The sequence below is a fragment of the Erwinia sp. E602 genome (assembly GCF_018141005.1).
Lineage (GTDB): Bacteria > Pseudomonadota > Gammaproteobacteria > Enterobacterales > Enterobacteriaceae > Erwinia.
This window is the reverse complement of the sequence record NZ_CP046582.1, coordinates 346,029-398,299: the sequence shown is the minus strand read 5'-3', so window position 1 is coordinate 398,299 and position 52,271 is coordinate 346,029. Positions and strand designations below refer to the sequence as shown.

Annotated in this window: 70 protein-coding genes (2 of these 70 cut by a window edge); 12 read left to right on the top strand and 58 right to left on the bottom strand. The window is 56.3% G+C overall.

Annotated elements, in window-relative coordinates; all coding sequences use genetic code 11:
• Together trkA and mscL are read left to right on the top strand one after the other, a co-directional pair.
• Nucleotides 1-956: the 3' portion of a Trk system potassium transporter TrkA gene (trkA, locus tag GKQ23_RS03245; RefSeq protein WP_056232401.1), read on the top strand. It extends 421 nt beyond the left edge of the window; only the last 956 of its 1,377 coding nucleotides appear in the window; its start codon lies beyond the left edge, outside the window; the stop codon is at nt 954-956.
• A 122-nt stretch (nt 957-1,078) separates the two neighbouring features.
• A complete protein-coding gene (gene mscL / locus GKQ23_RS03240) occupies nt 1,079-1,492 on the top strand; it encodes a large-conductance mechanosensitive channel protein MscL (protein ID WP_056232404.1) in 414 nt (137 codons plus the stop codon).
• Nucleotides 1,493-1,499: 7 nt separating this feature from the next.
• On the opposite strand, the gene GKQ23_RS03235 is transcribed toward mscL, so the two are convergent.
• The 39 genes from GKQ23_RS03235 to fkpA all read right to left on the bottom strand — a co-directional run bounded on the left by GKQ23_RS03235 (nt 1,500) and on the right by fkpA (nt 23,716).
• Nucleotides 1,500-1,757: an alternative ribosome-rescue factor A gene (locus GKQ23_RS03235; protein WP_212409749.1), complete on the bottom strand. Its 258-nt coding sequence runs from the start codon at nt 1,755-1,757 to the stop codon at nt 1,500-1,502.
• A 56-nt stretch (nt 1,758-1,813) separates the two neighbouring features.
• The gene (gene zntR / locus GKQ23_RS03230) at nt 1,814-2,245 is read right to left on the bottom strand and encodes a Zn(2+)-responsive transcriptional regulator (protein ID WP_056232409.1); all 432 of its coding nucleotides are present in this window, start codon (nt 2,243-2,245) and stop codon (nt 1,814-1,816) included.
• Nucleotides 2,246-2,438: 193 nt separating this feature from the next.
• A complete protein-coding gene (gene rplQ, locus GKQ23_RS03225) occupies nt 2,439-2,825 on the bottom strand; it encodes a 50S ribosomal protein L17 (protein ID WP_003850180.1) in 387 nt (128 codons plus the stop codon).
• A 40-nt stretch (nt 2,826-2,865) separates the two neighbouring features.
• A complete protein-coding gene (gene rpoA / locus GKQ23_RS03220; protein ID WP_056232411.1) occupies nt 2,866-3,855 on the bottom strand; it encodes a DNA-directed RNA polymerase subunit alpha in 990 nt (329 codons plus the stop codon).
• Nucleotides 3,856-3,880: 25 nt separating this feature from the next.
• Nucleotides 3,881-4,501: a 30S ribosomal protein S4 gene (rpsD, locus tag GKQ23_RS03215; protein ID WP_056232414.1), complete on the bottom strand. Its 621-nt coding sequence runs from the start codon at nt 4,499-4,501 to the stop codon at nt 3,881-3,883.
• 33 nt (nt 4,502-4,534) lie between these two features.
• Nucleotides 4,535-4,924 (bottom strand): 30S ribosomal protein S11, encoded by a 390-nt coding sequence (gene rpsK / locus GKQ23_RS03210; protein WP_004160563.1) that lies wholly within the window; start codon nt 4,922-4,924, stop codon nt 4,535-4,537.
• Nucleotides 4,925-4,940: 16 nt separating this feature from the next.
• Entirely contained in the window at nt 4,941-5,297 is a 357-nt protein-coding gene (rpsM, locus tag GKQ23_RS03205; RefSeq protein ID WP_056232417.1) for a 30S ribosomal protein S13, read from the bottom strand.
• A 146-nt stretch (nt 5,298-5,443) separates the two neighbouring features.
• Nucleotides 5,444-5,560, bottom strand: a complete 117-nt coding sequence (gene rpmJ / locus GKQ23_RS03200; RefSeq protein WP_004160566.1) for a 50S ribosomal protein L36 — start codon at nt 5,558-5,560, stop codon at nt 5,444-5,446.
• Nucleotides 5,561-5,592: 32 nt separating this feature from the next.
• Complete coding sequence (secY, locus tag GKQ23_RS03195; RefSeq protein ID WP_056232419.1) at nt 5,593-6,924, bottom strand: preprotein translocase subunit SecY; 1,332 nt, start codon at nt 6,922-6,924, stop codon at nt 5,593-5,595.
• A 7-nt stretch (nt 6,925-6,931) separates the two neighbouring features.
• Entirely contained in the window at nt 6,932-7,366 is a 435-nt protein-coding gene (rplO, locus tag GKQ23_RS03190; protein ID WP_056232421.1) for a 50S ribosomal protein L15, read from the bottom strand.
• Nucleotides 7,367-7,369: 3 nt separating this feature from the next.
• Complete coding sequence (gene rpmD / locus GKQ23_RS03185) at nt 7,370-7,549, bottom strand: 50S ribosomal protein L30 (protein ID WP_004160569.1); 180 nt, start codon at nt 7,547-7,549, stop codon at nt 7,370-7,372.
• Nucleotides 7,550-7,554: 5 nt separating this feature from the next.
• Nucleotides 7,555-8,055, bottom strand: coding sequence for a 30S ribosomal protein S5 (rpsE, locus tag GKQ23_RS03180; protein ID WP_004160571.1), 501 nt, complete (start codon nt 8,053-8,055; stop codon nt 7,555-7,557).
• 14 nt (nt 8,056-8,069) lie between these two features.
• Complete coding sequence (rplR, locus tag GKQ23_RS03175) at nt 8,070-8,423, bottom strand: 50S ribosomal protein L18 (protein ID WP_056232424.1); 354 nt, start codon at nt 8,421-8,423, stop codon at nt 8,070-8,072.
• 9 nt (nt 8,424-8,432) lie between these two features.
• On the bottom strand, nt 8,433-8,966 hold the full coding sequence (gene rplF / locus GKQ23_RS03170) for a 50S ribosomal protein L6 (RefSeq protein WP_056232427.1): 534 nt from the start codon (nt 8,964-8,966) through the stop codon (nt 8,433-8,435).
• Between the two features lie 13 nt (nt 8,967-8,979).
• Nucleotides 8,980-9,372 (bottom strand): 30S ribosomal protein S8, encoded by a 393-nt coding sequence (gene rpsH / locus GKQ23_RS03165; protein WP_056232430.1) that lies wholly within the window; start codon nt 9,370-9,372, stop codon nt 8,980-8,982.
• A gap of 30 nt (nt 9,373-9,402) precedes the next feature.
• A complete protein-coding gene (rpsN, locus tag GKQ23_RS03160; RefSeq protein ID WP_052902737.1) occupies nt 9,403-9,708 on the bottom strand; it encodes a 30S ribosomal protein S14 in 306 nt (101 codons plus the stop codon).
• 14 nt (nt 9,709-9,722) lie between these two features.
• Complete coding sequence (gene rplE, locus GKQ23_RS03155) at nt 9,723-10,262, bottom strand: 50S ribosomal protein L5 (protein ID WP_056232433.1); 540 nt, start codon at nt 10,260-10,262, stop codon at nt 9,723-9,725.
• A gap of 14 nt (nt 10,263-10,276) precedes the next feature.
• Nucleotides 10,277-10,591, bottom strand: coding sequence for a 50S ribosomal protein L24 (rplX, locus tag GKQ23_RS03150; protein ID WP_056232435.1), 315 nt, complete (start codon nt 10,589-10,591; stop codon nt 10,277-10,279).
• Between the two features lie 10 nt (nt 10,592-10,601).
• The gene (rplN, locus tag GKQ23_RS03145) at nt 10,602-10,973 is read right to left on the bottom strand and encodes a 50S ribosomal protein L14 (RefSeq protein ID WP_015960712.1); all 372 of its coding nucleotides are present in this window, start codon (nt 10,971-10,973) and stop codon (nt 10,602-10,604) included.
• Between the two features lie 166 nt (nt 10,974-11,139).
• Nucleotides 11,140-11,394 (bottom strand): 30S ribosomal protein S17, encoded by a 255-nt coding sequence (rpsQ, locus tag GKQ23_RS03140; protein WP_056232438.1) that lies wholly within the window; start codon nt 11,392-11,394, stop codon nt 11,140-11,142.
• Nucleotides 11,394-11,585 (bottom strand): 50S ribosomal protein L29, encoded by a 192-nt coding sequence (gene rpmC, locus GKQ23_RS03135; RefSeq protein WP_048917635.1) that lies wholly within the window; start codon nt 11,583-11,585, stop codon nt 11,394-11,396. Before rpmC ends, rpsQ begins: the two co-directional genes overlap by 1 nt.
• Nucleotides 11,585-11,995 carry a 50S ribosomal protein L16 gene (rplP, locus tag GKQ23_RS03130; protein ID WP_002438716.1) on the bottom strand — a complete coding sequence of 137 codons (411 nt, stop codon included), beginning with the start codon at nt 11,993-11,995 and terminating at the stop codon, nt 11,585-11,587. The genes rpmC and rplP overlap by 1 nt, the downstream gene beginning before the upstream one ends.
• A 12-nt stretch (nt 11,996-12,007) precedes the next feature.
• Nucleotides 12,008-12,706, bottom strand: coding sequence for a 30S ribosomal protein S3 (gene rpsC / locus GKQ23_RS03125; protein ID WP_045854067.1), 699 nt, complete (start codon nt 12,704-12,706; stop codon nt 12,008-12,010).
• A gap of 17 nt (nt 12,707-12,723) precedes the next feature.
• Complete coding sequence (gene rplV, locus GKQ23_RS03120; protein WP_000447532.1) at nt 12,724-13,056, bottom strand: 50S ribosomal protein L22; 333 nt, start codon at nt 13,054-13,056, stop codon at nt 12,724-12,726.
• Nucleotides 13,057-13,068: 12 nt separating this feature from the next.
• Nucleotides 13,069-13,347, bottom strand: coding sequence for a 30S ribosomal protein S19 (gene rpsS, locus GKQ23_RS03115; RefSeq protein ID WP_004160590.1), 279 nt, complete (start codon nt 13,345-13,347; stop codon nt 13,069-13,071).
• A 16-nt stretch (nt 13,348-13,363) separates the two neighbouring features.
• Nucleotides 13,364-14,185: a 50S ribosomal protein L2 gene (gene rplB / locus GKQ23_RS03110; protein WP_056232443.1), complete on the bottom strand. Its 822-nt coding sequence runs from the start codon at nt 14,183-14,185 to the stop codon at nt 13,364-13,366.
• Between the two features lie 17 nt (nt 14,186-14,202).
• A complete protein-coding gene (gene rplW / locus GKQ23_RS03105) occupies nt 14,203-14,505 on the bottom strand; it encodes a 50S ribosomal protein L23 (RefSeq protein WP_056232446.1) in 303 nt (100 codons plus the stop codon).
• Complete coding sequence (gene rplD, locus GKQ23_RS03100) at nt 14,502-15,107, bottom strand: 50S ribosomal protein L4 (protein WP_056232449.1); 606 nt, start codon at nt 15,105-15,107, stop codon at nt 14,502-14,504. The genes rplW and rplD overlap by 4 nt, the downstream gene beginning before the upstream one ends.
• A gap of 10 nt (nt 15,108-15,117) precedes the next feature.
• The gene (rplC, locus tag GKQ23_RS03095; RefSeq protein WP_056232452.1) at nt 15,118-15,747 is read right to left on the bottom strand and encodes a 50S ribosomal protein L3; all 630 of its coding nucleotides are present in this window, start codon (nt 15,745-15,747) and stop codon (nt 15,118-15,120) included.
• A gap of 32 nt (nt 15,748-15,779) precedes the next feature.
• The gene (rpsJ, locus tag GKQ23_RS03090; protein WP_001181005.1) at nt 15,780-16,091 is read right to left on the bottom strand and encodes a 30S ribosomal protein S10; all 312 of its coding nucleotides are present in this window, start codon (nt 16,089-16,091) and stop codon (nt 15,780-15,782) included.
• 303 nt (nt 16,092-16,394) lie between these two features.
• Nucleotides 16,395-17,579, bottom strand: coding sequence for an elongation factor Tu (gene tuf / locus GKQ23_RS03085; RefSeq protein ID WP_212409748.1), 1,185 nt, complete (start codon nt 17,577-17,579; stop codon nt 16,395-16,397).
• A gap of 70 nt (nt 17,580-17,649) precedes the next feature.
• On the bottom strand, nt 17,650-19,764 hold the full coding sequence (gene fusA / locus GKQ23_RS03080) for an elongation factor G (RefSeq protein WP_212409747.1): 2,115 nt from the start codon (nt 19,762-19,764) through the stop codon (nt 17,650-17,652).
• A 93-nt stretch (nt 19,765-19,857) separates the two neighbouring features.
• Complete coding sequence (gene rpsG / locus GKQ23_RS03075; RefSeq protein ID WP_056232460.1) at nt 19,858-20,328, bottom strand: 30S ribosomal protein S7; 471 nt, start codon at nt 20,326-20,328, stop codon at nt 19,858-19,860.
• Between the two features lie 96 nt (nt 20,329-20,424).
• Nucleotides 20,425-20,799, bottom strand: a complete 375-nt coding sequence (gene rpsL / locus GKQ23_RS03070; RefSeq protein WP_056232463.1) for a 30S ribosomal protein S12 — start codon at nt 20,797-20,799, stop codon at nt 20,425-20,427.
• A gap of 126 nt (nt 20,800-20,925) precedes the next feature.
• Nucleotides 20,926-21,213 (bottom strand): sulfurtransferase complex subunit TusB, encoded by a 288-nt coding sequence (tusB, locus tag GKQ23_RS03065; RefSeq protein ID WP_056232465.1) that lies wholly within the window; start codon nt 21,211-21,213, stop codon nt 20,926-20,928.
• 7 nt (nt 21,214-21,220) lie between these two features.
• A complete protein-coding gene (tusC, locus tag GKQ23_RS03060; protein ID WP_056232467.1) occupies nt 21,221-21,580 on the bottom strand; it encodes a sulfurtransferase complex subunit TusC in 360 nt (119 codons plus the stop codon).
• Nucleotides 21,580-21,966: a sulfurtransferase complex subunit TusD gene (tusD, locus tag GKQ23_RS03055; RefSeq protein WP_056232469.1), complete on the bottom strand. Its 387-nt coding sequence runs from the start codon at nt 21,964-21,966 to the stop codon at nt 21,580-21,582. Before tusD ends, tusC begins: the two co-directional genes overlap by 1 nt.
• Complete coding sequence (locus GKQ23_RS03050; RefSeq protein ID WP_056232471.1) at nt 21,966-22,688, bottom strand: transcriptional regulator; 723 nt, start codon at nt 22,686-22,688, stop codon at nt 21,966-21,968. The genes tusD and GKQ23_RS03050 overlap by 1 nt, the downstream gene beginning before the upstream one ends.
• 203 nt (nt 22,689-22,891) lie before the next feature.
• Nucleotides 22,892-23,716 (bottom strand): FKBP-type peptidyl-prolyl cis-trans isomerase, encoded by an 825-nt coding sequence (fkpA, locus tag GKQ23_RS03045; RefSeq protein ID WP_056232473.1) that lies wholly within the window; start codon nt 23,714-23,716, stop codon nt 22,892-22,894.
• A 283-nt stretch (nt 23,717-23,999) separates the two neighbouring features.
• On the opposite strand from fkpA, the gene GKQ23_RS03040 reads away from it, so the two are divergent.
• A complete protein-coding gene (locus GKQ23_RS03040; protein WP_056232475.1) occupies nt 24,000-24,218 on the top strand; it encodes a protein SlyX in 219 nt (72 codons plus the stop codon).
• 330 nt (nt 24,219-24,548) lie between these two features.
• Here the strand turns inward: GKQ23_RS03040 and slyD are convergent, their stop codons facing one another.
• The 4 genes from slyD to kefG all read right to left on the bottom strand — a co-directional run bounded on the left by slyD (nt 24,549) and on the right by kefG (nt 27,805).
• Complete coding sequence (slyD, locus tag GKQ23_RS03035; protein ID WP_056232477.1) at nt 24,549-25,088, bottom strand: peptidylprolyl isomerase; 540 nt, start codon at nt 25,086-25,088, stop codon at nt 24,549-24,551.
• Between the two features lie 142 nt (nt 25,089-25,230).
• Entirely contained in the window at nt 25,231-25,431 is a 201-nt protein-coding gene (locus GKQ23_RS03030; protein ID WP_056232790.1) for a YheV family putative zinc ribbon protein, read from the bottom strand.
• A 16-nt stretch (nt 25,432-25,447) separates the two neighbouring features.
• Entirely contained in the window at nt 25,448-27,253 is a 1,806-nt protein-coding gene (gene kefB, locus GKQ23_RS03025) for a glutathione-regulated potassium-efflux system protein KefB (protein ID WP_056232478.1), read from the bottom strand.
• Nucleotides 27,254-27,805: a glutathione-regulated potassium-efflux system ancillary protein KefG gene (kefG, locus tag GKQ23_RS03020; protein ID WP_056232480.1), complete on the bottom strand. Its 552-nt coding sequence runs from the start codon at nt 27,803-27,805 to the stop codon at nt 27,254-27,256.
• 125 nt (nt 27,806-27,930) lie between these two features.
• Here kefG and GKQ23_RS03015 point away from each other — a divergent pair, with 125 nt between their 5' ends.
• Nucleotides 27,931-29,832 carry an ABC transporter ATP-binding protein gene (locus tag GKQ23_RS03015; protein WP_212409746.1) on the top strand — a complete coding sequence of 634 codons (1,902 nt, stop codon included), beginning with the start codon at nt 27,931-27,933 and terminating at the stop codon, nt 29,830-29,832.
• A 69-nt stretch (nt 29,833-29,901) separates the two neighbouring features.
• Here GKQ23_RS03015 and GKQ23_RS03010 read toward each other — a convergent pair whose 3' ends face one another.
• Together GKQ23_RS03010 and prs are read right to left on the bottom strand one after the other, a co-directional pair.
• On the bottom strand, nt 29,902-31,404 hold the full coding sequence (locus tag GKQ23_RS03010; RefSeq protein WP_101505935.1) for a nicotinate phosphoribosyltransferase: 1,503 nt from the start codon (nt 31,402-31,404) through the stop codon (nt 29,902-29,904).
• Nucleotides 31,394-32,269, bottom strand: a complete 876-nt coding sequence (gene prs / locus GKQ23_RS03005) for a ribose-phosphate diphosphokinase (RefSeq protein WP_212409745.1) — start codon at nt 32,267-32,269, stop codon at nt 31,394-31,396. Before prs ends, GKQ23_RS03010 begins: the two co-directional genes overlap by 11 nt.
• 211 nt (nt 32,270-32,480) lie before the next feature.
• Between prs and GKQ23_RS03000 the strand changes: the two genes are divergently transcribed.
• Complete coding sequence (locus GKQ23_RS03000; protein WP_212409744.1) at nt 32,481-33,206, top strand: NUDIX domain-containing protein; 726 nt, start codon at nt 32,481-32,483, stop codon at nt 33,204-33,206.
• Between the two features lie 165 nt (nt 33,207-33,371).
• Here GKQ23_RS03000 and tauD read toward each other — a convergent pair whose 3' ends face one another.
• From tauD to GKQ23_RS02975, 5 genes are all read right to left on the bottom strand, one after another.
• The gene (tauD, locus tag GKQ23_RS02995; protein ID WP_056232491.1) at nt 33,372-34,211 is read right to left on the bottom strand and encodes a taurine dioxygenase; all 840 of its coding nucleotides are present in this window, start codon (nt 34,209-34,211) and stop codon (nt 33,372-33,374) included.
• Nucleotides 34,208-35,038: a taurine ABC transporter permease TauC gene (tauC, locus tag GKQ23_RS02990; protein ID WP_212409743.1), complete on the bottom strand. Its 831-nt coding sequence runs from the start codon at nt 35,036-35,038 to the stop codon at nt 34,208-34,210. Before tauC ends, tauD begins: the two co-directional genes overlap by 4 nt.
• Entirely contained in the window at nt 35,035-35,802 is a 768-nt protein-coding gene (gene tauB, locus GKQ23_RS02985) for a taurine ABC transporter ATP-binding subunit (RefSeq protein ID WP_212409742.1), read from the bottom strand. The genes tauC and tauB overlap by 4 nt, the downstream gene beginning before the upstream one ends.
• 13 nt (nt 35,803-35,815) lie before the next feature.
• On the bottom strand, nt 35,816-36,793 hold the full coding sequence (tauA, locus tag GKQ23_RS02980) for a taurine ABC transporter substrate-binding protein (protein ID WP_056232495.1): 978 nt from the start codon (nt 36,791-36,793) through the stop codon (nt 35,816-35,818).
• Nucleotides 36,794-37,223: 430 nt separating this feature from the next.
• Entirely contained in the window at nt 37,224-37,826 is a 603-nt protein-coding gene (locus tag GKQ23_RS02975) for a LysE family translocator (protein ID WP_056232497.1), read from the bottom strand.
• 58 nt (nt 37,827-37,884) lie between these two features.
• Between GKQ23_RS02975 and GKQ23_RS02970 the strand changes: the two genes are divergently transcribed.
• From GKQ23_RS02970 to GKQ23_RS02960, 3 genes are all read left to right on the top strand, one after another.
• On the top strand, nt 37,885-38,904 hold the full coding sequence (locus tag GKQ23_RS02970; RefSeq protein ID WP_212409741.1) for a hydrolase: 1,020 nt from the start codon (nt 37,885-37,887) through the stop codon (nt 38,902-38,904).
• Nucleotides 38,901-39,119 carry a YheU family protein gene (locus GKQ23_RS02965; RefSeq protein ID WP_056232501.1) on the top strand — a complete coding sequence of 73 codons (219 nt, stop codon included), beginning with the start codon at nt 38,901-38,903 and terminating at the stop codon, nt 39,117-39,119. The genes GKQ23_RS02970 and GKQ23_RS02965 overlap by 4 nt, the downstream gene beginning before the upstream one ends.
• Before the next feature lie 108 nt (nt 39,120-39,227).
• Nucleotides 39,228-40,097: a phosphoribulokinase gene (locus GKQ23_RS02960; RefSeq protein WP_056232503.1), complete on the top strand. Its 870-nt coding sequence runs from the start codon at nt 39,228-39,230 to the stop codon at nt 40,095-40,097.
• Nucleotides 40,098-40,120: 23 nt separating this feature from the next.
• Here GKQ23_RS02960 and GKQ23_RS02955 read toward each other — a convergent pair whose 3' ends face one another.
• Together GKQ23_RS02955 and GKQ23_RS02950 are read right to left on the bottom strand one after the other, a co-directional pair.
• Nucleotides 40,121-41,308: an amidohydrolase gene (locus GKQ23_RS02955; protein WP_212409740.1), complete on the bottom strand. Its 1,188-nt coding sequence runs from the start codon at nt 41,306-41,308 to the stop codon at nt 40,121-40,123.
• Nucleotides 41,305-42,516 carry an MFS transporter gene (locus tag GKQ23_RS02950; protein WP_212409739.1) on the bottom strand — a complete coding sequence of 404 codons (1,212 nt, stop codon included), beginning with the start codon at nt 42,514-42,516 and terminating at the stop codon, nt 41,305-41,307. Before GKQ23_RS02950 ends, GKQ23_RS02955 begins: the two co-directional genes overlap by 4 nt.
• Nucleotides 42,517-42,714: 198 nt before the next feature.
• Between GKQ23_RS02950 and GKQ23_RS02945 the strand changes: the two genes are divergently transcribed.
• From GKQ23_RS02945 to GKQ23_RS02935, 3 genes are all read left to right on the top strand, one after another.
• Complete coding sequence (locus tag GKQ23_RS02945) at nt 42,715-43,665, top strand: LysR substrate-binding domain-containing protein (protein WP_212409738.1); 951 nt, start codon at nt 42,715-42,717, stop codon at nt 43,663-43,665.
• 222 nt (nt 43,666-43,887) lie between these two features.
• Nucleotides 43,888-44,520, top strand: coding sequence for a cAMP-activated global transcriptional regulator CRP (gene crp / locus GKQ23_RS02940; protein ID WP_024966547.1), 633 nt, complete (start codon nt 43,888-43,890; stop codon nt 44,518-44,520).
• Nucleotides 44,521-44,579: 59 nt separating this feature from the next.
• Complete coding sequence (locus GKQ23_RS02935; protein WP_212409737.1) at nt 44,580-46,658, top strand: YccS/YhfK family putative transporter; 2,079 nt, start codon at nt 44,580-44,582, stop codon at nt 46,656-46,658.
• A gap of 200 nt (nt 46,659-46,858) precedes the next feature.
• On the opposite strand, the gene GKQ23_RS02930 is transcribed toward GKQ23_RS02935, so the two are convergent.
• The 3 genes from GKQ23_RS02930 to ppiA all read right to left on the bottom strand — a co-directional run bounded on the left by GKQ23_RS02930 (nt 46,859) and on the right by ppiA (nt 49,447).
• Complete coding sequence (locus GKQ23_RS02930) at nt 46,859-48,076, bottom strand: aspartate aminotransferase family protein (RefSeq protein WP_056232513.1); 1,218 nt, start codon at nt 48,074-48,076, stop codon at nt 46,859-46,861.
• 86 nt (nt 48,077-48,162) lie between these two features.
• The gene (locus GKQ23_RS02925) at nt 48,163-48,738 is read right to left on the bottom strand and encodes an aminodeoxychorismate synthase component II (RefSeq protein WP_056232514.1); all 576 of its coding nucleotides are present in this window, start codon (nt 48,736-48,738) and stop codon (nt 48,163-48,165) included.
• Between the two features lie 136 nt (nt 48,739-48,874).
• On the bottom strand, nt 48,875-49,447 hold the full coding sequence (gene ppiA / locus GKQ23_RS02920; RefSeq protein ID WP_056232516.1) for a peptidylprolyl isomerase A: 573 nt from the start codon (nt 49,445-49,447) through the stop codon (nt 48,875-48,877).
• Nucleotides 49,448-49,722: 275 nt separating this feature from the next.
• Between ppiA and tsgA the strand changes: the two genes are divergently transcribed.
• Nucleotides 49,723-50,907: an MFS transporter TsgA gene (tsgA, locus tag GKQ23_RS02915; RefSeq protein ID WP_056232518.1), complete on the top strand. Its 1,185-nt coding sequence runs from the start codon at nt 49,723-49,725 to the stop codon at nt 50,905-50,907.
• A gap of 33 nt (nt 50,908-50,940) precedes the next feature.
• Here tsgA and GKQ23_RS02910 read toward each other — a convergent pair whose 3' ends face one another.
• The 3 genes from GKQ23_RS02910 to trpS all read right to left on the bottom strand — a co-directional run.
• On the bottom strand, nt 50,941-51,321 hold the full coding sequence (locus GKQ23_RS02910) for a transcriptional regulator (protein ID WP_212409736.1): 381 nt from the start codon (nt 51,319-51,321) through the stop codon (nt 50,941-50,943).
• Nucleotides 51,318-51,662, bottom strand: a complete 345-nt coding sequence (locus GKQ23_RS02905; protein WP_212409735.1) for a hypothetical protein — start codon at nt 51,660-51,662, stop codon at nt 51,318-51,320. Before GKQ23_RS02905 ends, GKQ23_RS02910 begins: the two co-directional genes overlap by 4 nt.
• A gap of 202 nt (nt 51,663-51,864) precedes the next feature.
• On the bottom strand, nt 51,865-52,271 hold the end of the coding sequence (trpS, locus tag GKQ23_RS02900) for a tryptophan--tRNA ligase (RefSeq protein WP_056232522.1). 598 nt of this gene lie beyond the right edge of the window; only the last 407 of its 1,005 coding nucleotides appear in the window; its start codon lies beyond the right edge, outside the window; the stop codon is at nt 51,865-51,867.

Here is a 52,271-nt window from a genome sequence, read left to right as displayed (position 1 = left end):
GTGCGCTGCAGGTGGTTAACTTTGCCGAAGGCAAAGTCAGCCTTGCGGTCGTCAAAGCCTACTACGGTGGGCCACTGGTGGGGAACGCCCTGTCGATCATGCGCGATCATATGCCACACATTGATACCCGCGTGGTGGCAATCTTTCGCCAGGACCGTCCGATCCGCCCGCAGGGATCGACGGTGATCGAGGCCGGGGATGAAGTATTCTTTATCGCCGCCAGCCAGCACATTCGGGCGGTGATGAGTGAGTATCAACGTCTGGAGAAGCCTTATAAGCGCATAATGATCGTCGGCGGCGGCAACATCGGCTTTGGCCTGGCGCAGCGGCTGGAGAAAAACTACAGCGTGAAGCTGATCGAGCGTGACCAGCAACGTGCCGCAGAACTGGCAGAGAACCTGCAGAACACTATCGTGTTTTACGGCGACGCCTCGGATCAGGAGCTGTTGGCCGAAGAGCATATCGATCAGATCGATCTGTTTATCGCCATCACCAACGATGACGAGGCCAACATCATGTCCGCGATGCTCGCCAAGCGGATGGGAGCGAAGAAAGCGATGGTGCTGATCCAGCGCCGCGCCTATGTTGACCTGGTGCAGGGCAGCGTGATCGACATTGCCATCTCCCCGCAGCAGGCCACCATTTCGGCTCTGCTGAGCCATGTGCGTAAAGCAGATATCGTCGGCGTCTCTTCCCTGCGCCGCGGCGTGGCGGAAGCGATCGAGGCGATTGCCCACGGTGAAGAGTCCACCTCGCGGGTGGTGGGCCGGATGATCGAAGAGATCAAACTCCCACCGGGCACCATCATCGGCGGCGTGGTGCGCGGTAACGATGTGATGATCGCCAGTAACGATCTGCGCATTGAGCAGGGCGATCATGTGATCATGTTCCTGACCGATAAAAAATTCGTCCCTGATGTTGAGCGTCTGTTTCAGCCCAGTCCGTTCTTTCTGTAATCGCGACCCAGGCAGTTGGCAGTTCGGGACTGGGCGGGCGTTAAGGATTAATCTTTTCACGTTATGGAAAAAGTGCGATCGTTTGTTAGACTTGTATCATTGGCACAGGAATGGAGAGAAGCATGAGTTTATTCAAAGAGTTTCGCGATTTCGCGATGCGTGGCAACGTCGTCGATCTGGCGGTGGGTGTCATTATTGGTGCGGCGTTTGGCAAGATCGTCTCATCACTGGTAGCAAATATCATTATGCCGCCGCTGGGGTTGCTGATCGGTGGTGTCGACTTTAAACAGTTTAGCTGGGTGCTTAAGCCCGCTGATGGCGCCACCCCGGCCGTGGTGATGGAGTATGGTGCGTTCCTGCAGACGGTGTTTGATTTTGTTATCGTTGCGTTTGCCATCTTCATGGCCATCAAGCTGATGAACAGGCTCTATAAAAAGAAAGAAGTCGAGAAACCGGTAGCCAAACCTTCAGCGGAAGAGACCCTGCTGTCAGAAATCCGCGACCTGCTGAAAGAACAGAATAACAAACCGCTGTAATAACCGGTCAGCCTGTCAGTAAAACCGCCAGTCTGAGAGCTGGCGTTTTTTTTGCCCGAGAAAGCAGAAGGCCAGTGGTAACGTCGCTGTTAGCGGCTTTACCACTGGCCTCCCAGTTACCTTTCTGTGCGTGTTTTGCTTTGCGCCGGTAGCTGCCTTTGCCCTTCTGATTTTCTTCAACTCTGATTTTAAACAACGGGTCATGCAACAGGGCTTCAAGTGCGTTATCGCGGATAATGCCTTTCTTGTGTTGATAGCGGGTCATGGATCTCTCCTTTGTGTGATTAGCGGCGATAAATATAGTCCGCTATTCGCTGAATTTCAATCTGCCGCTTTAGCGTTTGATGTGCTGGCCCCCTGCTCGAGAGCTTCCAGAATGGAACAGTACCGGCTACTGTGCGCGGTGCCGCAGCAGGCATCATTGAGCCGCGTCAGCGAACGGTGCATATGCTGCAGCTCGGCGATCATGCTCTCCACCTCGTTCAGACGCTTCTGTACGATCGATTTCGACTCCTGACAGGTATGATGCTCAGGGTCGACGCGGATCGACAGCAGTTCGCGGATCGCCTCCAGGGTGAAACCCAGCTGGCGACCATAGCGAATAAACTTCAGTCGCTGCAGGTCGTTCTCACTGTAAAGCCGAAAGCCGCCCTCAGTACGGACCTGATGATCCATCATCTGTTGCTTCTCATAGAAACGAATGGTGTCCGGCGTGACGTCAGCCAGATTTGCCAGTTGCCCGATGCGGTACATAACTTCTCCTCAGTGAAACGCAAGCGGTTTTCCCTGCGGAACAGGTTAGCCTGATAGCCGGCCGATATTCGACATGGCTGCCTGGATGAAAGAGTGGGTTAGCATAGCGCAGTTTCGGGGGAGATGACGAGCAGAGGAATTTTGGATATAAAAAAACCGGGCAAGCCCGGTTTTTTTACGTTGCAACTACAGATTACTCTGCAGCAGCTTCTGCTTGAGCTTCTGGACGATCAACCAGCTCGATGTAAGCCATCGGAGCGTTGTCACCAGCGCGGAAGCCACACTTCAGAATGCGAGTGTAACCACCGGCACGGCTCGCGAAACGCGGGCCCAGCTCGTTAAACAGTTTTGCCACGATCTCGTTATCACGAGTACGGGCGAATGCCAGACGACGATTAGCTACGCTGTCGGTCTTGGCAAGAGTAATCAGCGGCTCAACTACGCGACGCAGCTCTTTCGCTTTTGGCAGGGTCGTCTTGATAATCTCGTGACGAACCAAAGAGCCAGCCATGTTGCGGAACATAGCCTGACGATGGCTGCTGTTGCGGTTCAGTTGACGACCACTCTTACGATGGCGCATGACCTTATCCTTCTCAGTGAAACCTTAACCTGTGATCGGGTTATTCATCAGCAATGCTAGCTGGCGGCCAGTTTTCCAGGCGCATGCCCAGAGACAGACCACGAGAAGCCAGCACATCTTTAATCTCAGTAAGAGATTTTTTACCAAGGTTAGGCGTTTTAAGCAGCTCAACCTCGGTACGCTGTACCAGATCACCGATGTAGTGGATAGCTTCTGCCTTAAGGCAGTTAGCAGAGCGGACAGTCAATTCCAGATCGTCAACAGGGCGCAGCAAGATCGGATCGAATTCTGGTTTCTCTTCTTTAACTTCCGGCTGACGAACATCACGTAAGTCAACGAAAGCTTCAAGTTGTTCTGCCAGGATGGTAGCCGCACGGCGGATCGCTTCTTCAGGATCGATAGTGCCGTTGGTTTCCATTTCGATGACCAGCTTGTCCAGGTCAGTACGCTGTTCAACACGCGCTGCTTCAACATTGTAGGCAATACGCTCTACAGGGCTGTAGCAGGCGTCGACTAACAGACGACCGATCGGGCGCTCATCTTCTTCCGAATGAATTCGGGCAGACGCCGGCACATAACCACGACCACGCTGAACTTTGATACGCATGCTGATAGCGGCGTTCTCATCGGTCAGATGGCAGATCAGGTGCTGCGGCTTGACGATTTCGACATCACCATCATGGGTGATATCGGCTGCAGTCACAGGGCCAATGCCAGATTTATTCAGAGTAAGAATAACTTCATCTTTGCCCTGAACTCTTACCGCCAAACCTTTAAGGTTGAGCAGGATTTCCAGGATATCTTCCTGTACACCCTCTTTGGTGCTGTACTCATGCAGTACACCATCAATTTCAACCTCGGTCACCGCGCAACCCGGCATTGATGAAAGCAGAATACGGCGCAGCGCGTTACCAAGAGTATGGCCAAAGCCACGCTCTAAAGGCTCAAGGGTCACCTTGGCGTGCGTCGAACTCACTTGCTCGATATCTACCAGGCGCGGTTTTAGAAACTCTGTCACAGAACCCTGCATTGTGTCCTCTCTTTGGTACTAAGCCTTACTTGGAGTAAAGCTCGACGATCAGGTGTTCGTTAATGTCCGCAGACAGATCGGTACGTTCAGGAATACGCTTGAACACACCTTCCATCTTAGTCGCATCAACTTCCAGCCAGGTTGGCTTTTCACGCTGCTCAGCCAGCTCCAGAGCGGCTTTCACGCGAGACTGCTTTTTGGCTTTCTCACGGATGCTAACAACGTCATTCGGAGTTACCTGATAAGAAGCGATGCTGACAACGCGACCGTTTACCATAACAGATTTGTGGCTAACCAGCTGACGTGCTTCTGCACGAGTGGCGCCAAAGCCCATACGGTAAACAACGTTATCCAGACGACCTTCCAGCAGAGCTAACAGGTTTGCACCGGTGTTGCCTTTCAGACGTGCTGCTTCTTTATAATAGTTACGGAACTGACGCTCCAGCACGCCGTAGATACGACGAACTTTCTGCTTTTCACGTAACTGTACGCCATAGTCAGACAGACGTGGCTTGCGCGCACCGTGCTGACCAGGAGCTTGTTCAATCTTACACTTGGTATCAATCGCGCGAACGCCAGACTTAAGGAACAGGTCTGTGCCTTCACGACGGCTCAGCTTGAGCTTAGGACCCAAATATCTTGCCATTTTCTTTCTCCAACATTCCTAAAAAACGGGGCGTTATACGCGACGTTTTTTCGGCGGACGACAACCGTTGTGAGGGATCGGAGTCACATCAGTAATATTAGTGATGCGGAAACCAGCAGCGTTCAGAGCACGAATCGTTGATTCGCGGCCTGGACCTGGACCCTTAACCATAACTTCCAAGTTCTTAATACCGTAATCTTTCACGGCCTCTGCGCAACGTTCAGCAGCAACCTGTGCAGCGAACGGCGTAGATTTACGAGAACCACGGAAACCGGAACCACCGGCTGTTGCCCAACCCAGCGCATTACCCTGACGATCGGTAATAGTGACGATGGTGTTGTTGAAAGATGCATGGACATGAGCCACGCCATCAGAGACTTGCTTTCTTACACGCTTACGTGCACGAACTGGTGCCTTTGCCATTATTCAATCACCCCGATTATTTCTTGATCGGTTTACGCGGACCCTTACGGGTACGTGCGTTGGTCTTGGTACGCTGACCGCGTACTGGAAGACCACGACGATGGCGTAAACCACGATAGCAGCCAAGGTCCATAAGACGCTTGATGCTCAGGGTAATTTCACGACGCAGATCGCCTTCAACAACATACTTTGCAACAGCGTCACGCAGAATGTCGATTTGCTCTTCAGACAGCTCTCTGATCTTAACATTTTCAGCAATACCCGTTGCTGCACAGATAGCCTGTGAGCGGGTTTTACCGATGCCGAAGATTGCAGTTAATGCAATAACGGTATGTTTCTGATCAGGAATGTTAATGCCTGCTATACGGGCCACTATGCACTCCTATTAAATTACTTATGCGTCCCATGCCGAAAAGCCCGTTTTCAGGATACTCAAATGGAAACGCATAGACATACAAAAGATTGGCTGGCTAATCTAGCCAGCTCAACCCAACTTTGCAAGAAAAATATGCGATTAAATCAGCCTTGGCGCTGTTTATGCTTTGGCTCGGCGCTGCAGATCACACGTACGACGCCGTCGCGACGGATGATTTTGCAGTTACGACATAATTTCTTGACGGAAGCACGAACTTTCATTTTTACTCTCCGTAACTTCTCAAGCGCCTGAATTAACGGCCGTAGCCCTTCAGGTTTGCTTTCTTCAATGCAGACTCGTACTGACTAGACATCATCAGAGTTTGCACTTGAGCCATAAAGTCCATGATGACAACCACTACGATCAGCAGTGATGTACCGCCGAAGTAGAATGGAACTTTCATCGCATCACGCATGAACTCCGGGATCAGGCAGATAAAGGTAATGTACAGCGCCCCGATAAGGGTTAAACGCGTCATTACTTTATCGATGTACTTCGCCGTTTGTTCTCCCGGACGAATACCTGGTACAAATGCACCAGACTTCTTCAGGTTATCTGCTGTTTCACGTGGGTTGAACACCAACGCTGTGTAGAAGAAACAGAAGAAGATGATTGCAGTCGCATAGAGTAACACATAAAGCGGCTGACCTGGTTGCAAATACATCGAAATAGTTGTCAACCAGTTCCAGCCCGTACCGCCCCCGAACCATGACGCGATGGTTGCCGGGAACAGAATGATGCTGGAGGCGAAGATCGCTGGGATAACCCCGGCCATGTTCACTTTCAACGGTAAATGTGTGCTCTGCGCAGCATAGACACGACGGCCTTGCTGACGTTTCGCATAGTTCACCACAATGCGGCGTTGACCACGCTCAACGAAAACAACGAAGAAGGTCACTGCAAATACGAGAACTGCAACCAACAGCAACAGGAGGAAGTGCAGGTCGCCTTGCCGCGCTTGCTCGATGGTATGGCCAATGGCCGGCGGTAGACCCGCAACGATACCCGCGAAGATTATGATCGAGATACCGTTGCCGATACCTCGTTCAGTAATCTGCTCACCCAGCCACATCAGGAACATTGTTCCGGTGACCAGGCTGACAACAGCGGTAAAGTAGAAGGCGAAGCCAGGGTTTAACACCAGACCTTGCATTCCAGGCATATTCGGCAGGCCGGTAGCAATACCGACCGCCTGGAATATACCGAGTACCAGAGTACCGTAACGGGTGTACTGGCTTATCTTACGACGGCCAGCCTCCCCTTCTTTCTTGATTTCAGCTAACGCGGGATGAACCACCGTCAGCAGCTGGATAATAATAGAGGCCGAAATGTACGGCATAATACCCAGGGCAAAGATAGAAGCACGGCTCAGAGCACCACCAGAGAACATGTTAAACATCTCAATGATGGTGCCACGCTGTTGCTCAAGCAACTTGGCAAGTACAGTGGCATCAATACCAGGGATTGGAATAAAAGAGCCAATACGGAAAACAATCAGCGCCCCGATCACAAACAGAAGTCTGCGTTTCAGTTCGCCAAAACCCCCTTTGGCACTTTGAAAATCTAATCCCGGTTGTTTAGCCATCTGCTACTTATTCCTCAATTTTCCCGCCGGCAGCTTCGATTGCAACACGAGCGCCTTTGGTCACACGCAGACCGCGGATTGTTACCGGTACAGAAACTTCACCAGACAGGATCACTTTCGCGAACTCAATCTGAATACCGATAATGTTTGCCGCTTTCAGCGTGTTCAGGTCGACGATGCCGCCTTCAACTTTCGCCAGGTCAGACAGACGAACTTCAGTTGTCACCATTGCTTTACGCGAGGTGAAACCGAACTTCGGCAGACGACGGTACAGAGGCATCTGGCCGCCTTCGAACCCACGACGCACGCCACCGCCAGAACGAGAGTTCTGACCTTTGTGACCACGACCGCCGGTTTTACCGAGGCCAGAACCGATACCACGACCCAGACGCTTGGAAGCGTGCTTAGAACCGTCGGCCGGAGACAGAGTATTTAAACGCATCTGTTACTCCTCCACTTTAACCATGTAGGAAATCGCGTTAACCATGCCGCGTACAGCTGGCGTGTCTTCGCGCTCTACGGTGTGGTTAATACGACGCAGACCCAGGCCAAGCAGCGTTGCCTTATGTTTAGGCAGACGGCCGATCGAACTACGGGTTTGAGTAATTTTAATAGTCTTAGCCATGGTCATTACCCCAGAATGTCTTCAACGGATTTGCCACGCTTGGCAGCAACCATCTCTGGAGAATTCATGTTGGCCAGGCCATCCAGAGTTGCACGAACCACGTTAATCGGGTTGGTGGAACCGTAGGCTTTAGCCAGAACGTTATGAACCCCAGCGACTTCCAGAACGGCGCGCATTGCACCGCCGGCAATGATACCGGTACCTTCAGAAGCAGGCTGCATGAACACGCGAGAACCTGTGTGCACGCCTTTAACAGGGTGCTGCAGGGTGCCGTTGTTCAGCGCGACGTTAATCATATTGCGACGGGCTTTTTCCATCGCTTTCTGGATCGCTGCTGGAACTTCACGCGCTTTACCGTAACCAAAACCGATGCGGCCATTACCGTCACCAACAACAGTCAGAGCTGTGAAGGAGAAAATACGACCACCTTTTACGGTTTTAGATACGCGATTTACCGCGATCAGCTTTTCCTGCAGTTCGCCAGCTTGTTTTTCGATGTGTGCCATCTTACACCTCTACCTTAGAACTGTAGGCCAGCTTCACGGGCAGCATCTGCCAGTGCCTGGACACGACCATGATATTGGAAACCAGAACGGTCGAAAGAAACACCAGTGATGCCTTTTTCGATTGCGCGTTCAGCAACTGCTTTACCAACAGCAGCAGCAGCGTCTTTGTTTCCAGTGTACTTCAGTTGCTCACTGATAGCTTTTTCTACTGTAGAAGCAGCCACCAGGATTTCAGAACCGTTAGGTGCGATTACCTGTGCGTAAATATGACGCGGGGTACGATGTACCACCAGGCGAGTAGCACCCAGCTCTTTGAGCTTGCGACGTGCGCGGGTCGCACGACGGATACGAGCAGATTTCTTATCCATAGTGTTACCTTACTTCTTCTTAGCCTCTTTGGTACGCACGACTTCGTCGGCGTAACGAACACCCTTGCCTTTATAAGGCTCAGGACGACGGTAGGCGCGCAGATCTGCTGCAACCTGACCAATCAGCTGTTTATCAGCGCCTTTCAGCACGATTTCAGTCTGAGTTGGACATTCAGCAGTGATCCCCGCTGGCAGCGCATGCTCAACTGGGTGAGAGAAGCCAAGAGCTAAACTCACTGCGTTGCCTTTGATGGCTGCACGATAACCTACACCAACCAGCTGCAGCTTCTTAGTGAAGCCTTCGGTAACACCGATAACCATACCGTTCAGCAGGGCACGAGAAGTACCAGCCTGCGCCCAAGCGTCTGAAAAACCTTCGCGCGGAGCGAAAGTCAGGACGTTGTCAGCATGCTTAACTTCAACAGCGCTGTTAATAGTACGAGTCAGCTCGCCGTTTTTACCTTTAATCGAAATTACCTGACCGTCGAGTTTTACCTCTACGCCGGCAGGAATAACGACAGGTGCTTTAGCAACACGAGACATTAGTTTCCTCCGATTAAGCTACGTAGCAGATAATTTCGCCACCAAGACCAGCTTGGCGCGCTGCACGATCGGTCATAACACCTTTAGAGGTAGAAATAACAGCGATACCCAGTCCAGCCATAACTTTTGGCAGTTCGTCTTTGCGCTTATAAATGCGCAGACCTGGACGGCTAACACGCTGAATGCTCTCTACCACAGCTTTGCCCTGGAAATACTTAAGAGTCAGTTCCAGTTCTTGCTTGATGTCGCCTACAACTTTAAATTCTTCGACATAGCCTTCTTCTTTCAGCACAGCAGCAATTGCCACTTTCAGCTTGGAGGAAGGCATGGTGACCGCAACTTTGTTAGCGGCCTGACCGTTACGGATACGGGTCAGCATATCCGCGATCGGATCTTGCATGCTCATCTGTATTTACTCCCGTGATTCAATTGGTAATTACCAGCTAGCCTTTTTCAAGCCAGGCACTTCACCGCGCATGGCGGCTTCACGCAGCTTGATACGGCTCAACCCGAATTTGCCCACATAACCATGTGGACGACCAGTCTGGCGGCAGCGGTTACGCTGACGGGACGGGCTGGAATCACGCGGCAGAGTTTGCAGCTTGAGAACAGCATTCCAACGATCTTCGTCGGATGAGTTCACACTAGAGATGATAGCTTTCAATTCCTCGCGTTTAGCGCGGTATTTATCAGCCAGTTTTACGCGAACAACTTCGCGTGCCTTCATCGATTGCTTAGCCATGAAGTAACCCTACCTTACTTGCGGAACGGGAAGTCAAAAGCAGCCAGCAGTGCACGGCCTTCATCGTCAGATTTCGCAGTAGTGGTAATGGTGATATCCAAACCACGAACGCGATCGACTTTATCGTAGTCGATTTCTGGGAAGATGATCTGCTCACGAACGCCCATGCTGTAGTTACCACGACCATCGAATGACTTAGCAGACAGGCCGCGGAAGTCACGAATACGTGGAACAGCAATAGAGATCAGACGCTCAAAGAACTCCCACATGCGTTCGCCACGCAGAGTTACTTTACAGCCGATCGGATAGCCCTGACGGATTTTGAAGCCTGCAACTGATTTGCGTGCTTTGGTGATAAACGGCTTTTGGCCGGAGATTGCTGCCAGGTCAGCTGCTGCGTTATCCAGCAGTTTCTTGTCAGCGATCGCTTCACCAACACCCATGTTCAGGGTGATCTTCTCGACCCGAGGGACTTGCATGACAGAATTGTAGCTAAACTCAGTCATGAGTTTTTTAACTACTTCGTCTTTGTAGTAATCATGCAGTTTCGCCATCGTACTACTCCAAATTACTTGATAGTTTCACTATTAGACTTGAAGAAACGGACTTTTTTGCCGTCTTCGAATCTAAAGCCTACACGGTCAGCCTTACCGGTTGCCGAGTTGAACAGCGCAACGTTAGAAACCTGAATAGCAGCTTCTTTTTCAACGATGCCACCTGGTTGGTTCAGAGCCGGAACCGGCTTCTGATGTTTCTTCACCAGGTTGATACCTTCAACGATCAGTTTTCCTGCAGACAGAACATTTTTTACTTTACCGCGCTTACCTTTATCTTTACCGGTAAGAACGATAACTTCGTCATCGCGACGGATTTTAGCTGCCATTTTTCGCTCCTTAGAGTACTTCTGGTGCCAGAGAGATAATTTTCATGAACTTTTCAGTACGAAGTTCACGAGTTACCGGCCCAAAAATACGCGTTCCGATAGGCTGCTCGCTGTTATTGTTTAAAATAACGCATGCATTACCATCGAAGCGAATGACAGAACCGTCCGGGCGACGAACACCCTTCCTGGTGCGCACCACTACCGCTTTCAGCACATCACCCTTCTTAACCTTACCGCGAGGAATTGCTTCCTTGATGGTAATTTTGATGATGTCGCCTACGCCTGCGTAGCGACGGTGCGAGCCACCCAGAACCTTGATACACATTACGCGACGTGCACCGGAGTTGTCGGCGACGGTCAGCATAGTCTGTTCTTGGATCATTTTAGTGCTCCGCTAATGTCAACTACTACTTCGGGACCTGATTCAGGTCGATTAAAAGCCCCACAATTGAGGGCGCGGCATTATAACACCACTTCTCGCATATGGGTAGAAAAAATGAACGGCCCTGTCGAGCCGTTCATCTTATTTTTAGAGAAGGCGAATTCTATTACAGAATCGCTTTCTCTACAACGCGAACCAGCGTCCAGGACTTAGTCTTGGACAGTGGACGGCATTCGCGGATTTCAACCACGTCGCCGATACCACATTCGTTGTTCTCGTCGTGTACGTGCAGTTTGGTCGTACGCTTGATGAACTTCCCGTAGATCGGGTGTTTCACAACACGTTCGATAGAGACAACGATGGATTTCTCCATTTTGTCACTAGTCACACGACCTTGCAGAGTACGGATTTTATCGGTCATTACGCACCCGCCTTCTCAGTCAGTAAAGTCTTAACGCGTGCAACATCACGACGAACATTCTTCAGGACATGAGTCTGTTGAAGTTGGCCAGATGCTGCCTGCATGCGCAGGTTAAATTGCTCACGCAGCAGATTAAGCAGCTCAGTGTTAAGCTCTTCAACGCTTTTTTCACGCAGCTCAGTTGCTTTCATTACATCACCGTCTTAGTTACAAAGGTGGTTTTGATAGGCAGTTTTGCTGCTGCCAGCTTGAATGCTTCACGGGCCAGCTCTTCCGGAACACCGTCCATTTCATACAGGACTTTACCTGGCTGGATCAAGGCAACCCAATACTCCACGTTACCTTTACCTTTACCCATACGCACTTCCAGCGGCTTCTCGGTAATTGGTTTGTCCGGGAATACACGGATCCAAATTTTACCTTGACGCTTAACTGCACGGGTCATAGCACGACGTGCTGCTTCGATCTGACGTGCAGTCAGACGACCACGGCCAACAGCTTTCAGACCGAAAGTACCGAAGCTAACATCCGTACCCTGCGCCAGACCACGGTTGCGGCCTTTGTGCACTTTACGGAATTTTGTACGCTTTGGTTGTAACATCAGCGACTCTCCTTACTTACGGCCTTTACGCTGCTGCTTTTTAGGTTGAGCAGCCGGTTCCGGTTGTTCAACAGCAGCCATACCACCCAGGATCTCACCTTTGAAGATCCATACCTTAACGCCGATTACACCATAAGTGGTGTGGGCTTCAGAGGTGTTGTAGTCAATGTCTGCACGCAGAGTGTGCAGTGGCACGCGGCCTTCACGGTACCATTCGGTACGCGCGATTTCTGCACCGCCCAGACGGCCACTAACTTCAACTTTAATCCCTTTAGCGCCCAGACGCATTGCGTTCTGTACAGCACGCTTCATAGCACGACGGAACATCACACGACGCTCCAGCTGTGAAGTGATGCTGTCAGCAACCAGCTTAGCGTCCAGCTCCGGTTTACGGACTTCGGCGATGTTAATCTGTGCAGGAACGCCAGCGATATCCGCGACGACCTTGCGCAGTTTTTCTACATCTTCACCTTTCTTACCGATAACGATGCCAGGACGAGCGGTGTGAATGGTCACACGGATGCTCTTAGCCGGACGCTCGATAACGATACGAGAGACGGATGCTTTAGACAGTTCCTTGGTCAGGAACTGACGAACTTTAAAGTCGCTGTCCAGGTTGTCAGCGAATTCTTTGGTATTTGCGAACCAGGTAGAGTTCCAGGGTTTAACAATACCCAGGCGAATACCATTAGGATGTACTTTCTGACCCATTGCTAGTCTCCAGAGTCTCAGCGATCGGACACAACCACAGTAATGTGGCTGGTGCGCTTCAGGATGCGATCTGCACGACCTTTTGCACGAGGCATAATGCGCTTCATGCTTGGGCCTTCGTCTACGAAGATCTTCGTGACTTTCAGATCATCAATGTCAGCGCCATCGTTGTGTTCGGCGTTAGCAATGGCAGATTCCAGGACTTTCTTAACCAATACAGCAGCTTTCTTATTGGTGTAGGTCAGAATATCCAGAGCCTGCGACACTTTCTTACCGCGTACAAGATCTGCTACCAGGCGAACCTTCTGGGCAGAAGAACGAGCGTGGCGATGTTTAGCGATAGTTTCCATCTCTTCCTCCTGTTAGCGTTTCTTGGCTTTCTTATCTGCCGCGTGGCCGCGATAAGTACGAGTCGGTGCAAATTCACCCAGTTTGTGACCGACCATTTCGTCGGAAACAAAGACAGGAACGTGCTGACGACCATTATGGACAGCGATGGTCAAACCGATCATGTTAGGGAAGATCGTTGAACGACGGGACCAAGTGCGCAGTGGCTTCTTGTCTCCGCTTTCCAAAGCTTTCTCTACCTTCTTCAGCAAGTGCAGGTCAATAAAAGGACCTTTCTTGAGAGAACGTGGCATGGCTTATCCTCTAAAATTATTTGCTACGGCGACGTACGATAAATTTATCAGTACGCTTGTTGCTGCGGGTTTTCTTACCTTTGGTCTGAACGCCCCACGGAGTTACCGGGTGCTTACCAAAGTTTTTACCCTCACCACCACCGTGCGGGTGATCGACTGGGTTCATCGCAGTACCGCGAACGGTAGGACGAACACCACGCCAACGAGTTGCACCGGCTTTACCCAGAACGCGAAGCATGTGCTCCGAGTTACCGACTTCGCCCAGGGTCGCGCGGCAGTCGATTTCGACTTTACGCATTTCACCAGAACGCAGACGCAGGGTAACGTAGGAACCATCACGCGCAACGATCTGCACGTAAGTACCAGCTGAGCGAGCAATCTGACCGCCTTTGCCTGGTTTCATTTCTACGTTGTGAACGGTAGAACCCACTGGGATGTTACGCATTGGCAGGGTGTTACCCGCTTTAATCGCAGCATCAACGCCAGACTGAATCTGATCGCCAGCTTTCAGGCCTTTAGGGGCCAGGATGTAACGGCGCTCACCATCTTTGTACAGAACCAGTGCGATGTTCGCAGAGCGGTTCGGATCGTACTCAAGACGTTCAACGGTCGCTGGGATACCATCTTTGTTGCGTTTGAAGTCAACAATACGGTAAGCCTGCTTGTGACCACCACCGATATGACGGGTAGTGATGCGACCATTGTTGTTACGGCCGCCGGATTTGCTGTTTTTCTCAACCAGCGGGGCGAATGGTTTGCCCTTGTGCAGCTCCGCGTTTACCACTTTAACTACGTGGCGACGACCCGGAGATGTCGGTTTACATTTAACAATTGCCATTGTTCTTCTCCTCCGACTTACTCAGCGCCGCCTGCGAAGTCCAGATTCTGGCCTTCTTTCAGGGTGACGTAAGCTTTTTTCCAGTCGCTACGACGACCAATACGCTGACCTGAACGCTTAGTCTTGCCTTTAACCAGCAAGGTGTTCACGGTTTCTACTTCCACTTCGAAAAGTTTCTGCACAGCGGCTTTGATTTCTGCTTTGGTCGCGTCTTTCGCAACTTTGAGAACGATGGTGTTAGTTTTTTCCATCGCAGCAGATGCTTTTTCAGATACGTGCGGCGCGCGCAGTACTTTCAGCAGACGTTCTTCACGGATCATGCCAGCATCTCCTCAACTTGCTTAACTGCATCAGCAGTCATAACGACTTTGTCGAAGGCGATCAGGCTAACTGGGTCGATACCCGCTGCATCACGTACGTCAACCTTGTACAGGTTACGTGCGGCCAGGAACAGGTTCTCTTCCAGTTCGCCAGTGATGATCAGCACGTCTTCCAGAGCCATGTCTTTCAGTTTCTCTACCAGCAGCTTAGTTTTAGGCGCTTCCAGAGAGAACTGCTCGACAACGATCAGACGTTCTTGACGTACCAGTTCGGACAGGATGCTTTTCAGCGCGCCGCGGTACATCTTTTTGTTTACTTTTTGACTGTGGTCCTGTGGCTTCGCAGCAAAGGTCACACCACCTGAACGCCAGATTGGGCTCTTAACAGAACCTGCACGAGCGCGGCCGGTACCTTTCTGGCGCCATGGCTTTTTGCCTGAACCAGTTACTTCAGCACGAGTCTTCTGAGCACGAGTACCCTGACGAGCACCTGCTGCATAAGCAACAACAACCTGGTGTACCAGCGCTTCGTTGAAATCACGACCGAAGGTAGTTTCGGAAACAGTCAGCGCGCTTTGCGCGTCTTTCAATACTAATTCCATTGCTATCCCCTTACGCCTTAACAGCTGGTTTAACGATCAGGTCGCTACCGGTAGCACCGGGAACTGCACCTTTAACCAGCAGCAGGTTGCGCTCAGCGTCAACGCGTACCACATCCAGGCTCTGAACGGTTACACGTTCGTTACCCAGCTGGCCTGCCATTTTCTTGCCTTTGAACACTTTGCCCGGAGTCTGGTTCTGACCGATAGAACCCGGAACGCGGTGGGACAAGGAGTTACCGTGGGTAGCATCCTGGGTACGGAAGTTCCAGCGCTTAACAGTACCGGCAAAACCTTTACCTTTAGATGTACCAGTCACGTCAACTTTTTTCACATCAGCGAAAATGTCAACGTTAATGCTCTGACCTACGGTGAATTCTTCGCCTTCGGCGGTACGGAATTCCCACAGACCACGGCCAGCTTCAACGCCAGCTTTAGCAAAATGACCTGCTTCAGGCTTAGTTACACGGTTTGCTTTTTTAGCACCGGTAGTTACCTGAACAGCGGTGTAGCCGTCGTTCGCCAGGCCTTTAACCTGAGTCACGCGGTTTGCTTCAATTTCGATCACGGTTACTGGGATAGAAACGCCATCTTCAGTGAAGATACGAGTCATGCCCACTTTTTTACCGACTAAACCAATCATTGTTTCAACCTCTCAATCGCTCAATGACCTGATTAACCCAGGCTGATCTGCACGTCAACACCTGCAGCCAGATCCAGACGCATCAGAGCATCAACCGTTTTTTCAGTTGGCTCAACGATGTCAACCAGACGCTTGTGAGTGCGAATTTCATACTGATCGCGCGCGTCTTTGTTGACGTGCGGGGAGATCAGAACGGTAAAGCGCTCTTTGCGGGTCGGCAGCGGGATAGGACCACGTACCTGCGCACCAGTGCGCTTGGCAGTCTCTACGATTTCCGCAGTTGATTGATCGATCAGACGATGATCAAACGCTTTAAGACGGATACGGATTCTTTGGTTCTGCATGAGACCAGAGCTCCAATTATTTATAAACGAAAAGAATTACTACTCATATCCATTACGATTGATGGAAGAGTGTAATCGTTAAGCACATAACCCGCATATCGCGAGTATTGTTGGTCACTGCTTTCGCAACGACCTGCAATTCATATTGAATCGCGCCTTACCATATTGGCAGGCCCGCGTATTATACGTGCATACGCGATTAAAGCAACTACCCTGCGTGATTTATCGCATAAAAAAAGAGCGCCGAAGCGCTCTCTTTTCTGTGCTCTGGCAGAGCAGGCTCTGCCAGTACAAGTATCACAATTAAGCGATAACTTTAGCAACAACACCTGCACCAACGGTACGGCCGCCTTCGCGAATTGCGAAACGCAGACCGTCGTCCATTGCGATTGGGTGGATCAGGGTAACAACCATCTGGATGTTATCGCCTGGCATTACCATCTCTACGCCTTCTGGCAGTTCGATGGTACCGGTCACGTCAGTTGTACGGAAGTAGAACTGTGGACGGTAGCCTTTGAAGAACGGAGTATGACGGCCGCCTTCATCCTTGGACAGGATGTACACTTCAGATTCGAACTTGGTGTGTGGCTTGATTGAACCTGGCTTAGCCAGAACCTGGCCACGCTGGATATCTTCACGCTTAACACCGCGCAGCAGGATACCACAGTTCTCACCCGCACGGCCTTCGTCCAGCAGCTTACGGAACATCTCAACGCCGGTACAGGTTGATTTCACGGTATCTTTGATACCAACGATCTCAACTTCTTCACCAACTTTGATGATACCGCGCTCTACACGACCGGTAACAACGGTACCACGGCCTGAGATAGAGAACACGTCTTCGATAGGCAGCAGGAATGGCTTGTCAATCGCGCGCTCTGGCTCTGGGATGTAAGAATCCAGGTGACCAGCCAGCTCGATGATTTTCTCTTCCCACTCAGCTTCACCCTGCAGGGCTTTCAGTGCTGAACCGCGAACAACCGGGATGTCGTCGCCAGGGAAATCGTAAGCAGACAGCAGCTCACGAACTTCCATTTCAACCAGCTCCAGCAGCTCTTCGTCGTCAACCATGTCGCATTTGTTCATGAATACGATCATGAACGGAACGCCAACCTGGCGACCCAGCAGGATGTGCTCACGGGTCTGTGGCATTGGGCCATCAGTCGCAGCAACAACCAGGATTGCACCGTCCATCTGCGCAGCACCGGTGATCATGTTTTTCACATAGTCGGCGTGGCCTGGGCAGTCAACGTGTGCGTAGTGACGGCTTGGGGTGTCATATTCAACGTGTGAAGTGTTGATGGTGATACCACGAGCTTTCTCTTCTGGTGCGTTATCGATCTGGTCGAATGCACGTGCAGAACCGCCGTAGGTTTTAGCCAGAACGGTGGTGATAGCAGCAGTCAGGGTAGTTTTACCGTGGTCAACGTGGCCGATAGTACCTACGTTGACGTGCGGTTTGGAACGTTCAAATTTCTCTTTAGCCACGACTATATTCCTTACTTTAATGCTCTCACCCTTTGGTGAGAGCATAGGATCAATATTTTAAAACTGTAGCTTATTTGCTACGAGCTTCAATAACGGCCTGAGCGACGTTGTTCGGCGCATCATCGTACTTCAGGAACTCCATAGAGTATGAAGCACGGCCTTTAGTCAGAGAACGCAGCTGAGTCGCGTATCCGAACATTTCGGACAGCGGAACTTCAGCGTGGATCTGAACGCCAGTAGCGTTAGATTCCTGTCCTTTGAGCATACCACGACGACGGCTAAGGTCACCGATAACGTCACCGGTGTTCTCTTCCGGAGTCTCTACTTCAACCTTCATGATCGGCTCAAGCAGTACCGGAGTTGCTTTCTTGAAGCCGTCTTTGAACGCGATAGAAGCCGCCAGTTTAAATGCCAGCTCAGAGGAGTCAACGTCATGGTAAGAACCGAAGTGCAGACGAACGCCCAGATCAACCACCGGATAACCCGCCAGAGGACCTGACTTCAGCTGCTCCTGGATACCTTTATCAACCGCAGGGATGAAATCACCAGGGATTACACCACCTTTGATGTCGTTGATGAACTCGTAACCTTTAGGGTTAGAGCCCGGCTCCAGTGGGTACATGTCGATAACAACATGACCGTACTGACCACGACCACCAGACTGCTTGGCGTGTTTACCTTCGATATCGGTAACTTTCGCGCGAATCGCTTCACGGTAAGCAACCTGAGGTTTACCGACGTTCGCTTCAACGTTGAATTCACGCTTCATGCGGTCAACGATGATGTCGAGGTGCAGCTCACCCATACCAGCGATGATGGTCTGGTTGGTTTCTTCATCAGTCCAAACGCGGAACGATGGATCTTCCTTCGCCAGACGACCCAGAGCCAGACCCATTTTTTCCTGGTCAGCTTTGGTTTTCGGCTCAACGGCGATGGAGATTACCGGCTCAGGGAATTCCATACGCTCAAGAATGATCACGTTGTCCGGATCACACAGGGTGTCACCCGTGGTCACATCTTTCAGGCCGATCGCCGCTGCGATGTCGCCCGCACGAACTTCTTTGATCTCTTCACGCTTGTTAGCGTGCATCTGAACGATACGGCCCAGACGCTCACGGTTTGACTTAACCGGGTTGAACACGGTATCGCCCGTGTTAACCACACCGGAGTAAACGCGGAAGAAGGTCAGGTTACCTACAAACGGGTCGGTAGCGATTTTGAACGCCAGAGCAGCAAACGGCTCGTTGTCGTCTGAGTGACGAACAGCCGGAGTGTCTTTGCCATCGTCTAACATACCGTTAATCGCGGTAACGTCAGTCGGTGCTGGCAGATATTCAACAACCGCATCCAGCATCGCCTGAACACCTTTGTTCTTAAATGCAGAACCACAGGTGACCAGAATGATTTCGCTGTTCAGAACGCGCTTACGCAGAGAAGTTTTGATCTCTTCTTCAGTCAGCTCTTCGCCGCCAAAGAATTTCTCCATCAGCTCATCAGAGCCTTCAGCTGCGGCTTCAACCAGCTTCGCACGCCATTCTTCTGCCAGTTCCTGCATATCAGCTGGGATCTCTTCGTATTCGAAGGTCACGCCCTGATCGGCTTCGTTCCAGTTGATCGCTTTCATTTTCACCAGGTCAACAACCCCGGTGAATTTTTCTTCAGCGCCGATAGCCAGCTGCAATGGCACCGGGTTTGCACCCAGGCGTTTTTGCATCTGATCAACAACTTTCAGGAAGTTTGCACCCATGCGGTCCATTTTATTAACGAACGCGATGCGTGGAACTTTATATTTGTTAGCCTGACGCCATACGGTTTCAGACTGTGGCTGAACGCCACCAACTGCACAGTAAACCATTACTGCGCCATCAAGCACACGCATAGAACGCTCAACTTCGATGGTGAAGTCAACGTGTCCCGGGGTGTCGATGATGTTCACGTGGTGCGGCTCAAACTGTTTAGCCATACCAGACCAGTAACAGGTGGTCGCAGCGGATGTGATGGTAATACCACGTTCCTGTTCCTGCTCCATCCAGTCCATGGTTGCTGCGCCGTCATGTACTTCACCGATTTTGTGGTTTACACCGGTGTAGAACAGAACGCGTTCGGTAGTTGTGGTCTTACCGGCGTCGATGTGCGCACTGATACCGATGTTACGGTAGCGCTCAATGGGTGTTTTACGAGCCATTTGATTCCTCTGATTCTCGGACGTTCTAAGTTAGTAAATCCCAGCGGGTTGGCTACTTGAACGCCCGCTGGGTTAATAACAACTACAGAGCTGTTACCAGCGGTAGTGAGCGAACGCCTTGTTGGCATCGGCCATACGGTGAACGTCTTCACGTTTCTTAACTGCAGTACCTTTGTTGTCTGCAGCATCAGAAAGTTCGTTCGCCAGGCGCAGAGCCATAGATTTATCACCGCGTTTACGAGCAGCTTCAACGATCCAGCGCATTGCCAGGGCATTACGACGAACCGGACGAACTTCAACCGGAACCTGATAAGTAGAACCACCAACGCGACGGGATTTAACTTCCACGGTTGGGCGGACGTTGTCCAGGGCTACTTCAAAAGCTTCCAGTGCGTTTTTACCAGAACGCTGAGCCAGGGTCTCCAGCGCGGTATAAACGATTGTTTCAGCGGTAGATTTTTTACCATCTACCATCAGGATATTTACAAATTTAGCCAGCAGATCAGATCCGAACTTAGGATCTGGCAGAATTTTACGCTGACCAATGACGCGACGACGTGGCATGGAAATACTCCGTTGTTAATTCAGGATTGTCCAAAACTCTACGAGTTTATTTTGACATTTAAGTTAAAACGTTTGGCCTTACTTAACGGAGAACCATTAAGCCTTTGGCTTCTTCACGCCGTACTTGGAGCGGGCCTGCTTACGGTCTTTAACACCTGAGCAGTCCAGCGCGCCACGAACGGTGTGGTAACGCACACCTGGCAAGTCTTTAACACGACCGCCACGGATCAGGATCACGGAGTGTTCCTGCAGGTTATGACCTTCACCGCCGATGTAGGAGGTAACTTCAAAACCGTTAGTCAAACGAACACGGCATACTTTACGCAGTGCGGAGTTCGGTTTTTTCGGGGTAGTAGTGTATACACGAGTACATACACCACGTTTCTGCGGGCAGGCTTCCAGCGCAGGCACGTTGCTTTTAGCAACCTTGCTTGAGCGTGGTTTGCGAACCAGCTGATTAACTGTTGCCATTAAATAGCTCCTGGAATTTAGCTTTTGCTTCGTAAACACGTAATAAATCGCCTCGCAGAATCACGAGGCCGCGGAATTTTAGAGCTGAGCTTAAAAGGTGTCAAGAAATAACCAGGATTACCGCATTTACCAGGTCATTTGTTGCGGATGTTTGACCGTCAGCCTGACGAAGTCAGTATAGCCTACCTGCATCACACTGGTCGAAATTTGAGCAGAAAGCCCACGCGCCTCCACATCGTCCTTCAGCACGTAGATCGATATGGGGGCAAGCTGTAGCGATTCAAGCGCCTGACTGCCTGCCAGGGCCGCCAGCACCCCATCCTGCAGCAGTAGCAGATCGTCGCCAGCGGCCAGCAGACGCTGTAACGCCGGCAGATCGCAGTGGAACGGTGAACTCATTAACGTATGGAGCATGGTGACCTCAGAAGACCAGTACGCGGTCGTACTGGTGCAGCAGCTCGCTCAGTTCGGCCGGAGACAGAACCTCGGCGTCCAGCACCCGCGGCAGCGTTTCGCTCAGACCACGCTCCGCCAGCGCCGCCGCACACAGGTAGCAGCGGTCGACGTCGTACAACGGCAACACGCCAAAGGTGGCGATGTAGTTACGCGCCAGAATCTGCCCGGGCCGCTGGCCGCTGGTCAACTGCAGCACGCCGTCGCTGACAAAGAACAGCGCAATCTCGTCGCTCAGCGCTGAGGTGGCCAGCGCGGCGTCCAGCCCTTCCCGCCCGCCGCTGGAGCCGTGCGGCGCATGGCTGAAGACAAAAGCGATGCGTTTCATCAGAACTGTACCATCCGCTCACAGCCGAGCAGCGCTTCTGCCAGCGCCCCCAGGCCGGTTAACTGAAAGCCCGCGGCAAGGTTGGCCGTGGGCAGCCCCAGCGCCAACGCTTCACGCTCGTCGCTGATGCCCCGGCGCAGAGCCGCCGCCACGCAAATGTTCAGCGCCACCCCGTGTTGCTGATGCAGCTGCTGCCACTGGCGCGTTAAATCACACTCATCGCTGGCGGGAGCGTTCAGCAGGCTGGCGTTCAGCACCCCCTCCCGATAGAAGAAGATACTCTCCAACGCGTGCCCCTGCTCCAGCAGCGCACGGGCAAACAGCAGCGCGCTGCTGGCCTGCTGGGTGCCGTAGGCTGGGCCGGTCACCATCAGGCTGAAGCGCACTACTTGTCCTGACCGTGGAAGTCGCCGTTCTTAAACTGACGGATGTAGAGATAAACCGTATGTTTAGAGATGTTCAGGCGGTCCGCCACCTGATTGATCGCGTCTTTAATGTCGAAAATTCCCTTCTCATACATGTTCAACACGATCTGCCGGTTCTTGGCGTTGTTAGAGACGTTGCGATCGGTACTGACTTCCTCAATGGTGAACTCCAGCGTCTGCATCACCAGGTCTTCCACCGATGAGGCAAAGTTAACCGAAGAGGCCACTTCCTGCGTCTCCGGCGGCATAAAGGTCGCCATGATCTGCGAGAACGGCACGTCGAGGTTCATGTTGATGCACAGCAGCCCCACCACCCGCTTGTCACGATTGCGGATAGCGATGGTCACTGACTTCATCAGCACGCCGCTTTTGGCACGGGTAAAATAGGCTTTAGAGACGTTGCTGTCGGCACCGGTCATATCATGCAGCATGCGCAACGCCAGATCGGTGATAGGAGAACCAATTTTTCGCCCGGTATGTTCACCGTTAGCGATCCTCACCGCAGAGCATTTCAAATCTTCCAGCGAATGCAGCACAATTTCGCAATGCGAACCGATCAGCATCGCCAGACCGTCAACCACGGCCTCATAAGATTTTAAAATTTCGAAGTCACCGGGCAGGAAAGGACGCTGCTCAAGCAGATCCGAATCCGCAACATCACCGGAAAACAGGGAATTAGACATTGACGACACCACCCTCTGACAAGAGCCTGTCACACGGCGCAAGGGCAGACTCATTCTTAGTTATAATGCGCGCTGGCTAGTCTAGCAAATATGGGAAAGCCGTGTCCCGACCTTTCCACGGAAATTGCACGGGTTAAAAGCCAGTGGAAACAGGAATTAATCGCAGGCGGGAGCACCGCCACCCGCAGGTGGCGGTGATACAATTACTGCGCTTTGGCTTTATCAGCCGCTGCTGCTGCAGGCTGTTCTGCTTTCTCGTCGGCTTTAGCGGCCGGTTTGATGTCCAGCAGCTCAACCTCGAATACCAGCGTAGAGTTAGCCGGAATGCCCGGAACGCCATTCTGGCCGTAGGCCAGCGCCGGTGGGATCACCAGCTTGATTTTGCCACCCTTCTTGACCTGCTTCAGGCCTTCGGTCCAGCCTGGGATCACGCCGTCCAGACGGAATGACAGTGGCTCGCCGCGGGTGTAAGAGTTATCGAACTCGGTGCCGTCAACCAGGGTACCTTTGTAGTTCACCACCACGGTATCGCTGTCTTTCGGTGACTCACCGGCACCCGCTTTCTCTACCAGGTAGAGCAGGCCGGATTCCGTTTTCTTCACGCCCTTCTCTTTGGCGAATTTCGCTGCGTAAGCCTCACCTTTAGCGGTGTTCTCTTTCGCATCTTTCTCCATTTTGGCCTGAGCGGCACCTTTCACACGGCCTTCAAAGGACTGCAGGGTCTGCTCGATTTCCTGGTCAGTCAGCTTGCTTTTACCCGCAAACGCATCCTGAACGCCGGCAATCAGCTGGTTTTTATCCAGAGCGATGCCCAGTTTTTCCTGCTCCTTCAGGGAGTTCTCCATGTAGCGGCCCAGAGAAGCACCCAGCGCATAGGCCGACTGCTGGTCATCGTTCTTGAACGCCGCGTTTTTTGGCGCCTGCTGAGCAGCAGGAGCCGCAGCAGCGTCGGCAGCGATGGCCAGCGGTGCGGTGAACGCCGCAGCCAGAGTGGTAGCTAATAAAGTAACTTTAAACAGTGATTTCATCCATTTCTCCAAAACCGAAGCATCTCACCCCGGGGAATCGTTGGCAGACCGGCGGTCTGTGCTGTAACGGGTCTCAGGGGCGCTCCCCTGCATAAAACTAAAGTTAACTTCCGACCGCGTGATTGCCCGAAAGTTTCACCACCTTCAGTGGCGTCAGCGGTACGACTTTTCAACCTCTGGCGGCCAATCTACGTCATTTTACCTGTTTTCGCCTGCCTTTTACCCTTAGAATCGGACAATTCGCGCCGAGAAAGCGCCGCAGGTAGTAACAGGAGGAAACAGAATGCAACAATCATGGCTGGAAGAGCGGCTGGAGCGGCTGGAAAGCAAACTGGCGTTTCAGGATCACACTATCGATGAACTCAACGAAACGGTGGTTCAGCATCAGCTGGAGATGGCCCGCCTGCGCGAACAGATGCGCCTGCTGACCGATAAGTTAAAGGAAGCAGCGCCATCCCTCATCGCCTCACAATCCGAAGAAACCCCTCCTCCGCATTACTAATGAGCAGCACGGATCGGGCTGTTGGTTGCCCTTCAGGCAACTCAGCAATATGAAGCGAAGGGAGCCTGTCCACGGAGTAAAGCATCACGGGCCACGGACGGCCCGCGCTGAGCTGTCATGGATGACGTTTTTTGCGTCTTTACGGAGTGGACAGGCTCCCTGAGCCGGGCACGCTCGCACAGCCGACACACGCACAGACCCCCTGTTCCAGCCAGCGCAGTAACCAAAAAAAAGGCCACGCATTTGCGTGACCTCTTTGACAGATATTCCGAGTATTTCGTGCTGCAGGAAGGCGGTAAACGCACCCGCAGCGCGAAAGACGACGGAAGATCAGTGGCTGCAGCCGCAGCCGCCGGTACCACAACCACCTTCGTGGTCATGGTCGTGATCGTGGTGATGACCGTGCTCGCCGTGAACGTGGCCGTGGGCCAGCTCTTCCTCGGTCGCTTCACGCACCGCAACGACTTCCACGTTGAAGCTCAGGTTCTGACCGGCCAGCATGTGGTTACCGTCAACCACCACGTGCTCGTCTTCCACTTCGGTAATTTCAACCGGCACCGGGCCCTGATCGGTTTCCGCCATAAAGCGCATGCCAACCTGCAGTTCGTCCACGCCCATAAAGACGTCTTTCGGTACGCGCTGCACCAGGTTGTCATCGAACTGGCCGTAAGCGTCGTTAGCTTCGATCTTAACGTCAAACTTGTCGCCCGGCTCGCGATTTTCCAGCGCTTTTTCCAGGCCGGAGATCAGGGAACCGTGACCGTGCAGGTAATCCAGCGGTGCACTCACCGGGGATTCATCAACCAACACACCGTCTTCTGTACGTACCTGGTATGCCAGGCTGACCACGAGGTCTTTTGCTACTTTCATGATGACTCCTAAAACCGTTGAGAGCGTGAATTCGTATTCCCGCTGGTTTTAACCTTCAGCGGGAGGACTCTAAGTGGCGGCAATTGTATCGAATTTCAACCGCGGCTGTACCCTTAAGCATAAAAAAAGCGGGGCGATCGCGCTACTCCGGGTGAAAAATGCCGATGACCTGTTCGTTTTCACGCACCTCTTTACGCACCTGTTTGTCCGCCTCGCGCATCTGATGCCCGCACTTAACGCACTCAACCACATCGACATTATTCTCGCGCCACAGCGCCAGGGTATCTTTCTGCTGGCACTTCGGACAGGTGGCGCCAGCGATAAAACGTTTACGCATAATCATCTCGTTGAGTTCGTGGTTAATGCTGCTCATCCCAGCCGTCATACTGACTTTTTTCGTATTTCATCTCGGTGCGGAAGATATCTTCCAGCTCGCGCCGCGCTTCTTTCACGCGGGAGATCTGCACGCTGTCGTCGTGGCTCGGCATCAGCTCACGCAGCATGCGCATATCCAGCCGGCGAAAGTGCTGTTGCGCACGGTGCGCCTGGTGCGGGTGCATGCCGACGGAGATCAGCGACTTGCGGCCCAGCTCCAGCGCGCTGCTGAAGGTTTCACGCGAGAACTGGGTCACGCCGGCCTGCAACAGTTCGTGTGCCTCCACGCGGCCGCGGGCGCGGGCGAGGATCGCCAGATGCGGGAAGTGCTGCTGGCACAGGTGCACGATATGCATCGAGTCTTCCGGATCGTTGCAGGTTATCACGATCGACTGCGCGGTTTCTGCCCCGGCGGCGCGTAACAGCTCCAGCTCGGTGGCATCGCCGTAATAGACCTTGTAGCCATATTTACGCATCAGGCTGACCGCGCTGATGTCGCGCTCCAGCACGGTGACCCGCTTGTCATTCGCCATCAGCAGACGCCCCACCACCTGACCAAAGCGGCCGAAGCCGACCACGATCACCTGCGGCTTATCGTCCTCGACAAAGTGTTTCTCCGCGCTCTCATCGGGCTCGTTGAAACGCCGTTCAAGAATTTTATCCACGCCCTGCATCAGCAACGGCGTCGTCATCATCGACAGCGTGACCGTCACCAGCAGCAGCGGCATCTGATCGCCGCTAAACAGCTTCGCCGACGACGCCGCGGAGAACAGCACAAAGGCAAACTCCCCGCCCTGGCTCAGCACGCCGGAGAACTGCAGACGTTCAGAACTGCGCAGGCCGTAGATCCGCGCCAGCAGGTAAAGCACGCCGGTTTTTACCGCCACCAGGCCGACCACGCCGATCAGGATCTCAATGATATGGGTATAGAGCACGCCCAGGTTCAGCGCCATCCCGACCGAGATGAAGAACAGCCCCAGCAGCAGCCCTTTAAACGGGTCGATCGCCGTCTCCAGCTCGTGGCGGTACTCACTCTCCGCCAGCAGGATCCCGGCGATAAAGGTGCCCAGCGCCATCGACAGCCCCAGCGCGTCCATAAACAGCGCCGAGCCCAGCACCAGCAGCAGCGACGCGGCGGTAAACACTTCCCGCACGCCGGAGGCAGCGATAAAGCGGAAGATCGGCCGCAGCAGATAGCGCCCGCCGACCAGCATGCCGGCAAACGCCAGCACCTTCATGCCCACCTTCATCCAGTCGGTATGACCGCTGTCGCCGCCGGCCAGCAGCGGCACCAGCGCCAGCGCCGGGATCACCGCCAGGTCCTGGAACAGCAGCACCGAGAAGCCGAGCTGACCGGATTCGCTGCGGTTCATGCCTTTGTCACGCATCAGCTGCAGCGCCATGGCGGTGGAGGACATCGCCAGGCCGATACCGCCAATCAGCGCCGCCTGCCAGGAGAAGTCGGTCAGGTAGAGCAGGCCGCCAAGGATTGCGGCGCTCAGAATCACCTGCGCGGCACCGACGCCGAAGATCGAGCGCCGCAGTTGCCACAGCTTAGACGGGTTCAGCTCCAGCCCGATGATAAACATCAGAAACACCACGCCCAGCTCGGAGAAGTGCAGGATCTCATCCACGTCACTGATAAAACCGAGTCCCCACGGGCCGATGGCGATCCCCGCCAGCAGATAGCCGAGCACCGCGCCGATACCGAGCCGGGCGGCGATCGGTACCGCAATCACCGCGGCAAACAGATAAACCACTCCCGCGGTCAGGAGGCTTTGACCTTCCATTTACACTCCTCCATAGGGCAGCGGATTGCCCAGCCAGTCGCCGTAGGCGCGGGCATAATTTTGCATCACGTCAGCCGTCTGGCGACGCGCCCAGTAAATAATCATCGGCGTCATCCAGTGCATGCGGCACATCTGCGCGGTCAGTTCAAAGGGCCGCATAATGTCTGACATCGGGTAACGGTTCAGCCCTTCCTGGTGGTAGGCGGCCTCCGGCTCTCCGGTGGTGATCACGCTGCGCCAGTATTTACCCTCCAGCACGTTGCCACCGGGGCCGCTGGCAAAGCCGCGCGACAGCACGCGGTCCAGCCACTCTTTCAGCAGAGCAGGGCAGCTGTAGGTATAAAGCGGATGTTGAAAAACGATAATCTGATGTTCGCGCAGCAGCTGTTGCTCGCGGTGAATATCAATAAAAAAATCCGGATACTCTGCGTACAGGTCATGGACCGTCACATGTTCCAGGCGCCGGGCCGGTTGTAGCAAAACGCGATTGGCAATCGAGTCCTGTGACTCCGGATGGGCATACAACAGCAGGACCTTAGGCGGCTGCGACATCATTCCCCTCCAAATCGTCGTCACGGCAGGCGAAATCCGCTACCATGCTCGACGCAACGGAATCAGTGATTCCGGAAACTTATTTATGATGGATTAATTTAACATATTATGGACTAACGGCGCTTATGATTGTCTTCTCCTCGTTACAAATACGTCGCGGCGTGCGCGTCCTGCTGGATAACGCCACCGCGACCATCAACCCCGGCCAGAAAGTGGGCCTGGTGGGCAAAAACGGCTGCGGCAAATCCACCCTGCTGTCCCTGCTGAAAAACGAGATAAGCGCCGATGCCGGCAGCTTCAGCTATCCCGGCAGCTGGTCGCTGGCCTGGGTCAACCAGGAAACGCCGGCGCTGGATATGCCCGCCGTTGAGTATGTTATCGACGGCGACCGCGAATTTCGTCAGCTGCAGTCTGAATTAGATCGCGCGAATGAAATTAACGACGGCCACGCTATCGCCACGCTGCACGGCAAGCTGGATGCCATTCAGGCATGGACCATACAGTCCCGCGCCGCCAGCCTGCTAAGCGGATTGGGCTTTAGCCAGGAACAACTGCAGCGCCCGGTCAGCGATTTCTCCGGCGGCTGGCGCATGCGCCTCAACCTGGCCCAGGCGCTGATCTGCCGCTCCGATCTGCTGCTGCTCGATGAACCGACCAACCACCTCGACCTTGACGCGGTGATCTGGCTGGAACGCTGGCTGAAAAGCTACAGCGGCACGCTGATCCTGATCTCACACGACCGCGACTTCCTCGACCCGGTGGTCGATAAGATCCTGCATATTGAACAGCAGAGCATCTTCGAATACACCGGCAACTACAGCTCGTTTGAGATCCAGCGCGCCACCAAACTGGCGCAGCAGCAGTCGATGTTTGAACACCAGCAGCAGAAGGTGGCGCATCTGCAGAGTTTTATCGACCGCTTCAAGGCCAAGGCCACCAAGGCCAAGCAGGCGCAGAGCCGCATCAAAATGCTCGAACGCATGGAGCTGATTGCGCCGGCGCACGTCGATAACCCGTTTACCTTCAGCTTCCGCGAGCCGGAGAGCCTGCCTAACCCGCTGCTGAAGATGGAGAAGGTCAGCGCCGGCTACGGCGATAAAAAGATCCTTAACTCGATCAAGCTGAACCTGGTGCCGGGTTCGCGCATCGGGCTGCTCGGGCGTAACGGCGCCGGTAAGTCGACGCTGATCAAGCTGCTGGCCGGTGAACTGGCCCCGCAGGCCGGTGAGATCGGCCTGGCGAAGGGTATTAAGCTCGGTTACTTTGCCCAGCATCAGCTGGAGTTCCTGCGCGCCGACGAATCACCGCTGCAGCACCTGGCCCGGCTGGCGCCTAAAATTCTGGAACAGCAGCTACGCGACTACCTCGGCGGCTTTGGTTTCCAGGGCGACAAAGTGACGGAGCAGACCCAGCGCTTCTCAGGCGGCGAGAAAGCGCGGCTGGTGCTGGCGCTGATCGTCTGGCAGCGTCCTAACCTGCTGCTGCTCGATGAACCGACCAACCACCTGGATCTGGATATGCGCCAGGCGCTGACCGAAGCGCTGATCGACTACGAAGGCGCGCTGGTGGTGGTATCGCACGATCGCCACCTGCTGCGTTCCACCACCGACGACCTTTACCTGGTGCACGATGGCAAGGTCGAACCCTTCGACGGCGATCTGGAAGATTACCAGCAGTGGCTGAGCGACCTGCAGAAGCAGGTTCTGGCCGACGCGTCACCGAAAGCCGAGGGTGCCAACAGCGCCCAGGCGCGTAAGGATCAGAAACGCCGCGATGCCGAACTGCGCACCCAGACCCAGCCGCTGCGCAGGCAGATTGAAAAGCTGGAAAAGCAGATGGAGAAGCACAACGCGCAGCTGGCCGACGCTGAAAACAAGCTGGGCGATACCGCGATTTACGAGCAGAGCCGCAAAACAGACCTGACCTCCGCCCTGCAGCAGCAGGCCAGCGCCAAATCGGCGCTGGAAGAGTGTGAGATGGAATGGCTGGAGGCGCAGGAACAGCTTGAATCAATCATGAACGGCTGAGATAACGGGGGATGACAGCCCGTCGTCCCCCCGCTCCGATCGCCGGGGCGCATCGTTGTGCCGCCCCGCTCAGCGTTCCCGCCTTAATTCCGCCGCCAGCCGCTGGCGCAGCGTGGTCAGATCCTCAACGTTGAGCAGTTTACCGTTCAGGAAGCGGGTTTTCAGCTCTCCCCCCTGTTCCTGCTGCCAGCTCTGGCCATCCAGCAGACGATAGTTCCCTTGCCGGTCTTTCTCTACCCGCAGCAGGCCACGCGCGGAGTTTTTCAGGCCATTATCGGTTTTCGGCTGTTTAAAGATCTCCCGCCCCACGCCGTTCACTTCCCCATAGGTTGCTTTCATCGCGAAGCCGAAGGTATCACGCGTGTGGTACTGGTAGGTATATGAGCCGACGCCGAACACCACGTTGCTGCTGGCGAAGCCTTTTGCCTCCAGCCGGCTGAGGATCTCGTTCGCCCGTTCCAGCGTAATCGAATCGCCGTAAATCAGGCCGACGTGCGGGTCGAGCACCTTATAGCCTCTGGCATTGACCGTGCCGCCAAAGATCTCCCACAGCACCTCCACCGAGCCTTTCTGCTGCGCGCTGCGCGCAGGGTCGCGATCCTGGTCGTCGCCGCTGCCGCACAGTATTTCGACCGGGTCACCGCTGTCCGGGCGGAACACCAGCCGCCCCTCACGCGCCATGATTTCCGGTTTAAGCTCACGGCTGTACCCGGTCAGCACCTTCCAGTAGTCCCAGGTATCGGACACGATCGAAACCAGCCCGCGCGGATAGAGCTCGGTCAGCAGGCGACGGAAAGTGGCGATCTCGCCCTGCTCCTCGCCCATGCACATTACGCTGTGCTCGGTGGCAGGGATGCTGCCGCCGATAAAGGTGCCTGCCGCCGGACGGTAGTAGCGCTGGGCATAGAGAATCGACGGCAGGCTGTCGGTGCCGGTAAAGCTCAGCAGATGGCCGACGCCGGACTGTGCCGCATCGTGCACCCCGGACATGCCGCGGAACGAAAAGTCATGGCACTGAAAATCAAGGTGCGCCACGTCGTCACAGGTGCGTTCGGCCCAGCGCTGGCAGATCTGGCGATAGTGGTGCGCGACGGTGGCGGTGGTGGAGGATTTCCACAGCTCGGCCGACATCACGCTCTCGAGGTAATTCACCAGCCAGAAGAACTCGCCCAGGGTATTGGTAAGGGTCAGCACCGGCACCTTCATCGGCACTTTGCTGCCTTCGTCCAGGCTTTTGATCTCCAGCGGCAGATAGCCAAGGCGGTGCAGCGCACGGATGTGCTCAACGCTGACGCTGTTCTCCCCGAGGTAGCTGTCCATCAGTTGCTGATACTCCCCCACCACCTGCTCTTCCGGCTGGGCGAAGAACTGCTGGTTAAACAGGTCGACCATAAACCACTGCAAAAATCCCTGCAGACCAAAGAACACCAGCGACTCATCCGCCAGCGGCGACTGAAAATAGCGCTTACCGCGCGGCGTAAAGTTGGAATAAACCCGGTTTGTCCCCTGCGGGTACTGCTCACGGTGCGAGGTTTTGTAACCATCGATAGCCAGAATCGGATTAATTTGCATGGTTTGCTCCTTCACTGCGGTAAATGGTCGCGATATCAATGCGTTCAACGCCTTCCTGCGCCGGTTCAGCGCCGCCCAGCGAGGTGGTGGTCCAGATGCGGTCAATGCCCTGGCTCAGCAGGTGCTCAACGCCTTTACTGAACAGACCGTGGGTAACGTACAGGCTGACCGAGCGCGCGCCGGCGGCCCGCAATACCGCCGCCGATCCGATAAAGGTGCCACCGGCATCGCACAGGTCGTCGGCAATCAGCACGTCCCTGCCCGCCACGTCACCTTTCAGCAGTTCAAAACCGCTCAGCGCACCGCTGGCGATATCACGATGCTTGCCGAGAATGCCGTACTCAGCTGCCTTCACCTGTTGCGCCAGCGCATGCACCTTTTTCAGCGCGCCGGCGTCCGGGGCAATCAGCATCATGCCCTGCTCAAGGGCGGCCAGCAGCGAACGGCTGTGGATCAGGCAGCGGTGCTGGGGAATGGTGACCATACGGTCAACCACGGCGGCAGCCACGTCGCTGTGCGGATCCAGCACCACCACCCGATCAAAGCGCAGCTGATTGAGAAAACCGGCAAACACCCTGAGGGCGAAACTGTCGCCGTCACGCATTGTGCGGTCCTGTCGGGCGTAGGGCAGCCACGGCAGCTCAAGCCGGGTCTGACGCAGCAGGCAGCGCTGACGTACCGCGTCGAGCACCTGGGCGACCCGCATCAGGTCATCGAGGGTCTGCATCGCGCTGGCACGCAGCGTCAGGCTTTCCGCCTGTGGATCCAGCGGCCCGCTGACGCGCTCCCAGACCGCACCGTCTGGAAAACGTCCGCTTTCCAGCGCCACATCCTGACCATCAAGCGTTAACTGCAGTTTCATCATCACCGACTCCTTCAACTCAATTAATGTCACAGGGACATTTATATAATTGTCCAAGAGACATTAATTGACAAGCGAAATATCACACCGGCACAAAAATTATGTTTAACTAATTGATTTTAAAAGTGATAAAGTTTTCAGCGCGGGTGGAAAGATTGAATGATAACTCCGCCGCTGGTAATGTGTCCGAGCGACACTTCCTGCAGGTAATGCTATGTCATCAGAACACGAGTATCTGGCGCAGTACGACGCTTCACGCTATCCGTCCCCAATCGTCACCGTCGACAGCGTGCTGTTCAGCCTCTGGCAGCAGCAGCTGTGCGTGCTGCTGGTACAGCGCGCCAGGCATCCGCAGCGCGGCCTCTGGGGGTTACCGGGGGGATTTATCGACCTGCTGCAGGATGGATCCACGCGCGACACCGCGCTGCGCAAGCTGCGGGAAAAGACCGGCGTCAATCCGCCGTGGCTCGAGCAGCTGGCCACCTACTCGGGGCCCGACCGAGACCCGCGCGGCTGGAGCCTGACCACGGCGTGGTACGCGCTGATCGCCGCCGAAGCCTGTTCTGCCGGCAGTAACGACGTCAGCGATGCACGGTGGCAGCCGGTGGCCGGGCTGGCACAGCGCAGCGACATCGCCTTTGACCACCAGCAGATCGTTGCCGACGCGCTGCAGCGGCTGCGGCAGAAAACGCTCTACTCCCTGCTGCCGGTGTACTGCCTGCCCGCCGCCTTTACCCTGACCCAGTTACAGGAGGTCACTGAGACGATCCTCGCCCGCCCGGTGCAGCGTAAAAGCCTGATCCGTCGCTTTGACGCCTCAGAGATGTTTGAAGAAACCGGCGAGAGCGTCGCTACCGGTGCCCGTAAGGCGAAGCTTTACCGCCTTAAGCCTGGCGCCGACATTCATCATTTCTCGCGCAACCTGATGAGTGAGGAGTGATCGCACCGCAGCGACGCCGTCGCAGCCCGGTACGGACGGCAAGTGAAAAAACCGATCGTACCGGAGCGAGACAAGGCGCAAGGCGCTGAGCGAGCGGAGCATACATCAGTATGTGAGCATCGCGAAGGGCCGCAGCAACGCGGTCGCAGCCCGGTACGGACGGTTTTAGAAGGGTTTGTCGCCGAGGATGGTGGCCCGGTGCATGATCCTGCGCGCCGGCAGATAGTCCGCATTGGCATAGTGCTGCGTCACCCGGTTATCCCAGATCGCCACGTCGCCCACCTGCCAGCGCCAGCGCACCTGGAAGTCCGGTTTGGTGATGTGTGCGAACAGGAAGTTCAGCAGCGCGTCACTCTCCTTCTCCTTCACGCCCACCAGCCGCGTGGTAAAACCTTCGTTGACGAACAGCGCCTTTCTGCCGCTCACCGGGTGGGTACGGATCGCCGGATGCACCACCGGCGGGTTCTTCGCCACCGCCTGCTGCCAGCGCTGATGCTCCTCTTCGCTGCCGCGATATTTATACTCCTGAAACGCCTTACGGAAATCGTGCTCGGCCAGCAGGCCGCTGAGCAGGGTTTGCAGCGGCTCAGACAGCGCATCAAACGCCGCGATACCGCTGGCCCACAGCGTATCGCCGCCGGTTTCCGGCAGCTGTTTGGCGGCAAGGATCGCCCCGGCCGGCGGCGTTTCAATAAAGGTCACGTCGGTATGCCAGTTGTCGTTGTCCGGCGGATTATTGTCGTGGGTATCCAGCACGATAATCTCTTCCACGCCCGGCGCATGCGGGTAGACCGGGTGGATATGCAAATCACCGAAGCGCAGCGCCAGCTGGCGCTGCTGCTGCGGCGTCACATGCTGGTCGCGCAGGAACAGCACCTGATGGCGGATCAGCGCGTGATAGAGCTGCTCAAACTGGCCGTCGCTCAGCGGGCGGGTCAGATCGACATTGCTCACCAGCGCGCCGATATAAGGCCCCAGCGCTTCAATTTTAATACGTTCGTTCATTGCTGTACTCCATGCCAGGGGGTTAAACGACGCTGCAGGGCGCGCAGCCCCAGCTCCAGCGCAAAAGCAATTAAGGCGATTACCGTAATACCGGCCAGCACCACATCAGTGGCCAGGAACTCCCCCGCCGACTGCACCATAAAACCAAGACCACGGGTGGCGGCGATCAGCTCGGCGGCCACCAGCGTTGACCAGCCGACGCCCAGCCCGATGCGTAAACCGGTAAGAATTTCCGGCAGCGCGCCGGGCAGCACCACATACCACAGCACCTGCCAGCGGCTGGCACCCAGGGAACGTGCGGCGCGCAGCCGCACCTGCTGGGCGCTTTTCACCCCGGCCACGGCGGACATCGCCACCGGCGCGAAGATCGCCAGATAGATCAGTAATATTTTCGAGGTTTCGCCAATACCGAACCAGATCACCATCAGCGGCAGATAGGCCAGCGGCGGCACCGGACGGTACAGCTCAATCAGCGGGTCGAGAATACCGCGCACGGTCTCGTTCAGGCCCATAAAAATGCCCACCGGCACGCCAATTGCCACTGCGGCCAGCAGGGCAATCAGAATACGCGTCAGGCTGGCCCCCAGATGCTGCCACAGCGTGGCGTCCATAAAGCCTGCCGGGCTGGCAATGGTTAACAGCTTCTGCAGCACCTGCTGCGGCGGCGGTAAGAACAGCGGGCCAATCAGCTGCAGGGCGGTAATCGCCCACCACACTGCCACCAGCACCGTCAGGGTAGAGAGGCTCAGCGTCAGCTGGCGATTCAGCGGCCAGCGCAGGCGCAAACGACGGCGCGGTGCCACTTTTTCACTGGTCAGGGAACTCATATAAACACCTCGCGCTGATGGAACACCCGGCTGAGCACATATTCACGGCGTTCGATAAACGCCGGATCGGATTTGATCGCCCGGCAGCTTTCACCGGCAGCGTAGCGGCGGCCGAAATCCAGCGCCAGCCGCTCCGCCACCCGGCCGGGGCCTGGCGACAACAGCACCAGCTCACTGGCCAGAAATACCGCTTCTTCAATATCGTGGGTAATTAACAGGATCTGCTTGCCGCTGTCGCGCCACAGGGTCAGCAGCAGCTCCTGCATCTGTTCACGGGTAAACGCATCCAGCGCGCCAAAGGGTTCATCCAGCAGCAACAGCCGCGGATCGGCCGCCAGCGCGCGGGCGATGCCCACCCGCTGACGCATGCCGCCGGAAAGCTGCCAGATCCAGCGCTTCTCCGCGCCCTCCAGCCCGACCTTTTTCAGCACACGTCGCGCCACCGCATGGCGTTCCGTCTTCTCCACGCCCGCCAGCTGTAAGCCGAAGGCGACGTTGTCCAGCACGTTGCGCCACGGCAGAAGCCCTTCATTCTGGAACACCACGCCGCGGTCGGCACCCGGCCCGCGTACCGGCTGGCCGTCCAGCGTGATGCTGCCGCTGTCGGCCGGCAGGAACCCGGCAATCAGGTTGAGCAGCGTGGTTTTGCCACAGCCGGAAGGCCCCAGCACCACCACCAGCTCGCCGTTGCCGATCGACAGATTTATATCCTGCAGCGCAGGCTTGCCCTGATAGCTGGCGTGAAGATGAGAAACGGCAAGCATCGGCAACCTCCGGTTATTTAGTCAGCGGCTGGATAAAGCGGTCGGTAACGAAGCTGCTGTAATCGCTGCCCGCCTGTGGCACCTTGCCCTGCTCTTTCAGGAAGCCGGCGGTATCGACAATCGCTTTGTTCACCGGGCCGTTGAGCTGTTCGATCTGCTGCTGCGCGGTCAGGTAGGTATTACCCTTCACCAGCACCGGCACGTCCTCTTTCGGCACGCCGCTCAGGCGCGCCAGCTTCTCAAGGTTGTCGTCCTGCTTCAGCCACGCATCCGGGTTATCGATATAGGCTTTCTGCGGGGCCAGCGCGCTGCGGGCGAAGGCGGTGACCACCTCAGGATGCTTCTCGGCGAAGTCCTTGCGCACTACCCAGACGTCGAGCGTTGGGGAACCCCATTTGCCCACCTGCGCCGAGTCGGTTAGCACGTTGCCATCCTTCTCCAGCTGATTCACCGCCGGTGACCAGACGTAAGCACCGTCGATATCGCCGCGCTGCCAGGCCGCAATAATCGCCGGCGGCTGCAGATTCACGATCTGCACCTGGCCCGGCTTGATGCCCCAGTGTTTCAGCGAGGCCAGCAGGCTGTAATGGGTGGTGGAGATAAACGGCACCGCGATGCGCTTACCGATAAGATCTTTCGGGTCCTTAATGCTCTTTTTGACCACCAGCGCCTCGGAGTTGCCGAGCTGGGACGCCAGCAGGAACACCTCGATCGGCACGCCCTGGCTGGCGGCTACCGCCAGCGGGCTGGAGCCGATATTGCCGATCTGCACGTCGCCGGAGGCCAGCGCGCGCACCACGCTGGCGCCGCTGTCAAACTTACGCCAGTCGACCTTTGCCCCGCTCTCTTTGGCAAACGTGCCGTCGGCCTGCGCCACTTTGGCCGGTTCTGCTGAGGTCTGATAAGCGATGGTGACATCCACCGCCTGAACGCTGAGTGCCGTCAGCGATAGTGCCGCTGCTAAAATTGAAAGTGAAAATTTACCCGCCATAGCCCGCTCCGAAAATTATTGTTATGGGTGAACCCCTCCTTTGTAACCGGGCGGCACTATCGTAATAAAGTAATTAAAAATTCTCTGTTATACCGAAATCTGCTTAGAAAAAAGACAGCAATTCAATGCAAAAAAGCGGGATTAGCCGGTGTTATAAACCGTGTACGGCCTCATTACGTTCAGGCTGGTCGCTGTGGATTCAGGTGCCCGGCGTATCGGGTCTGTCCGAAAGTGCTGATGTCGCTGTTTCAGTCCGCACCCGGCAGACGACACCGAATCTGAGGCGATGGGAGCCTGTACAGGGAGTAAAGCGTCACGGCACAGGGAGTTGCCGTGCCGGGCTGTCACGGATGACGCTTTTTGCGTCTTGACGGAGTGGACAGGCTCCCTGAGCCAGTAGCCGGAGTGACAGGTGACCAGCCCCCAGCCCTCAGCGCCAGATCAGCAGCACACAGGCGGCGGTGAGCAGCCCCATCGCCACGTTGAACAGGCGCCACGCCCGACGGCTGCGCAGAATGCGGCCGATCAGCGCCCCGAAGCCGATCCAGATAATCCCTGAGACCAGATTCACCAGCGCCATGCCGAAACTGATCGCCAGCACCGAGTGCAGATAGGCCTCCCCCGCCAGGCTGAAGCTGGCTACCGCGCCCAGCGCCATCAGCCAGGCTTTCGGGTTGATCAGCTGCAGCAGCCCGCCCTGCCAGAACGGCATCGGCGTGGCCGGGGCGGCATCGGTGTTCAGCTCTTCATACCCGGCGCTGCCAATTTTCCACGCCAGCCACAGCAGGTAGAGGCTACCGGCAATTTTCAGCAGCAGATGCAGCGCGGGATAGAGCAGGATCAGGCCACCAACGCCAAAGGCCACCATCAGCAGCATCAGCTGCATACCGATCATGATGCCCACCAGCAGCATCAGCGAACGCAGCAAACCAAACCTGGCACCGGAAGCGGTGAGTAACATATTATTAGGGCCCGGCGTGATGGCAGCGACCCAAAGAAAGCCTAACATAGATAAAAACAGACTCAGTTCCATACAACGGGCGCCTCTCACCCACTACCGATCGTTAACCCGATGAAGCTAACAGCGAGCCATGGATTCAACAAGCCCGGACGTTATAAATTTCGCCCCCCGCCCCGGCGAGGCTTTTCACCCGTTGCCGGGCGCGGCCAATCCGCACCTGCAGACGATTCTGCCGCGCCTGCTGCGCCGCCGCATTGCCCTGCGCCCCCACTGGCAGCGCCTGACCCTGCCGGACGGCGATTTTGTCGATCTGGCCTGGAGCGAAGACCCGGCGCAGGCGCGCCACAAACCGCGCGTGGTGCTGTTCCACGGCCTGGAGGGTAGTTTCAACAGCCCCTATGCCCACGGCCTGATGCAGGCATGGCAGGCGCGCGGCTGGCTGGGTGTGGTGATGCATTTTCGCGGCTGCAGCGGTACGCCGAATCGCCTGAACCGCATCTATCATTCCGGCGAAACGGAAGATGCCAGCTTCTTCCTGCGGTGGCTGCGTGAGACGTGGGGCGACGTACCGACCGCCGCGGTCGGCATCTCCCTCGGCGGCAATATGCTGGCCTGCCTGATGGGAAAACAGGGGGACGCGTGCCTGCTGGACGCCGGGGTGGTGGTCTCTGCGCCGCTGATGCTGGAGCCCTGCAGCCGGCGGCTGGAGCAGGGATTTTCCCGCGTCTACCAGCGCTATCTGCTGAACCTGCTGAAGCAGAACGCCCGCCGCAAGCTGCTGGCGTGGCCCGGTACGCTGCCGGTCGATCTGCAACAGCTGGCGGCCCTGCGCCAGCTGCGCGACTTTGATGATGCGATCACCGCCCGCGCTCACGGCTTTGCCGATGCCACCGACTACTATCGCCGCTGCAGCGCCCTGCCGCTGCTGCCCGGCGTGCGTAAACCGCTGCTGATCGTGCACGCCAGCGACGACCCTTTTATGACCCCTGAAGTGATCCCCGACCCCGCACTGCTGCCGGCCTGCGTTGAATATCAGCTGACGCAGCACGGCGGGCATGTCGGATTTGTAGGTGGAACCCTGCGTCAGCCACAGATGTGGCTGGAGCAGCGCATTCCACAGTGGCTTACCCCCTGGCTGGAGCAACGATGATTATTCCCTGGCGCGATCTTAACCCTGAAACCCTTGATAGCCTGCTGGAAGCCTTTGTGCTGCGCGAAGGTACCGACTATGGCGAGCAGGAGCGCACGCTGGCCGAGAAGGTGGACGACGTGCGGCGCCAGCTGGTCAGCGGCGAGGTAGTGCTGATGTGGTCTGAACTGCATGAAACCGTCAATATCATGCCGCGCGGCCAGTTCAGGGAGTGACGATAACGCGCTGGCCGGGCCCGGCGGCGCACGCAGCCCTGGTGACTTTACCGCGCCAAACGTGATACCAATGCAGCCTCGGTTCGAAGTTTAAGGGAGTTGTCCGTCATGTCAGCCAAACATCCGGTTATCGCCGTCACCGGCTCCAGCGGGGCAGGAACCACCACCACCAGCCTGGCGTTCAGGAAAATATTCCAGCAGCTTAATCTGCGCGCGGCCGAGGTGGAAGGCGACAGTTTTCACCGTTTTACCCGCCCGGAGATGGATATGGCCATCCGTAAGGCACGTGACATGGGGAAACACGTCAGCTATTTCGGGCCGGAGGCTAACGATTTCGGCCTGCTGGAGCAGACCTTCGCCGGGTATGGCCGCAGCGGTAAGGGCCAGTCACGCAAGTATCTGCACACCTATGATGAAGCGGTGCCGTGGAACCAGGTGCCGGGCACCTTCACCCCGTGGCAGCCGCTGCCGGAACCGACCGACGTGCTGTTCTATGAGGGGCTGCACGGCGGCGTGGTAACGCCACAGCACAGCGTGGCAGACCACGTTGACTTGCTGGTGGGCGTGGTGCCGATCGTCAACCTCGAATGGATCCAGAAGCTGGTACGTGACACCAGCGAGCGCGGCCACTCGCGCGAGGCGGTGATGGATTCGGTGGTGCGCTCGATGGAGGACTACATCAACTTTATTACGCCACAGTTCTCGCGCACCCACCTCAACTTCCAGCGGGTGCCGACGGTGGATACCTCCAACCCCTTCGCCGCCCGCGGCATTCCCTCGCTCGACGAGAGTTTTGTGGTGATCCATTTCCAGGGTCTGGAGGATATCGACTTCCCGTATCTGCTCGCCATGCTGCAGGGCTCCTTTATCTCGCATATGAAAACCCTGGTCGTGCCCGGCGGTAAGATGGGCCTGGCGATGGAGCTGATCATGGCACCGCTGGTGCAACGGCTGATCGAAGGTAAAAAAATCGTCTGAGCCCGCCGGTCGGACGGTGGCCGTCAGCTGCGCCCGTCCATCAGCAGCCGCTGGATAAACCCGATATGCAGCTTCACGCCCAGCGGCAGCACCGCCTCATCAAGGCGGAAGTGGGGGTTATGCAGATTCCAGCAGGCCCCGATTGCCTCGTTACCCGAACCGACAAACAGGAAGCAGCCGGGCACCACCTGCTGGTAGGCCGAAAAGTCTTCACAGCCGAACATCGGGTGCGGCAGAATTTTCAACGCCTGCTCGCCCAGCTGGGCTCGGACATTCTCTGCGGCGATCTGGCAGGCGTCGCGGTGGTTAACGCCGGTGACGTAGCCGCGCGTCCAGTTCAGCTGGTAGCTGCCGCCAGAGGCCCGGGTCAGGCCCTCCAGCATCTGCTCCATCATCTTAGGGATCTCTTCGCGCGCCTCGCGGCTGAGCGTGCGCAGCGTACCCCTGAGGTGCGCGCTGTCCGGGATCACGTTGTAGCCACCGTCGGCAAGAAAGCTGGCCACGGTCAGCACCGCGCGGTCGTTCGGGTTCAGCCGCCGCGACACCACCTGCTGCAGCGCGTGCACCACCCCCGCCCCCATCACGATCGGATCGCAGCTTTTATCCGGCATCGCCGCGTGCGCGCCGGTGCCCTGCAGGATCAGATCAAAGTTGTCGCTGGCGGCGCTGAACACCCCTTCGGTAAAACCGACGGTGCCGGTGGGAAAACCGGGCATCACGTGCAGGCCGAAGATCGTCTGTACGTCCCGCATCGCCCCCAGTTCCACCAGCTCCTGCGCTCCGCCGGGCGGTACCTCCTCGGCATGCTGGAAAACGAAGCGCACGCGTCCGGCAATCTGCGAGCGCAGCTGGCACAGCACTTTGGCCGCGCCCAACAGCATCGCGGTGTGCGCGTCGTGTCCGCAGGCGTGCATCACCCCCGGATGGCGTGAGGTAAACGGCTCATCGTTCAGCTCATGGATCGGCAGGGCGTCCATATCCGCGCGCAGCGCAATACACGGGCCGCTGCGCGCGCCGGTCAGCTCCGCCAGCACGCTGTTCGGCGTCAACCGCGTCAGGGCCAATGGCCCCATCTTCGCCAGCTCCGCGGCCACGTAGTCGGCCGTCTCCTGCTCGTAAAAGGAGAGATGGGGGTTAGCATGAATATGCCGCCGCCAGGCGACCACCTGCGGTGTGATATCCTCAATCAGTGAAGCAACTGCAGCGTTCATAGTGACTCCTGATGTTGCGGTGAGATAAGCGGCCGCCGGCTGCCGGGCAGCAGCGCCAGCCCGGCAATCACGATCGCGACCATCATAAACAGGAAGCTGGTGAAGTAGTCCCCTCCGCTGGCCGCGACCAGATACCCGATGACGATCGGGCCAATAAACCCACCGGCCACACCGCAGGCGTTAAGAAAGCCCACCGTGGTGCCCATAATGCGCGGTTCGAAACGTTTCAACGGCAGCGTAAAGGTAAAGACAAAGGTGCAGAAGGTGGCACCATTGGTGATCATCAGAATGACAATCGTCGCCAGCAGCGAGGTGGAAAAATAGATGCCGAGCAGGCCACAGGCCGCAACCAGCGCGGTGCAAAGGATCACCAGCGGCTCGCGACCGGAGCCATAGCGCCCCACCAGCCAGCCGCCGATAATCGACGACGCCCAGGCACCAATACCGCCGATAGAGATGATCTCACCGGTAACGGCCATCGACAGGCCATGCTCTTTGACCAGAAAACTGGGTAGCCAGGCCATCAGGCTGTAGGCGGGAAGATTGACGCAGACGTTAGCGATAATCAGCTGCCAGATGAGCGGATGACGGAACATCAGCCGCCAGCTACCCTGCGACGGGGCGGCCACCTCCTGTTGCTGCTGTCCGTGTTTTGGCAGTAGCACCAGCATCAGCAGCGCCACCAGCAGAAAAAGCGCGGCAAACACCATATACATCTGCTGCCAGCGCATCACCCGCAGCGCCCAGATTGCCAGCAGCGGCCCGATTACCATCGCCATTCCTGAGGAGGAGAGCAGTAGCGACTGTACAAAGGTACGATGCTGCAGATCGAAGGTCATGGTCACCGTTTTCGCGCTGGCGCTGGGATAACCGGAGTGACCGATGCCGGCCAGCATGCGAAACAGGATCAGCCAGCCAAGGCCCAGCCCCCACCAGCCAAACAGCAGGGCACATACGCCCACCAGCGCCAGCGACATCACCAGCATCGCCCGGTAGCCCAGCCGGTCGTTTAACCAGCCGGCGGGGATCTGAAACAGGGTGTAGGAGAAAAAAAATAAGCCCGGGATCAGGCCGACCTGCTGCGGGGTGAAGTTAAACTCTGCGCGTATCGGCAGAAGCGCAAAGCCCATCACGGTTTTATCGATATAAATCAGGGTATAGCCGGCAAATAACATCAGGATCATTCCCAGGCGTGCGCGTCTATCCATTGCTGTTTCTCCTAATTAACTGAAAAGGAATCAATCAATTACGTCCGTCAGTCTCTGTCCCGCGCTGTGAGCAACATCACAACGAAACAAGCACAATGATTTAACATGTCCACAACACCATCAGGGATTTACATCAGTCAGGTAAGATGAAATTTTCGTTGCCCTGATACGTTTCTGGCATCAGTGAAGGAGAACGGGATGCGCTATCTACCTAAAATGCAGCAGCTGCGGGTGTTTGAAGAAGTCGTGCGTCAGGGCAGTATCCGCTCGGCGGCCCGCACGCTGGCACAGTCACAGCCGGCCATCAGCCGGGCGCTGAAGGAACTGGAAAATACGCTGCAAACGGCGCTGTTTCTGCGCGGCCCTGGCGGGATCACCCTGACGCCCAGCGGCCAGCTGTTCGCGGTACGCAACCGCTTTATCCTGCAGGAGCTGCAGCGGGCGGGGGATGAAATCTACTCCGCCCAGCATCCTCAGCAGGGGCAGGTGGCGGTGGGAGTTTGCAGCCTGGTGGGCTCAACGATGCTGGCGGAGGTGGTCGAAAAATTTCGCCTGCGCCACCCGCAGGCCCGGCTAAGCGTCAAAGAGGGCCTGATGCGCAGCCTGCTGCCGCTGCTGAACAGCGGCGAGATCGACTTTGCCGCCGGGCCGGTTCCCGCCGATCTTAAGCAGGAGCGGCTGGTGATCACCCCGCTCTTTCAGGTGCCGCTGTGCGTGGTCGCCAGCAAAAATCATCCGGCGCGGCGGGCGCGGGCGTTAACCCAGCTGAGCGAGCAAAAATGGCTGCTGGCAGAAGATGAGAGCGCCACGCTGTCATCGTTAAATGATGAGCTGAAACGCTTTTTTCAGGCGCTGCCGCAGCCGGCATTGCGCACCAGTTCGTTACTGTCCGCCATCGAACTGGTCGAGCGTGCGGGATACCTGATGCTGTTACCGGAACCGGTGGTGAGCCGCTGGTCGCACAGCCTGGTGCAGCTGCCGATCGGCACGCTGCCCGCGCTGCGGTATGGCGCGGTCTGCTCCAGCCACTCGCCGCTGACCGCCAGCGCGCAGCAGCTGTTGAAAATACTTGAGAAAGCCAGCGGGCGTGACGCGTGGCGCTGTTCTACCGGCAAAAACAGCACGCCCTCCCTTTTCCCGCTATGCTGAAGCGATACAACACAAGACAGTTATGTAAAGCTGTGCTACAAACAAAGCTGTAATATTTACTGTCACCATCATGCACGGTAAAAACGGGCCCCCTACGCGAGCCATGCTCTGAACAGAGACCCGTATCATTTTCCCTCAGGGAAACGCTTGACTATTTCAACGCCTGGCAGGGAGAGCAGCCCCTGTTTTTGGGCTCGATGACAAAACAGAGGATAACAGCGAATGGTTCTCGGCAAACCGCAAACAGACCCGACTCTCGAATGGTTCCTGTCACATTGCCATATTCACAAATATCCATCCAAAAGCACGCTGATCCATCAGGGTGAAAAGGCAGAAACCCTCTACTACATCGTCAAAGGCGCGGTAGCGGTGCTGATCAAGGATGAAGAAGGCAAAGAGATGATCCTCTCCTACCTGAACCAGGGCGACTTTATTGGCGAACTGGGCCTGTTTGAAGAGGGGCAGGAGCGCAGCGCCTGGGTGCGCGCGAAAGCGGCCTGTGAAGTGGCTGAAATTTCCTACAAAAAATTCCGTCAGCTGATTCAGGTTAACCCGGATATTCTGATGCGTCTCTCCTCGCAGATGGCGCGTCGTCTGCAGGTGACGTCTGAAAAGGTCGGCAACCTCGCCTTCCTCGACGTCACCGGCCGTATTGCCCAGACCCTGCTCAATCTGGCCAAACAGCCCGATGCCATGACCCACCCGGATGGCATGCAGATCAAAATCACCCGTCAGGAGATCGGCCAGATCGTCGGCTGTTCCCGTGAAACCGTGGGCCGTATCCTGAAAATGCTGGAAGATCAGAATCTGATCTCCGCACACGGCAAAACCATTGTCGTTTACGGCACCCGTTAACCGATCTTAATCCTGCGGCGCGACAGGCTTCTGTCGCGCCTTTTTTATGGGTACGGTGCATGTGGCGTAGACTCATCTATCACCCTGAGGTCAACTACGCCCTGCGGCAAACGCTGGTGCTCTGTTTGCCGGTGGCGACTGGCTGGCTGTTCGGAGCCCTGCAACAGGGTCTGCTGTTCTCTTTAGTCCCCGCCTGCTGCAACAACGCCGGCCTTGATACCCTGCATAAACGCTTCTTTAAACGCCTGATCGTCGGCGGCTCGCTGTTTGCCGGCTGCAGTTTTCTGATCCAGTATGCCGGGGCACAGGGCGTGCCGCTGCCGCTGATCCTGCTGCTGATGACGATGGTGCTTGGCGTGCTGGGTGAAATCAGCCCGCTGCACGGCCGCCTGCTGCCCGCGTCGCTGATCGCCGCCATCTTTACCTTAAGCCTGGCAGGCCGGGTGCCTGTCTGGCAGCCGCCGCTGCTGTTTATCTGCGGCACCCTGTGGTACGGACTGTTTAACGGCTTCTGGTTCTGGCTGTGGAAAGAGCAGCCGCTGCGGGAAACCCTGAGCCTGCTTTACCGTGAACTGGCGGGTTACTGCGAAGCCAAATATACCCTGCTGACCCGCCTGACCGACCCCGATACCGCGCTGCCGCCGCTGCTGATTCGTCAGCAGAAGGCGGTCGACCTGATTAATACCTGCTATCAGCAGATGCATATGCTCTCCGCCGGCCGCGATCAGCACTACCGGCGGCTGACGCGCGCCTTTCAGGTGGCGCTGGATCTGCAGGAGCATATCGCCGTCAGCCTGCATCAGCCGCAGGAGGTGCAAAAGCTGGTCGAACAGAGCCATGCAGAGGCGGTGATCCGCTGGAACGCCCGGATTATTGCCGCGCGGCTGCGCACGCTGGCGGATGATATCCTCTACCATCGTTTGTCGGCGCGCTTTGGCATGGAAAAACAGCTACAGGCGCTGGAGAAGATCGCCCGCCAGCATCCTGACAATCCGGTCGGCAACTTCTGTTATTACCACTTCAGCCGTATCGCCCGCCTGCTGCGCACCCAGCAGCCGCTCTACCGCCGCGACCTGATGGCCGACCGCCAGCGCCGCCTGCCGCTGATCCCGGCGCTGAAAAGCTACCTGTCGCTGAAGTCCACCGCGCTGCGCACCGCCGCCCGTTATGCGGTGATGCTGACCTTTGCCAGTACGCTGGCGCTGTTCTTTAACCTGCCCAAACCTTACTGGGTGCTGATGACGGTGATGTTCGTTAGCCTCAACGGTTACAGCGCTACCCGGGTACGCATTCAACACCGTGCGCTGGGCACGCTGGCCGGGCTGGCGGTGGCGGCACTCACCCTGCGCCTGCACGCGCCGGAGTCGGTGGTGCTGCTGCTGATGCTGGCGATTACGCTGGTGAGCTACCTGATTATCCGCCCGTTCTACGGCTGGGCCACGGTCGGCTTTACGGTGACCACGGTATGGACGCTGCAACTGCTGTCGCTGAACGGTGCCGATTTTCTGCTGCCGCGGCTGATGGATACGCTGATGGGCTGCCTGATCGCCTTTGGCGGCATGATCTGGCTGTGGCCACAGTGGCAGAACGGCCTGCTGCGGCAGAACGCGCACGACGCGCTGGAGGCGGACCAGGAGGCTTTGCGGCTGTTACTGGGCGACGAGCAGGATGCCGGCAAGCTGGCGTATCAGCGCATGCGCGTCAACCAGGCGCACAACGCGCTGTTTAACTCGCTGAACCAGGCGATGCAGGAGCCGGGCTTTAACTCACGCTATCTCTCCGACATGAAGCTGTGGGTGACCCACAGCCAGTTTATCGTCGAACATATCAACGCCATTACCATCCTGGCGCGCGAACATACCATGCTGACCCGATCGCTTGCGGAGCGCTATCTGCAGTCCTGTGAGATTGCCCTGCAGCGCTGTCAGCAGCGGCTGGAGTATGACGGACCGGGATCGGAGAGCAACGTGCTGGAAGCGCCTGAGGCGCTCCACGGCGGGCCAACCACCGTGGTCGAACGCCACGTTAAGCGCATCCTCAGCCACCTCAGCATAATGCACACTATCTCGTCGCTGACATGGAGCCAGCGCCCGCACCACGGCGGCTGGCTGCGCCGCCGTCTGGGCAAAAAAAACTGAGGGCGGGATCGCTCCCGCCCTCAGCATCACCGTTACCCACCGGCATCCGTCGCTGTCGCCGCTGCCGTTGGCGCCATGCTAAGTGCCCGCCCGCCAGCACGCCACACGATCGTTCAGCCAGTCAGCCAGTCAGCCAGTCAGCCAGTCAGCCAGTCAGCCAGTCAGCCAGTCAGCCAGTCAGCGTGTAAAGTCGGTGAGGCTTACGCCAGCACCTTTTCCACCGCCGCCGCGAAGCGTGCCATACCTTCGGCAATGTCGGCAGGCTCAATCACCAGCGACGGAGCAAAGCGGATCACGTCAGTCCCTGCAACCAGCACCATTACCCCTTCCGCCGCCGAGGCGGTAAGGATGTCACGCGCTTTGCCGGCGTGCTGTGGCTTCAGCGCCGCGCCGATTAACAGGCCCTTGCCGCGGATCTCGCTGAACAGGTCCAGGCGGGCATCCAGCGCCTGCAGCGCCTCGACAAACAGCTGACGGCGCTCGGCCACGCCGTCCAGCACCTCAGGGGTATTGATGATATCCAGCGCCGCTTCGGCGACCGCACAGGCCAGCGGGTTGCCGCCGTAGGTCGTGCCGTGCACGCCCGGAGCCATCACCGAGGCGATCTCATTGGTGGTCAGCATCGCGCTGACCGGGAAGCCGCCGCCCAGCGCTTTCGCGGTGGTGATAATGTCCGGCTGCACGCCGTAGTGCTCATAAGCGAACAGCTTGCCGCTGCGGCCCATACCGCTCTGCACCTCGTCCAGCACCAGCAGCGCGTTGTGCTGGTCACAGAGCTGGCGCAGGCCCTGCATAAATTCCGGCGTAGCCGGCGTGACCCCGCCCTCGCCCTGAATCGGCTCGACCACAATGGCGCAGGTGTGATCGTCGATCACCGCCTTCACCGCGGCCAGATCGTTAAACGGCACGTGAATAATGTCGGCCGGTTTCGGGCCAAAGCCGTCGGAATACTTCGGCTGGCCGCCAACCGACACGGTAAACAGCGTGCGGCCGTGGAAGGCGTTGTGGAAGGCAATAATCTTGCTTTTAAACGGACTGTGACGCTGGCTGGCGTAGTAGCGCGCCAGCTTAAAGGCGGCTTCGTTTGCTTCCGCACCGGAGTTAGCAAAAAATACGCGGTCGGCGAAGGTGGCGGCAATCAGCTTTGAAGCCAGGCGCAGCGCAGGTTCGTTGGTAAATACGTTGCTGGTGTGCCACAGGGTCTCGCCCTGCGTTTTCAGCGCCTCAACCAGCGCCGGATGGCAGTGCCCCAGCGCCGTTACCGCGATCCCACCGGAAAAATCCACGTACTCTTTTCCCTGCTGATCCCAGACGCGGCTGCCTTTTCCTTTCACCGGCACAAACTGTGCAGGTGCATAAACAGGCAAAATCACCTCATCAAAGGTCGCCCGCGTAACCGCCATTTTTTCAGCCGCCATTCCCTACCTCACCCGTTGAACGTTAAATTAACATGAAAATATAGTCATAAAATATGCATAAAAAATCACACAAAGGCAACCGTTAATCAGGTTCTGAGAAAATTTTCCAGCAGCTGATGGCCCTGCTCGCTGAGAATACTTTCCGGGTGAAACTGCACCCCCTGCAGCGGCAGCGTGCGGTGGCGAAAACCCATGATCTCATCGGGCTGACCGTCGCGCAGCGTCCAGGCCGTCAGTTCAAACTCAGCGGGCAGCGTACCGTTTTCCACGATCAGCGAATGGTAACGGGTAACGTTAAGCGGATGATTCAGCCCGGCAAACACGCCGCCGTCATTATGTTCGATGGCCGACGTCTTGCCGTGCATCACCTGGCGCGCGCGCACCACCCGTGCGCCAAACGCCTGGGCAATCGCCTGATGCCCGAGGCAGACGCCGAGGATCGGCAGCCGGCCGGCAAAGTGGCGGATCGCCTCCAGCGAAATACCGGCTTCGTTCGGGGTACAGGGGCCGGGGGAGATCACCAGCTGACGCGGTGCCAGCTGGCTGATTTCATCCAGAGTGATCGCATCGTTGCGGCGCACGCAGACCTCCGCGCCCAGCTCGCAGAAATACTGGTAAAGGTTCCAGGTAAAGGAGTCGTAGTTATCAATAAGCAGCAGCATGAAAAATCCTGATCGACGGGTTGCCGCTTATTCTACGGATTTTAGGCCGGGCTGCAGATCTGTTTCCACCGAGGCGGGCAGAACAGTGAGGCCGGTGCAGCAGGCGTGGCCTGCCACACGGGCCGCGCGGGGAGCGTTACGGCAGGACTTTGGCGGAGAGGATCACCACCGGCGTCACCGGTACATTCTGGTACGGGCCGACGTTCTGAGTCGGAACCTGCGCAATCTTGTCAGCAACGTCCATCCCTTTCACCACCTTGCCGAACACCGCGTAACCAAAATCGCGCTGGCCGTGGTCAAGGAAGGCGTTATCCGCCACGTTAATGAAGAACTGGCTGGTGGCGCTGTCCTTCTCTGCGGTGCGCGCCATGGAAATGGTGCCGCGCTTGTTCAGCAGGCCGTTATCCGCTTCATTCTTGATCGGCGCGTTGGTCGACTTCTGCTGCAGATCCGTGGTAAAGCCACCGCCCTGCAGCATAAAGCCCGGGATCACGCGGTGGAAAGTGGTGTTGTTATAAAATCCACTGTTCACATAATCGACAAAGTTTTTTGCTGAAATCGGGGCTTTCTGGTTGTTCAGCTCCAGCTCAATGTTGCCGGCTGAGGTGGTCAGCAGCACGTGCGCATCCCCTTTTGCGGCCAGCGCAGAAGCAGAGAGGGTAGAGAGCGCGAGAACGGCCGCCATGGCGGTCAAAGTACGTTTCAACATGAAAGATTCCTTACGGGGGGCGATAAGCCATAAAAGCACAGCTGATTGTAAAGAGGCACCCGGTGCCGCGCCAGTGTTTTACCTTTATTTACTCAGCCGGGCCGCCGGCGCAAACGTTATCGCATTGCACCAAACGGTGATCCTGATCACATTATGAATGAAATATGAAAATTAATGTTTCAGTAAAGATTTATGCAGATCACGAATATCGTTAAACTTCCCCGGCAACTCCCCGGGCGCCCTGCCCGTTGACTTCCTTCTAACAGGTTTCCACTATGACTAATCGCGATCGAATTGGGCTTACCTGGATCAGCTTTTTCTCCTACGCGTTGACGGGTGCTGTGGTCATCGTCACCGGCATGGTACTGGAGAATATTGCTGCCTGGTTCCATCTGCCGGTAGCGCAGATGAGCAACACCTTTACTTTCCTGAACGCCGGTATCCTGCTTGCCGTGTTCCTGAACGCCTGGCTGATGGAGATCGTACCGCTGAAGCGCCAGCTGATGTTTGGCTTCGTGCTGATGATCCTGGCGATCGCCGGCCTGATGACCACCCACAGCCTCAGCGTGTTCTCACTGTGCATGTTTGTGCTCGGCGTCGTCAGCGGTATCACCATGTCGATCGGTACCTTCCTGATCACCCACATGTACCAGGGCCGTCAGCGCGGGTCCCGCCTGCTGTTTACCGACTCGTTCTTCAGCATGGCCGGTACCATCTTCCCGATTATCGCCGCCGCCCTGCTGGCGCGTGCGCTGCCGTGGTACTGGGTATATGCCTGCATAGGCGTAATCTACGTGGCGATCTTTATTCTCGCGCTGTGCTTCGAATTCCCGGTACTGGGTAAAAAGAGCCACAGCGGACAACCGGTGGAAAAAGAGAAGTGGGGCATCGGCGTTGGCTTCCTGTCGATTGCGGCGCTGTGCTACATCCTTGGCCAGCTCGGCTTTATCGGCTGGGTGCCGCAGTATGCCACCAAAGAGATGGGCATGGATATCACCCAGGCCGGTACGCTGGTGGGCAACTTCTGGACCGCCTATATGGTCGGCATGTGGGCGTTCAGCGCCATTCTGCGCTTCTTCGATCCGCAGCGCATCCTCACCGTACTGGCGCTGGTGGCCACTGGGTTGATGTACTGGTTTATCTCCAGCAGCGATGCCTCGATGCTGAAGTGGATTATGATCTGCCTGGGCTTCTTCTCCAGCGCGATCTACACCACCATCATCACTCTCGGCTCGCTGCAGACTAAGGTCTCTTCGCCGAAGCTGGTGAACTTTATCCTGACCTGCGGCACCGTCGGTACCATGCTGACCTTCGTGGTCACCGGCCCGATCGTCGAGAAAGGCGGCGCACACGCGGCGCTGGCGACCGCCAACGGGCTGTATGCCGTGGTGTTCATCATGTGTCTGCTGCTCGGCTTCGTCAGCAAGCACAAGCAGCACGGGCATATGGGTTCCCACTAAAACAAAAAAGGCCGGAAGCGATTCCGGCCTTTTTTATGCGGCGCTGTTATCGCTCATCCAGACGCTGTCGATGCGGATTTCAAAATCGGTATACAGCGCACGCGGTTTTATCGAATTTCCCCGCTTTTCCAGATGTACAAAACCATAGCCGCTCAGCGTTTTCAGCGTGACGGATAAATTGCTCACCTGCCTGCCAGACAGCCGGGCCAGCGCGCTGATCGTTTGCGGCTGCCGCTCTGCCATCAGCCGTAACAGCGCGATATTTTCATTGCTGAGGATCTGCCCGATGGCGTTCACCGAAGCAAACCAGACTTTCGGTTCATCCGGCAGCGGCTGATATTTGCCTGAGGCAATCGCCAGCATCCGCTTTCTCAGAATCTGTTCAGGGATCACACCGATTAATGCTTTCATCATTTACCTCTATCCTCACTGACAACGCGATCTACTGCGGCAAAAAAATCATCTAAAAGCTGAGCGGCAGAGTGAAAGAAATAGGGATAACCCGGATCGATTGAGTTTCGGTGCAGATGGTCATACACCACCAGACGCGCAGGGAACCCCCCTTTTTTGGGAGGATCGATCGCATGTGCATTATCCATCCCGAAAACGCGATGGTTGTAGCGGATACCATGCGGTCTGAACCGTGATTTCTCAACGCCATAGGCCTCGATTTTCCACCAGTAGCCGTTATCCAGCGTGAACTGGTAGCCATGCATATCAAGCAACGTTCGTAAGCCATAATCTTCCTGATCCATTCTGTCACCCCATATCCTTATGGGCGGATCATAACATCAGAATAAGGACATTCAATCTCCCGCGCCAGAAACAGCACAAAGAGGCTTTGCATACATAGCCAAAGGGCCGTAAGTCCGGATTATGGGTACAAGGGACGTTCAGAGGAGGTGGAGGTAGAAGTGGAAGGAAGTAGCGGGCCGCCTGACGGCCCGCGGGTAAGGCTTACGGCTGGGCAACGAAGCCAATCGCTTCGTATACCTTCTTCAGCGTCTCCTGCGCGCGGGCGCGGGCTTTGGCCGCTCCGTCACGCATCACCTGCTCAAGGAAGGCTTCATCGTTGCGGTAACGATGGTAGCGCTCCTGCAGCTCGCTGAGCATCGCGGAAACGGCGTCCGCTACCGCGCCCTTCAGGTGGCCGTACATCTGGCCTTCAAACTGTTTTTCCAGCTCGGCTACCGGAGTGCCGGTCACGCCGGAGAGGATATCCAGCAGGTTAGAAACGCCCGGTTTCTCTTTCACGTCGTAACGCACCACCGGCGGCTCGTCGCCGTCGGTCATCGCACGTTTGATCTTCTTGACCACCGACTTCGGATCTTCCAGCAGGCCAATCACGTTGTTGCGGTTGTCGT

What these genes read in the sequence shown, in the direction of transcription:
- GKQ23_RS02970 (WP_212409741.1), top strand. Translation starts at nt 37,885, where the DNA reads ATGGATTCAACAAGCCCGGACGTTATAAATTTCGCCCCCCGCCCCGGC.
- secY (WP_056232419.1), bottom strand. Translation starts at nt 6,924, where the DNA reads ATGGCTAAACAACCGGGATTAGATTTTCAAAGTGCCAAAGGGGGTTTT.
- GKQ23_RS03050 (WP_056232471.1), bottom strand. Translation starts at nt 22,688, where the DNA reads ATGTCTAATTCCCTGTTTTCCGGTGATGTTGCGGATTCGGATCTGCTT.
- GKQ23_RS03030 (WP_056232790.1), bottom strand. Translation starts at nt 25,431, where the DNA reads ATGATTATGCGTAAACGTTTTATCGCTGGCGCCACCTGTCCGAAGTGC.
- mscL (WP_056232404.1), top strand. Translation starts at nt 1,079, where the DNA reads ATGAGTTTATTCAAAGAGTTTCGCGATTTCGCGATGCGTGGCAACGTC.
- rplV (WP_000447532.1), bottom strand. Translation starts at nt 13,056, where the DNA reads ATGGAAACTATCGCTAAACATCGCCACGCTCGTTCTTCTGCCCAGAAG.
- GKQ23_RS02905 (WP_212409735.1), bottom strand. Translation starts at nt 51,662, where the DNA reads ATGGATCAGGAAGATTATGGCTTACGAACGTTGCTTGATATGCATGGC.
- GKQ23_RS02945 (WP_212409738.1), top strand. Translation starts at nt 42,715, where the DNA reads ATGCGCTATCTACCTAAAATGCAGCAGCTGCGGGTGTTTGAAGAAGTC.
- rpsK (WP_004160563.1), bottom strand. Translation starts at nt 4,924, where the DNA reads ATGGCAAAGGCACCAGTTCGTGCACGTAAGCGTGTAAGAAAGCAAGTC.
- tauC (WP_212409743.1), bottom strand. Translation starts at nt 35,038, where the DNA reads ATGAGTTCCCTGACCAGTGAAAAAGTGGCACCGCGCCGTCGTTTGCGC.
- GKQ23_RS02975 (WP_056232497.1), bottom strand. Translation starts at nt 37,826, where the DNA reads ATGGAACTGAGTCTGTTTTTATCTATGTTAGGCTTTCTTTGGGTCGCT.
- rplQ (WP_003850180.1), bottom strand. Translation starts at nt 2,825, where the DNA reads ATGCGCCATCGTAAGAGTGGTCGTCAACTGAACCGCAACAGCAGCCAT.
- rplD (WP_056232449.1), bottom strand. Translation starts at nt 15,107, where the DNA reads ATGGAATTAGTATTGAAAGACGCGCAAAGCGCGCTGACTGTTTCCGAA.
- GKQ23_RS02930 (WP_056232513.1), bottom strand. Translation starts at nt 48,076, where the DNA reads ATGGCGGCTGAAAAAATGGCGGTTACGCGGGCGACCTTTGATGAGGTG.
- rplN (WP_015960712.1), bottom strand. Translation starts at nt 10,973, where the DNA reads ATGATCCAAGAACAGACTATGCTGACCGTCGCCGACAACTCCGGTGCA.
- tsgA (WP_056232518.1), top strand. Translation starts at nt 49,723, where the DNA reads ATGACTAATCGCGATCGAATTGGGCTTACCTGGATCAGCTTTTTCTCC.
- rplW (WP_056232446.1), bottom strand. Translation starts at nt 14,505, where the DNA reads ATGATCCGTGAAGAACGTCTGCTGAAAGTACTGCGCGCGCCGCACGTA.
- rpsC (WP_045854067.1), bottom strand. Translation starts at nt 12,706, where the DNA reads ATGGGTCAGAAAGTACATCCTAATGGTATTCGCCTGGGTATTGTTAAA.
- tusC (WP_056232467.1), bottom strand. Translation starts at nt 21,580, where the DNA reads ATGAAACGCATCGCTTTTGTCTTCAGCCATGCGCCGCACGGCTCCAGC.
- tauB (WP_212409742.1), bottom strand. Translation starts at nt 35,802, where the DNA reads ATGCTTGCCGTTTCTCATCTTCACGCCAGCTATCAGGGCAAGCCTGCG.
- crp (WP_024966547.1), top strand. Translation starts at nt 43,888, where the DNA reads ATGGTTCTCGGCAAACCGCAAACAGACCCGACTCTCGAATGGTTCCTG.
- GKQ23_RS02950 (WP_212409739.1), bottom strand. Translation starts at nt 42,516, where the DNA reads ATGGATAGACGCGCACGCCTGGGAATGATCCTGATGTTATTTGCCGGC.
- rpoA (WP_056232411.1), bottom strand. Translation starts at nt 3,855, where the DNA reads ATGCAGGGTTCTGTGACAGAGTTTCTAAAACCGCGCCTGGTAGATATC.
- rpsH (WP_056232430.1), bottom strand. Translation starts at nt 9,372, where the DNA reads ATGAGCATGCAAGATCCGATCGCGGATATGCTGACCCGTATCCGTAAC.
- GKQ23_RS03040 (WP_056232475.1), top strand. Translation starts at nt 24,000, where the DNA reads ATGCAACAATCATGGCTGGAAGAGCGGCTGGAGCGGCTGGAAAGCAAA.
- GKQ23_RS02925 (WP_056232514.1), bottom strand. Translation starts at nt 48,738, where the DNA reads ATGCTGCTGCTTATTGATAACTACGACTCCTTTACCTGGAACCTTTAC.
- GKQ23_RS02935 (WP_212409737.1), top strand. Translation starts at nt 44,580, where the DNA reads ATGTGGCGTAGACTCATCTATCACCCTGAGGTCAACTACGCCCTGCGG.
- rplB (WP_056232443.1), bottom strand. Translation starts at nt 14,185, where the DNA reads ATGGCAATTGTTAAATGTAAACCGACATCTCCGGGTCGTCGCCACGTA.
- rplC (WP_056232452.1), bottom strand. Translation starts at nt 15,747, where the DNA reads ATGATTGGTTTAGTCGGTAAAAAAGTGGGCATGACTCGTATCTTCACT.
- GKQ23_RS02955 (WP_212409740.1), bottom strand. Translation starts at nt 41,308, where the DNA reads ATGAACGCTGCAGTTGCTTCACTGATTGAGGATATCACACCGCAGGTG.
- rpsG (WP_056232460.1), bottom strand. Translation starts at nt 20,328, where the DNA reads ATGCCACGTCGTCGCGTCATTGGTCAGCGTAAAATTCTGCCAGATCCT.
- rplF (WP_056232427.1), bottom strand. Translation starts at nt 8,966, where the DNA reads ATGTCTCGTGTTGCTAAAGCACCTGTCGTTATTCCTGCCGGCGTAGAG.
- rplO (WP_056232421.1), bottom strand. Translation starts at nt 7,366, where the DNA reads ATGCGTTTAAATACTCTGTCTCCGGCCGACGGTTCTAAGCACGCTTCC.
- GKQ23_RS03010 (WP_101505935.1), bottom strand. Translation starts at nt 31,404, where the DNA reads ATGCAAATTAATCCGATTCTGGCTATCGATGGTTACAAAACCTCGCAC.
- GKQ23_RS02960 (WP_056232503.1), top strand. Translation starts at nt 39,228, where the DNA reads ATGTCAGCCAAACATCCGGTTATCGCCGTCACCGGCTCCAGCGGGGCA.
- GKQ23_RS02910 (WP_212409736.1), bottom strand. Translation starts at nt 51,321, where the DNA reads ATGATGAAAGCATTAATCGGTGTGATCCCTGAACAGATTCTGAGAAAG.
- fkpA (WP_056232473.1), bottom strand. Translation starts at nt 23,716, where the DNA reads ATGAAATCACTGTTTAAAGTTACTTTATTAGCTACCACTCTGGCTGCG.
- prs (WP_212409745.1), bottom strand. Translation starts at nt 32,269, where the DNA reads ATGATGAAACTGCAGTTAACGCTTGATGGTCAGGATGTGGCGCTGGAA.
- GKQ23_RS03000 (WP_212409744.1), top strand. Translation starts at nt 32,481, where the DNA reads ATGTCATCAGAACACGAGTATCTGGCGCAGTACGACGCTTCACGCTAT.
- kefB (WP_056232478.1), bottom strand. Translation starts at nt 27,253, where the DNA reads ATGGAAGGTCAAAGCCTCCTGACCGCGGGAGTGGTTTATCTGTTTGCC.
- rpsJ (WP_001181005.1), bottom strand. Translation starts at nt 16,091, where the DNA reads ATGCAGAACCAAAGAATCCGTATCCGTCTTAAAGCGTTTGATCATCGT.
- rplE (WP_056232433.1), bottom strand. Translation starts at nt 10,262, where the DNA reads ATGGCGAAACTGCATGATTACTACAAAGACGAAGTAGTTAAAAAACTC.
- fusA (WP_212409747.1), bottom strand. Translation starts at nt 19,764, where the DNA reads ATGGCTCGTAAAACACCCATTGAGCGCTACCGTAACATCGGTATCAGT.
- rpsN (WP_052902737.1), bottom strand. Translation starts at nt 9,708, where the DNA reads ATGGCTAAGCAATCGATGAAGGCACGCGAAGTTGTTCGCGTAAAACTG.
- tusB (WP_056232465.1), bottom strand. Translation starts at nt 21,213, where the DNA reads ATGCTCCATACGTTAATGAGTTCACCGTTCCACTGCGATCTGCCGGCG.
- GKQ23_RS03015 (WP_212409746.1), top strand. Translation starts at nt 27,931, where the DNA reads ATGATTGTCTTCTCCTCGTTACAAATACGTCGCGGCGTGCGCGTCCTG.
- rplP (WP_002438716.1), bottom strand. Translation starts at nt 11,995, where the DNA reads ATGTTACAACCAAAGCGTACAAAATTCCGTAAAGTGCACAAAGGCCGC.
- rpsQ (WP_056232438.1), bottom strand. Translation starts at nt 11,394, where the DNA reads ATGACCGATAAAATCCGTACTCTGCAAGGTCGTGTGACTAGTGACAAA.
- ppiA (WP_056232516.1), bottom strand. Translation starts at nt 49,447, where the DNA reads ATGTTGAAACGTACTTTGACCGCCATGGCGGCCGTTCTCGCGCTCTCT.
- rpsL (WP_056232463.1), bottom strand. Translation starts at nt 20,799, where the DNA reads ATGGCAACAGTTAATCAGCTGGTTCGCAAACCACGCTCAAGCAAGGTT.
- GKQ23_RS02965 (WP_056232501.1), top strand. Translation starts at nt 38,901, where the DNA reads ATGATTATTCCCTGGCGCGATCTTAACCCTGAAACCCTTGATAGCCTG.
- rpmC (WP_048917635.1), bottom strand. Translation starts at nt 11,585, where the DNA reads ATGAAAGCAACTGAGCTGCGTGAAAAAAGCGTTGAAGAGCTTAACACT.
- kefG (WP_056232480.1), bottom strand. Translation starts at nt 27,805, where the DNA reads ATGTCGCAGCCGCCTAAGGTCCTGCTGTTGTATGCCCATCCGGAGTCA.
- GKQ23_RS03235 (WP_212409749.1), bottom strand. Translation starts at nt 1,757, where the DNA reads ATGACCCGCTATCAACACAAGAAAGGCATTATCCGCGATAACGCACTT.
- rplR (WP_056232424.1), bottom strand. Translation starts at nt 8,423, where the DNA reads ATGGATAAGAAATCTGCTCGTATCCGTCGTGCGACCCGCGCACGTCGC.
- tauA (WP_056232495.1), bottom strand. Translation starts at nt 36,793, where the DNA reads ATGGCGGGTAAATTTTCACTTTCAATTTTAGCAGCGGCACTATCGCTG.
- rpmJ (WP_004160566.1), bottom strand. Translation starts at nt 5,560, where the DNA reads ATGAAAGTTCGTGCTTCCGTCAAGAAATTATGTCGTAACTGCAAAATC.
- tauD (WP_056232491.1), bottom strand. Translation starts at nt 34,211, where the DNA reads ATGAACGAACGTATTAAAATTGAAGCGCTGGGGCCTTATATCGGCGCG.
- rpsE (WP_004160571.1), bottom strand. Translation starts at nt 8,055, where the DNA reads ATGGCACACATCGAAAAACAAGCTGGCGAACTGCAGGAAAAGCTGATC.
- rplX (WP_056232435.1), bottom strand. Translation starts at nt 10,591, where the DNA reads ATGGCAGCTAAAATCCGTCGCGATGACGAAGTTATCGTTCTTACCGGT.
- zntR (WP_056232409.1), bottom strand. Translation starts at nt 2,245, where the DNA reads ATGTACCGCATCGGGCAACTGGCAAATCTGGCTGACGTCACGCCGGAC.
- rpsD (WP_056232414.1), bottom strand. Translation starts at nt 4,501, where the DNA reads ATGGCAAGATATTTGGGTCCTAAGCTCAAGCTGAGCCGTCGTGAAGGC.
- rpsS (WP_004160590.1), bottom strand. Translation starts at nt 13,347, where the DNA reads ATGCCACGTTCTCTCAAGAAAGGTCCTTTTATTGACCTGCACTTGCTG.
- rpmD (WP_004160569.1), bottom strand. Translation starts at nt 7,549, where the DNA reads ATGGCTAAGACTATTAAAATTACTCAAACCCGTAGTTCGATCGGCCGT.
- slyD (WP_056232477.1), bottom strand. Translation starts at nt 25,088, where the DNA reads ATGAAAGTAGCAAAAGACCTCGTGGTCAGCCTGGCATACCAGGTACGT.